Annotated in this window: 43 protein-coding genes (1 of these 43 only partly in view); 20 read left to right on the forward strand and 23 right to left on the reverse strand. The window is 47.0% G+C overall.

What is annotated here, in order from left to right; genetic code table 11:
* The coding region (locus QUA74_RS09595; protein WP_333327396.1) for a Calx-beta domain-containing protein at positions 1–1,227 on the reverse strand (1,227 nt) is incomplete at its 3' end.
* A gap of 621 nt (positions 1,228–1,848) precedes the next feature.
* Positions 1,849–3,954 carry a GAF domain-containing protein gene (locus QUA74_RS09600; protein WP_333327399.1) on the reverse strand — a complete coding sequence of 702 codons (2,106 nt, stop codon included), beginning with the start codon at positions 3,952–3,954 and terminating at the stop codon, positions 1,849–1,851.
* A gap of 315 nt (positions 3,955–4,269) precedes the next feature.
* On the opposite strand from QUA74_RS09600, the gene QUA74_RS09605 reads away from it, so the two are divergent.
* The gene (locus tag QUA74_RS09605) at positions 4,270–5,172 is read left to right on the forward strand and encodes a pantothenate kinase (RefSeq protein WP_333327402.1); all 903 of its coding nucleotides are present in this window, start codon (positions 4,270–4,272) and stop codon (positions 5,170–5,172) included.
* Positions 5,173–5,374: 202 nt separating this feature from the next.
* Here QUA74_RS09605 and QUA74_RS09610 read toward each other — a convergent pair whose 3' ends face one another.
* The 3 genes from QUA74_RS09610 to bcp form a co-directional block, all read right to left on the reverse strand.
* Positions 5,375–6,181 (reverse strand): alpha/beta hydrolase, encoded by an 807-nt coding sequence (locus tag QUA74_RS09610; RefSeq protein ID WP_333327405.1) that lies wholly within the window; start codon positions 6,179–6,181, stop codon positions 5,375–5,377.
* A 158-nt stretch (positions 6,182–6,339) separates the two neighbouring features.
* Complete coding sequence (locus tag QUA74_RS09615) at positions 6,340–6,795, reverse strand: NUDIX hydrolase (protein ID WP_333327407.1); 456 nt, start codon at positions 6,793–6,795, stop codon at positions 6,340–6,342.
* Positions 6,796–6,881: 86 nt separating this feature from the next.
* Positions 6,882–7,346 (reverse strand): thioredoxin-dependent thiol peroxidase, encoded by a 465-nt coding sequence (bcp, locus tag QUA74_RS09620; RefSeq protein ID WP_333327410.1) that lies wholly within the window; start codon positions 7,344–7,346, stop codon positions 6,882–6,884.
* Between the two features lie 465 nt (positions 7,347–7,811).
* Between bcp and QUA74_RS09625 the strand changes: the two genes are divergently transcribed.
* On the forward strand, positions 7,812–8,003 hold the full coding sequence (locus tag QUA74_RS09625; protein WP_190738786.1) for a hypothetical protein: 192 nt from the start codon (positions 7,812–7,814) through the stop codon (positions 8,001–8,003).
* Between the two features lie 99 nt (positions 8,004–8,102).
* Here QUA74_RS09625 and argH read toward each other — a convergent pair whose 3' ends face one another.
* The 6 genes from argH to QUA74_RS09655 form a co-directional block, all read right to left on the reverse strand.
* Positions 8,103–9,488: an argininosuccinate lyase gene (gene argH / locus QUA74_RS09630; protein WP_333327413.1), complete on the reverse strand. Its 1,386-nt coding sequence runs from the start codon at positions 9,486–9,488 to the stop codon at positions 8,103–8,105.
* A 299-nt stretch (positions 9,489–9,787) separates the two neighbouring features.
* A complete protein-coding gene (locus QUA74_RS09635; RefSeq protein ID WP_333327416.1) occupies positions 9,788–10,024 on the reverse strand; it encodes a hypothetical protein in 237 nt (78 codons plus the stop codon).
* Positions 10,014–11,501 carry a PP2C family protein-serine/threonine phosphatase gene (locus QUA74_RS09640; protein WP_333327419.1) on the reverse strand — a complete coding sequence of 496 codons (1,488 nt, stop codon included), beginning with the start codon at positions 11,499–11,501 and terminating at the stop codon, positions 10,014–10,016. Before QUA74_RS09640 ends, QUA74_RS09635 begins: the two co-directional genes overlap by 11 nt.
* 562 nt (positions 11,502–12,063) lie before the next feature.
* A complete protein-coding gene (gene ftsY / locus QUA74_RS09645; protein WP_333327422.1) occupies positions 12,064–13,812 on the reverse strand; it encodes a signal recognition particle-docking protein FtsY in 1,749 nt (582 codons plus the stop codon).
* 154 nt (positions 13,813–13,966) lie between these two features.
* Complete coding sequence (nusB, locus tag QUA74_RS09650) at positions 13,967–14,599, reverse strand: transcription antitermination factor NusB (protein WP_333327425.1); 633 nt, start codon at positions 14,597–14,599, stop codon at positions 13,967–13,969.
* Between the two features lie 272 nt (positions 14,600–14,871).
* Complete coding sequence (locus QUA74_RS09655; RefSeq protein ID WP_333327429.1) at positions 14,872–15,597, reverse strand: DUF502 domain-containing protein; 726 nt, start codon at positions 15,595–15,597, stop codon at positions 14,872–14,874.
* A gap of 1,130 nt (positions 15,598–16,727) precedes the next feature.
* On the opposite strand from QUA74_RS09655, the gene QUA74_RS09660 reads away from it, so the two are divergent.
* Positions 16,728–19,556, forward strand: a complete 2,829-nt coding sequence (locus QUA74_RS09660; RefSeq protein WP_333327432.1) for a PAS domain S-box protein — start codon at positions 16,728–16,730, stop codon at positions 19,554–19,556.
* 540 nt (positions 19,557–20,096) lie between these two features.
* Here the strand turns inward: QUA74_RS09660 and QUA74_RS09665 are convergent.
* Entirely contained in the window at positions 20,097–20,291 is a 195-nt protein-coding gene (locus QUA74_RS09665; RefSeq protein WP_193975465.1) for a hypothetical protein, read from the reverse strand.
* Positions 20,292–20,673: 382 nt separating this feature from the next.
* Between QUA74_RS09665 and QUA74_RS09670 the strand changes: the two genes are divergently transcribed.
* The 5 genes from QUA74_RS09670 to QUA74_RS09690 all read left to right on the forward strand — a co-directional run bounded on the left by QUA74_RS09670 (position 20,674) and on the right by QUA74_RS09690 (position 28,379).
* Positions 20,674–21,027 (forward strand): STAS domain-containing protein, encoded by a 354-nt coding sequence (locus tag QUA74_RS09670; protein ID WP_333327435.1) that lies wholly within the window; start codon positions 20,674–20,676, stop codon positions 21,025–21,027.
* Between the two features lie 141 nt (positions 21,028–21,168).
* The gene (locus QUA74_RS09675) at positions 21,169–24,042 is read left to right on the forward strand and encodes a TIGR03960 family B12-binding radical SAM protein (protein ID WP_333327547.1); all 2,874 of its coding nucleotides are present in this window, start codon (positions 21,169–21,171) and stop codon (positions 24,040–24,042) included.
* An 801-nt stretch (positions 24,043–24,843) separates the two neighbouring features.
* On the forward strand, positions 24,844–24,972 hold the full coding sequence (locus QUA74_RS09680) for a hypothetical protein (protein WP_333327438.1): 129 nt from the start codon (positions 24,844–24,846) through the stop codon (positions 24,970–24,972).
* A 402-nt stretch (positions 24,973–25,374) separates the two neighbouring features.
* Entirely contained in the window at positions 25,375–27,693 is a 2,319-nt protein-coding gene (locus QUA74_RS09685) for an Rne/Rng family ribonuclease (protein ID WP_333327441.1), read from the forward strand.
* Between the two features lie 2 nt (positions 27,694–27,695).
* Positions 27,696–28,379: a ribonuclease HII gene (locus QUA74_RS09690; RefSeq protein WP_333327443.1), complete on the forward strand. Its 684-nt coding sequence runs from the start codon at positions 27,696–27,698 to the stop codon at positions 28,377–28,379.
* Between the two features lie 352 nt (positions 28,380–28,731).
* Here QUA74_RS09690 and QUA74_RS09695 read toward each other — a convergent pair whose 3' ends face one another.
* Positions 28,732–31,725: a PAS domain S-box protein gene (locus QUA74_RS09695; RefSeq protein ID WP_333327446.1), complete on the reverse strand. Its 2,994-nt coding sequence runs from the start codon at positions 31,723–31,725 to the stop codon at positions 28,732–28,734.
* Between the two features lie 872 nt (positions 31,726–32,597).
* Here QUA74_RS09695 and trpD point away from each other — a divergent pair.
* On the forward strand, positions 32,598–33,713 hold the full coding sequence (gene trpD, locus QUA74_RS09700) for an anthranilate phosphoribosyltransferase (protein WP_333327449.1): 1,116 nt from the start codon (positions 32,598–32,600) through the stop codon (positions 33,711–33,713).
* 155 nt (positions 33,714–33,868) lie between these two features.
* Here the strand turns inward: trpD and QUA74_RS09705 are convergent, their stop codons facing one another.
* Complete coding sequence (locus tag QUA74_RS09705; RefSeq protein WP_333327452.1) at positions 33,869–34,408, reverse strand: retropepsin-like aspartic protease; 540 nt, start codon at positions 34,406–34,408, stop codon at positions 33,869–33,871.
* A gap of 410 nt (positions 34,409–34,818) precedes the next feature.
* Here QUA74_RS09705 and carA point away from each other — a divergent pair, with 410 nt between their 5' ends.
* The 5 genes from carA (at position 34,819) to QUA74_RS09730 (ending at position 39,630) form a co-directional block, all read left to right on the forward strand.
* Positions 34,819–35,976 (forward strand): glutamine-hydrolyzing carbamoyl-phosphate synthase small subunit, encoded by a 1,158-nt coding sequence (gene carA, locus QUA74_RS09710; RefSeq protein ID WP_333327455.1) that lies wholly within the window; start codon positions 34,819–34,821, stop codon positions 35,974–35,976.
* Between the two features lie 188 nt (positions 35,977–36,164).
* Entirely contained in the window at positions 36,165–36,521 is a 357-nt protein-coding gene (locus tag QUA74_RS09715; RefSeq protein ID WP_015176627.1) for an STAS domain-containing protein, read from the forward strand.
* Between the two features lie 383 nt (positions 36,522–36,904).
* A complete protein-coding gene (locus QUA74_RS09720; RefSeq protein WP_190662113.1) occupies positions 36,905–37,351 on the forward strand; it encodes a Mini-ribonuclease 3 in 447 nt (148 codons plus the stop codon).
* Between the two features lie 263 nt (positions 37,352–37,614).
* A complete protein-coding gene (gene rlmB, locus QUA74_RS09725; RefSeq protein ID WP_333327458.1) occupies positions 37,615–39,054 on the forward strand; it encodes a 23S rRNA (guanosine(2251)-2'-O)-methyltransferase RlmB in 1,440 nt (479 codons plus the stop codon).
* A 297-nt stretch (positions 39,055–39,351) separates the two neighbouring features.
* A complete protein-coding gene (locus QUA74_RS09730) occupies positions 39,352–39,630 on the forward strand; it encodes a DUF1816 domain-containing protein (RefSeq protein WP_333037226.1) in 279 nt (92 codons plus the stop codon).
* A 104-nt stretch (positions 39,631–39,734) separates the two neighbouring features.
* On the opposite strand, the gene QUA74_RS09735 is transcribed toward QUA74_RS09730, so the two are convergent.
* The 4 genes from QUA74_RS09735 to QUA74_RS09750 all read right to left on the reverse strand — a co-directional run bounded on the left by QUA74_RS09735 (position 39,735) and on the right by QUA74_RS09750 (position 45,301).
* Entirely contained in the window at positions 39,735–40,565 is an 831-nt protein-coding gene (locus tag QUA74_RS09735) for an alpha/beta hydrolase (protein WP_333327461.1), read from the reverse strand.
* 172 nt (positions 40,566–40,737) lie between these two features.
* Complete coding sequence (locus tag QUA74_RS09740; RefSeq protein WP_333327464.1) at positions 40,738–43,290, reverse strand: bifunctional serine/threonine-protein kinase/ABC transporter substrate-binding protein; 2,553 nt, start codon at positions 43,288–43,290, stop codon at positions 40,738–40,740.
* Between the two features lie 25 nt (positions 43,291–43,315).
* A complete protein-coding gene (locus tag QUA74_RS09745) occupies positions 43,316–44,617 on the reverse strand; it encodes a serine hydrolase (protein ID WP_333327467.1) in 1,302 nt (433 codons plus the stop codon).
* A 228-nt stretch (positions 44,618–44,845) separates the two neighbouring features.
* Complete coding sequence (locus QUA74_RS09750) at positions 44,846–45,301, reverse strand: helix-turn-helix domain-containing protein (RefSeq protein ID WP_333044446.1); 456 nt, start codon at positions 45,299–45,301, stop codon at positions 44,846–44,848.
* A gap of 159 nt (positions 45,302–45,460) precedes the next feature.
* On the opposite strand from QUA74_RS09750, the gene QUA74_RS09755 reads away from it, so the two are divergent.
* The 3 genes from QUA74_RS09755 to QUA74_RS09765 all read left to right on the forward strand — a co-directional run bounded on the left by QUA74_RS09755 (position 45,461) and on the right by QUA74_RS09765 (position 48,970).
* Positions 45,461–45,631 (forward strand): hypothetical protein, encoded by a 171-nt coding sequence (locus QUA74_RS09755; protein ID WP_333327470.1) that lies wholly within the window; start codon positions 45,461–45,463, stop codon positions 45,629–45,631.
* 773 nt (positions 45,632–46,404) lie between these two features.
* Positions 46,405–47,865, forward strand: a complete 1,461-nt coding sequence (gene gatA, locus QUA74_RS09760) for an Asp-tRNA(Asn)/Glu-tRNA(Gln) amidotransferase subunit GatA (RefSeq protein WP_333327474.1) — start codon at positions 46,405–46,407, stop codon at positions 47,863–47,865.
* A gap of 118 nt (positions 47,866–47,983) precedes the next feature.
* Complete coding sequence (locus QUA74_RS09765) at positions 47,984–48,970, forward strand: alpha/beta fold hydrolase (RefSeq protein ID WP_333327477.1); 987 nt, start codon at positions 47,984–47,986, stop codon at positions 48,968–48,970.
* A gap of 108 nt (positions 48,971–49,078) precedes the next feature.
* On the opposite strand, the gene QUA74_RS09770 is transcribed toward QUA74_RS09765, so the two are convergent.
* The gene (locus QUA74_RS09770; protein WP_333327479.1) at positions 49,079–49,822 is read right to left on the reverse strand and encodes a pentapeptide repeat-containing protein; all 744 of its coding nucleotides are present in this window, start codon (positions 49,820–49,822) and stop codon (positions 49,079–49,081) included.
* 205 nt (positions 49,823–50,027) lie between these two features.
* The gene (locus QUA74_RS09775; protein ID WP_333327482.1) at positions 50,028–50,237 is read right to left on the reverse strand and encodes a hypothetical protein; all 210 of its coding nucleotides are present in this window, start codon (positions 50,235–50,237) and stop codon (positions 50,028–50,030) included.
* A gap of 170 nt (positions 50,238–50,407) precedes the next feature.
* Here QUA74_RS09775 and QUA74_RS09780 point away from each other — a divergent pair, with 170 nt between their 5' ends.
* Both QUA74_RS09780 and QUA74_RS09785 read left to right on the forward strand, forming a co-directional pair.
* Positions 50,408–51,058: an ATP-binding protein gene (locus tag QUA74_RS09780; protein WP_333327484.1), complete on the forward strand. Its 651-nt coding sequence runs from the start codon at positions 50,408–50,410 to the stop codon at positions 51,056–51,058.
* Positions 51,059–51,355: 297 nt separating this feature from the next.
* A complete protein-coding gene (locus QUA74_RS09785) occupies positions 51,356–51,655 on the forward strand; it encodes a DUF3593 domain-containing protein (RefSeq protein WP_333327487.1) in 300 nt (99 codons plus the stop codon).
* 42 nt (positions 51,656–51,697) lie between these two features.
* On the opposite strand, the gene QUA74_RS09790 is transcribed toward QUA74_RS09785, so the two are convergent.
* From QUA74_RS09790 to QUA74_RS09800, 3 genes are all read right to left on the reverse strand, one after another.
* The gene (locus tag QUA74_RS09790) at positions 51,698–55,525 is read right to left on the reverse strand and encodes a DNA polymerase III subunit alpha (RefSeq protein WP_333327490.1); all 3,828 of its coding nucleotides are present in this window, start codon (positions 55,523–55,525) and stop codon (positions 51,698–51,700) included.
* Positions 55,526–55,714: 189 nt separating this feature from the next.
* Complete coding sequence (locus tag QUA74_RS09795; protein ID WP_333327493.1) at positions 55,715–56,134, reverse strand: lysozyme inhibitor LprI family protein; 420 nt, start codon at positions 56,132–56,134, stop codon at positions 55,715–55,717.
* A 16-nt stretch (positions 56,135–56,150) separates the two neighbouring features.
* On the reverse strand, positions 56,151–56,465 hold the full coding sequence (locus QUA74_RS09800; RefSeq protein WP_333327494.1) for a DUF2499 domain-containing protein: 315 nt from the start codon (positions 56,463–56,465) through the stop codon (positions 56,151–56,153).
* 272 nt (positions 56,466–56,737) lie between these two features.
* On the opposite strand from QUA74_RS09800, the gene csaB reads away from it, so the two are divergent.
* Positions 56,738–57,671 carry the 5' portion of a polysaccharide pyruvyl transferase CsaB gene (gene csaB, locus QUA74_RS09805; protein ID WP_333327497.1) on the forward strand. Its footprint extends 104 nt past the window's final position, so 934 of the gene's 1,038 nt are visible here — the first part of the coding sequence; the start codon lies at positions 56,738–56,740; its stop codon lies off the right edge, out of view.

Genomic DNA, 57,671 nt, shown 5'->3' on the forward strand with positions numbered 1-57,671 from the left:
GCCGCCTTCAGCCACCGTGTAATTTGGTTGGGCGAACTGGAAGATACTTGGAGATGTCGGCGTCGGCGCCGGAGTTGTCCCCGGAGTCGGCGGCACATCATTAATCGTCAAAATTGACGGACTACTGCCGACATTGCCACCGAAGAGCACCAAATTCACCGTTTCCGGCGATTCCAAAATCAAATCACTCAAAGCCGTCACGGTGAAACTAGCGGTAGTTACCCCCGCAGCAAAATTCAACACCCCCGCCGCCGTTCCAGTGTAATCCGGTGCACTGCCTGTTGAACTTGCCGAACCGTCAAGAGTAGCGTAGTTAATCGATCCAGCCTCGGTGCCACCGGTGCGAGTAACGTTAATCGTCGCCACGCCGCCTTCAGCCACCGTGTAATTTGGTTGGGCGAACTGGAAGATACTTGGAGATGTCGGCGTCGGCGCCGGAGTTGGCGTCGGCGTCGGCGTTGGTGTCGGCGTCGGAGTCGGCGTCACATCAATGCCTTGATATTGAATACTCCGCACTAGGTAGTCGGAACTATCGCTTTTGGGGGAGGTGCTAGTGGCGTAGGCAGGGGTGGGGCTATCGTAGGCTTTGGCGGAGAACCGCAGTTCGTCAAAAGCAACGCTAGTGGAATTTGCTTGTATCTGGAATGTGAAATTGCCATCGGCACTATCGCCAATGAAAGTCACTCCATCTGAAGACACACCGATCGGTTTTTCAGGGGTAGGAGGGGTGAGGCGAGCGATCGTAAAATTGCTGGCCGATACCTCCGTCCCATTATTAAAGAGTTTCAGCAAACCAACTTCATTGCCTTGATCGTTCACTGTAGAACTTGATTTGGGAAGTAATCCACTGAGGCCGATCGTGGCGCTAGTGATGTCTTTGTTATCTGCCCATTTCACCTTCAGCGCTTGAGATAGATTGGTGTTGGGGTCATAGTTGATTTCCGCCCGCAATTTATTGACATCGGTAAACCAACCACTATAAGAGCCTAGGACACCAATACCACCGGTACCGCCGTAGCTCAACCCGCTTTTAGGGGTTTCGTTCGTTGCTAACGTGAGGTTGCTGATGGGAGTAGGGTTAGTGTAGTTCGTTTCAAAGCCATCAAAAGCTATCCCAGACAGTTGGATGCCTTGATTCTGGGCGGCAGTAGGCCATTGTGCGATCAGGTCACTAATGCTGCTGTAATTAGTGTCTTGACCCAAAGAACCAGTGATTGAAGTAGCCATAGCTTATGTGTTAATGATGAGTAATTAAGGATTAGAAGTGACTGAAAACGAGAGGTTGGGCTTTCTTGTAGCGATCGGTCACTGCAAGAAAAATTTCCTCATACCTGCAGGTAAATCAAGTAAAAATGCTTGCCCCATAAGCATCTGAAAGCATTATTGCCCCCGATCGAATGTTGAGTGTAAATAATTACACCTACTTAGACCTATTTACATAGAGATGTTTAACTTTCATCATCAATAAGTTTTATCCGGAAAAAGTGCGATCTTTTTTTCAGCCCTATAAAAAGCGGGTTTTCCACATCTGTAGAGGAGAGCTTAAATCCCACATTCCGGGCCCCCCAAGAGGCAGCTTTCAGTGATTCAGCGGACAAAAGTGAATCAGGAGAGACACTTATGAGTAAAAATACTCAGAACTTTAGATGTCTAAGCATCACCCTGTTGGGAATTTCTAAAAATTGAGGTTCGGGCGTAAGTTAAATCTGATGCCATTAAAAAAGCGATCGGTAAAAAACCAAGTTTATTGGTGATCCGTAATGTGATTGACGATCGCTACAAGATGTCAAATGGGTTCTATACTACTGCCCGAGTGACAAAACAGGGTTAATCTGACTAAAGCAGGAATTATGCACTTACCCTCTGATTTGTCAGCGGCAACTCTACAATAAACTCAGTTCCTTCGCCCACCTGACTGACGCAGCTCAGCTTGCCACCGTGAGCTTGAACAATTACCTGATAGCACACTGAAAGTCCCAAACCAGTGCCTTTTCCCACAGGTTTAGTAGTAAAAAATGGGTCAAAAATCTTGTCTTGAATTTCTGCAGGAATTCCAGTTCCGGTGTCGCGGACAGAGATTGTTACCCAGTCCGGCTCGCTTTGCCAACTGCGGATGGTTAATTCCCCCGGTTTGCTCGTTGACTGGAGCGCATCTAAAGCATTGTCAATCAAATTATAAAATACTTGGTTGATTTGACTGGCATGACATTTTACTGGCGGCAAACTGCCGTATTGCTTGTCTATTTTGATATGGGTTTTTAGCTTATTTTGCAGCATCAAGAAACTGCTTTCTAAACCTTCATTCAAATCTACTGGTTTTAATTCAGCGTGGTCTAAACGAGAAAAATTTCGCAGCGTCATCACGATCGAGCGAATCCTCCCGCTTCCTTCCCGCATTGAATTGAGCAGTTTACCAAAGTCTTCTCGAATGTAATCGAGTTCTAGTTCTTCATTGATTCTGACAATTGCTTCTGCTGCTTCGGGGCAGGCATTCCCGACCTGTTCTAGAGCTTCGTTCAAGGCTTTAAAATATTCTTGAGCGTGAAACAAGTTAGCGTGGATGAAATTGTTGGCGTTGTTAATTTCGTGAGCAATTCCCGCTACCATTTGCCCCAAACCTGACATTTTTTCGCTTTGAATCAATTGCTGTTGCGCCGATCGCAATTCTTCTAACGCAGCCTGCAACTGCTGGGTTTGAGCTTGAGATTTTACCGCAGCATCTTGGACTTGGCTGTAAAGTTCTGCTTGCTGAATGGCGATCGCCATTTGGTTGGCTATCTGGGAGAGCAACTCCATTTCTTGCCACTGCCAATTGCGGGTATCCCGGCACTCGTGAGCAATCAGCAAACCCCACAGCCTACCGGGAAATTTAGGATTATAGCTTGCCGCTGTTTCGGGGGAACTTTCTTCAGTTCTCGATGTAACAATCGGCACGATCAGATTAGCTTTTACCTGCAAACGGTCTAAGAAATCAACGTGACAAGGCTCTAAACCAGCATTAAAAATATCATTAATGGCTTTGACTCGCCCTTGCTGGTAAAGATCGGCGTAATCTCCCCGGAAACACTTATCCGCCCCCATATCTCCTAAAATTGAAGGCCAAGGGATCACCATATCTTCAACAACAACTTTTCCTTGCCAGTTGTCTTGAAACTGATAAATGATTACTCGATCGCACTGCAACATTTGGCGGACTTCCCTCACCGCTGTTTGTAGGATAGTTTCCAGATCGAGGGTACTGCGAATTTGGTTGCCGATCAGCCGCAGCAGCGATTCTCGTTCGGCTTGGCGCCTGGTTTTGCTATAGAGTTTGGCTTGATTGATTGCGATCGCCAATTGCGATCCTACCCCTTCTAAAAGCTGTCTTTCCCAATCAGTCCATTCCCGTTCGCGATCGCACTGATGCAAGCCAATTATGCCATTCACTTCACCTTGATAGCGAGTAGCTACTGCCAGCATTGACTTAATCTCCAAAGCTTCGGCAATTTTTCGGGTTTGTGGGTTCAATCCCGGAAAATCGAGAAACTTCGTCACTGCTAGGGAATCTTGTTGAGACACGACTGCAGCCAAATGCGGGTTGTCAGTCATCGGTACTTTCATTCCCAGTTGGATCGGATAGTCCCCCGCGTTGTACTCTCCGCGCGTAACTAAAGTTTTTTCTGTATTTGATTCTTTGACTAAAATGCTCACGCGGCTGCACTGTAATGCTTGCCCCAGCAATCTGCAGGCCGATGTCAAAATTTCTTCTATGTCAAGTGTACTGCGAATTTCGTTATTAATTTGGTTCAGCAAGTTTGATAACTGAACTTGCTGCTGCATCTGCACGATTAGGGCTTTTTGTTGGTCTACTTCCGGCAGCGAAAGACTTTCTTCCTGCCTCCAGTTTTCAGATTCAGGCAACCGCGAAGTTACTCTTTGCCAGGGGTTTTCGTGTTCTTGTATTTTTAAAGACATATTTACTCAGGAGTTGTACAGTATTTTGATTGAGTCTGGTTTTTTAAACCTATGCTTACCCCGCCAACAGCCCCATCGCAGCTACCAGGACTTTTGGAATATCTTAAGACATTATAAAGGATGCAGCCTGAGCAAAGCAATTATTTGCTTTACAAATATTTATATTTATCAAGTATGCGCTCGGCAGGGGAGAATACTAATTGGCGCGCCCCATGGAACTTGGTCAGATGTCAAATAGAGTTAACGGCCCGGTTAAGCGAACAAAATTAATCTAAAATCTATCTTTAGTTCAATGTTTGCGCGCGCTCGATCAACATGGAAAACTCAATTACCGACAATTTTAGTTCGCCAGTAAGCAGCGACAACATGACTTCTGGATTGACAGGTAAAGCCCAGATTAAAATAGCTTTGGCGATCGGCAATTCCCGGCTGCACTGGGGATTATTTGTGGGCAAAACCCTGGAGAAAACATGGGATACACAGCATCTCAATGCTGATACTGTTTCCCCGCTCTCCGAGCAGGAAAAGGCCGAATATTTGGTGCAAACAGTAATGAGGTCGATCGAGGAAGTATCTTCTCAAAATCTCCTTTGTCTTCCTGCTACTCCCGCTTTTTCTAATCCTCACACACTTTCTTTAGTGCCACTGCCTCTAATTTTGGCCTCAGTAGTTACCCAGCAAACAGCAATTTGGCAGAGTTATCCTGATGTCCGAATTATTACTTTAGACCAGTTGCCGATCGGGGGACTCTATCCTACCCTGGGAATTGACAGAGCTTTGGCTGTACTGGGCGCTGGCAACCAATTGGGTTGGCCAGTTTTACTTATAGATGCTGGTACAGCTTTAACATTTACTGGGGCTGATGTCAATAGGTATTTAGTTGGGGGCGCAATCTTACCAGGTTTGGGTTTGCAGTTATCGTCGCTAGGTAAAAAAACTGCTGCATTGCCTTTAATCAGTTTACCACAAAATTTGCCGCACCGCTGGGCGCAAGACACTGCTGGGGCAATTCAAAGCGGAGTTGTGTATGCGACGGTGGCAGGAGTTAGGGATTTTATTGAAGATTGGCGGTGTTTGTTTCCTGATAGCAAAATTGCGGTCACGGGGGGCGATCGCGCTATGCTTTTAAAATACCTCACCGCAGCCTTTCCTGATACAGCAGCCGACTTAATTGACGCACCAGAGGCTATTTTTTGGGGAATTAGTTATGAGTTATGAGTTATGAGTTATGAGTTATGGGGATTGGTAATGGGGAATTATTCAGGAGCCTCTCATATTTGTAAAAACACTTCTTCTAGCTCCTTCCTTCTTCGTCTTTCCTTCGGTCTCAAAACTCCAATTTCTAGCTGGGCTGCAAAAGTGAGATGCTCCCAATTATTCTTCCTTCTGCCCTCTTTCTTCTTCCTTACCAATTACCAATTCACTTAGCAAACTCGCGAATATACTTAGCAACAACATCCGGGACTTCCTGTGGCAAATTGCTTTCCCCTGGACTAACCAATTGCAGTTCGGCATTAGGAGCTAGAGCAGCATATGATTGACACAGAGACGAAGCTGCAGGGGTATCTTCAGAACCGTGCAACAGCAAAACAGGCGCTTTCAGCAAAGGCAAATTCTCATCAACTAACTCCGCTGTAATTTCAGCCCGCCGCCGCCGGAACAGCAACTGCACCGCAACTGGGGAGTGAATCAACTGCTGTCTGAAATTTAGCAGTCCGTCAATCTTGTTTTGACTACCCAGCAACTTAGCAATTGGATAGATCGATCGCAACAACCAAAAAGCGAGGGGTGGTTGGCCAATTAGCCAGCTAGCCGTCTGCCACCGCCCCCGCCGGTTGCCAACCTTGACGCCTTCTGGGGCCAACAAAACCAAACCTTGAACTCGATCGGGATATTTGATAGCATAGCTGGTGGCCACCCAACCCCCCAGAGAGTGAGCGATTAAATAAACCTCTCGCAACTTCAAAGTATCGAGGTATTGGGCGAGACATTCTACTTCCAGGTCGATCGAATAATGAAGATTCCGGCGTTCCGAGTCGCCAAACCCCAGCAAATCCGGTGCGAAGCAGTGGTAGTAGGGGATCAAATGTTCGATCGTCCTCAGCCACTGACTGCTGTCCTGCCAAGAACCGTGCAAAAATACTAAATTCGGGCCTTGACCGACTTCGTGCCAGAAGATTTGCCCTACAGAGAGTTTTACCCGAGAATTGCGTAGCGGTGAGTACATCCGGTTAAATATTTAGTAATAAAAAGATGATTAATTTAATCTTCAGAGATTGTGAATTAAAGTAGGAAAACATTAAAAATTAATTTCACAGTCATCACAGACAATTTTTGACGGCGAGGTAATTTCCGACTTTTCTCAAATTTGGATGCCCCGCCGATTTACGCCAAAGTTGTCAGGCCTTGAAAATAGTCCTGTAAGTGTTGGTCGTTATCGTGGCTGAGGGCGCCCTCGGGCAGTGATTCGGGCAAAAAAGCCTGAACCTCGCTGACTTCAAGCGTATCCTGAACTTGCATATTGCCCTGCACCTCTGCAGCGACCACGATACAAATCGAGTGTAGGCGAGGGTCTCGATCAGCAGCCGAATAAACACCCACCAAGCGGCGGATTTTGACTAAATCGAGTCCTGTTTCCTCTGCTAATTCCCGCCGCACAGTTGTCGGAATATCCTCTCCCCAATCCACCATACCTCCAGGCAGTGCCCAGCGACCGTTGTCGCGGCGGCGAATTAACACAATTCGCCCGTCAGGCAATACAGGAATCACCGCAGTACCAGTCACGGGATGTCGAAAAATCAGTCCCAGCACAGTTTGTACAATTTGCCACAATCGACGCATAAACTCAAAAGCTTGTTTAGGATATAGTAATTTCAGGCCTCCTAGCTTGCAGCTCCGGAGTCTTAATTTTTAATTTTTGATTCACGCTAGAGGTCTGGCAAGTCTGCTAGGATTTCCGCCGCGTGAGTTTCTGGTTTGACTTTCCGATAAACCTTTTCAATCCTACCATCAGGGTCGATCGCGAAGGTTGATCGAGTAATTCCCATAAATTCTTTTCCCATAAATTTTTTGAGTCCGTAACAGCCGTAGGCGGTAGCAACTTCGGCGTTTGAGTCGCACAGCAAGGGAAAAGGCAGTTGATATTTAGCTGCAAACTTGGCGTGGGACCGGGCCCCGTCTGTGCTGACGCCCAGGACTGAAATATTGCGCGACTCGTAGTCTGAGTGAATATCGCGAAAGCCGCAAGCTTCTTTGGTACAGCCTGGGGTATTGTCCCGAGGATAAAAGTAAAGTACAACTCGCCGCCCTCGAAAATCTGCAAGGCTGACGACATTGCCTTGCGCGTCGGGCAGGCTGAAGACAGGAGCTACGTCACCGGGATAAATCGTCATTTGTCGTATTTTGTCAATAGTTTATAGAAATATTCGACAAGAGCGAAAACATTGCGTCCCATCGGGCCCGCATTGCCAGCGACTTGAATCCCGGTGTTCTTTTTTCTGGGTCTTGTACCGTGTGTGCTATGATCGTCATCGGTCTAAAATTGAGTATAACTAGACAACGTAAAAACTTAACTGGATTAGTTGAGTACGTAGTCACACCTAACGGTGTTGCGGTTTAGGAAAGCTAAATTTGAAGAAAACCTAACTACATAAAGAGAAGTGATCGAGTACGGTATGGCATACCGGAATTTACGCTTGGGGAGAGGACACCTATACTTGGGCGGGAGCAATCCTGTCTCCAGTAAGTGGCTTCGGTGAACCAAGAATCTTAGTCACCAAGAGTGCACAGAGTGTCAAACTTAAGAATCCGCGGGCGTGAAAGCCCGGGGACTGTCAATGTTTATTAGTGAGGTCAGAATGGCTAAGCGCCGCAATCTCAAGAAAGAGAAGGCACAACGAAATCAAGCATACGCTCGCAAGTTTCGCAAGCGGAGAAATCAAGATATGTTCTCCAACAAGAGAAGACGATTTGACGGCGGCAACGGCGGTGGCATGGGCGCCATGAGTGGCGGCGGCAGAGACAAAGATATGGCTGCTGCTGAAGATTAAGTGCTGAGGCTATCTGCCGAAGTTAGAACCAGAGTGGAAAACACGATCGTTCTTTCGTAGAGATAGCCAGCCGGAATTTGTCCAATAATTCAACGATGTTTAGGCGAGTCGATCGCGCGCAGCGATAAGTGATTTTCTCACTTGTTCAAACCCGGTACCCCCGTAACTATTGCGAGCCGCCACCACTTGCTGAGGTGCGATCGCGCTGTAAATGTCTGTCTCAAAGGCTGGGTGCAAGTCTTTCCACTCCTCAAGTGTCAAATCTTTGAGGAGTTTGCCCCTCGAAAGGCAAGTTTTGACAACTTTGCCGACAAGATTGTAAGCTTCCCGGAAGGGAACGCCTTTGGTGGCCAAGTAGTCTGCTACGTCTGTAGCGTTAGAAAAGTCTTCCGTAACTGCCGCGGCGAGGCGATCGCCATTAAACTCGATTCCTTCGCGCAACAAAATTGTCATTGCTTCCAAGCAACCCTGTACCGTTCTGACGGTATCAAACAAAGCCTCTTTATCTTCTTGCAAATCTTTGTTGTAGGCCAAAGGAAGTCCCTTCACTACTACCAACAAGGCTTGCAAGTTACCGAACACCCGCCCCGCTTTGCCCCGCACCAACTCCGGCACGTCGGGATTTTTTTTCTGGGGCATGATGCTAGATCCCGTAGCGCAGCTATCTTTGAGCGTAATAAATCCAAATTCGTGAGAAGACCACAAAATCATTTCTTCTGACAAGCGGCTCAGGTGTACCATAATCAAGCTCGCGGCGGCGAGAAATTCGATCGCAAAATCTCGATCGCTAACTCCATCTAAGCTATTAGCATAAACATTGTCAAATTGCAAGAGTTCTGCCGTATAATGTCGGTCGATCGGGAAAGTCGTCCCCGCCAGCGCGCCACAACCCAAGGGCGAAACATTCACCCGCTTGCAGATATCGCCGAGACGTTCCCAATCGCGATCGGTCATTTCAAAATAAGCTAACAGGTAATGAGCCAAACTGATCGGCTGAGCGCGCTGCAAGTGCGTGTAACCGGGGATTAAAGTTTCCACGTTACGATCGGCAAGATCGAGCAAAACCCCTTGAAATTCCCGCAATTGCTCGCGAATTTCTGCTATGCGATCGCGCAAATACAAGCGAGTATCAGTGCCGGCTTGATCGTTGCGCGATCGGGCCGTGTGCAACTTTTTCCCAGCATCACCCACAATCTCCGTCAGCCGCTTCTCTACTGCGAAGTGAACGTCTTCTGCATCAACTCCCGGAACAAAAAGTCCTTGGCGGTATTCGCGGCGGATCTGTTCCAAACCATTGACTAACTGTTCGCCTTCTGCTGCGGAAATAATCCCCGTTTTGGCCAGCATTTTAGCGTGAGCGACAGAACCCGTCAAGTCATACTCAATCAATTCAATATCGAAGCCAATACTAGCATTGAATCGGGCGATCGCCGGGTGCAGCGCCGATTCAAATCTTTGACTCCAAGTTTTTTGTTGTGTTGTCATTGCTCAAGCTAAAACTAGATTATATCTCTGTTGCAGAAGTCTATAAAAACCGATTTGTAGCAAAGACTTTAGTCCTTCCTCCGGTTTGTAGCAAAGACTTTATTCCTCCATCCCAAATTTGGCAAGAAAAAACTCAAGTCCTGACTACAAACTTTTTATACATCTTTTGACTAGAAAAAACTGAAGTCTGGACTACAAAATTGTGAAACTTTTGCTGCCTCAGAAAGAAGTGAAGTTTTGGTTAGCGACAAACCTTTTGAATCTTAAATTTCTTTCCGATAGCTTCTGCGACAATAACTCTAACGAAAAATTCCTTTAAAGAACCAGCCAACAAAAATACCTATAAAAAAAGCTCCTATTTGACCAGTCGAAACAAAATTGTTCCAAGCTTTCTGGAAATTAGTAAAAATGTCGTAACTTTGACCCAAAAGCACCGTACTCAAATGAGATTTCAAAACTACCACGTGAGCGACATCGTTCCAAGTAATCGAACTGGTTAATCCAGCAGTAATTTCCGGCATTAAATTAACTATCATGGTGATTTTCTCCTGCTAAAGGTGTTACCCTAAGTACAACCAGTGTCATGTCATCTTCGTTACGATTGCCGATGCCGATAAACTGGTGTACGCGATCGAACAAATAATCCAAAATTTCTTCAGACTGCTGATAATTTTGACAGGCCCACTGAAAAGCCGAGGTCAAGTTATCCTCATCAAACCGATCGCCCCTTTGATTAGAAGCATCGGTAAATCCGTCTGTGTAATAAATAATAGTATCTCCTGGCTGCAATTGCACTTGGGCTTCTTGGTAATGCGAATCAGCATCCAGGCCAATTAACATTCCCTCCAAAGTATCGAGCTGAACAATCGAATTAGTTGCAGCTTGCCACAGCAAAGGCGGGTGGTGAGCTGCATTGCTGTAAGACAAAACGCGAGTTTTCGGGTCATACTCCGAATAAAACAGAGTCACAAAACGGTGGGAATTTTCCAAATCCGCGTGCATAACCCTGTTTAAATGTTGCAAAATTCTCGACGGCGAGTGGCGGTTCAACACCTCCGCCCGCAGCATACCCCGTGTCATCGTCATCAACAGGCCAGCCGGTACTCCCTTGCCCATCACGTCGCCGATCACAATGCTCCAGCGGCCCTTGTCGATTTTGGACTTGAGATTTTTCATTAGGGAGGGGGGGTTTTCCCCCTCATTCTCCTTGCCAATCGGGTCATAGTCAGCGGGAATAAAATCATAATAATCTCCGCCGACTCTGCTAGCAGTTTGGCAGCGGGCGGCCACGTCAAGGCCGGGAATTTTCGGACAACTACGGGGTTGCAGCCGCAATTGAATTTCCGCCCCGATTTCTAACTCTCTGTCTAAACGGTCTTTTTCTGCCAACTTAACAGTAAGTTCGTCTTTGCAAATAGCCACGGCGGTTTGATCCGCCACCAACCGAACTAATTTCTGTCTGCTGGGAGTCCAGAGATATTGCGGATCACTGCTAAAAACATAAAGCCGCCCGCGTTCCAAATTGTTGACTAAAATTGGCGCCCCAAACAAATGAACATCCGGGCCCAAATAACGACCGACTTGCAAGTCTAGACTAGAAGTTTGCCCAGAGGTTTCCGAAAACGATCCAGCAGTAGCGCCCGCACCTGCTGTAGCTTGCCTGGTGGCTATTTCCAGCGCTTTTCGCATATCTTGGCACTGCCGTCCTTCCTGACAATGCAACTGCTGGAACCTGACTTGACCGTTGGGTTTGAACAGCACTAAAGCTCCCCCGTCGGCGTCCGTAACGCGAGTCGCCACCAAAGGAACCAACTCCAAAAATTGGTTGAGATTGTTAAAACTTCGCAGGGCAAATCCCAGCGAACCCAACATATCTTGAACGTTGTGCTGATATCGGTGCAAACGCGCCACCAGTTCTTTGAGGGCAAATACTGGCGTCGCGTCGGTGGAATTGCGACCCGAAGGGCGGTCAGCAGGTTGAGGTGAGGGGCGAGGCAAAGGCACAGCAGTCATTTTAAATTTGTGATTTTCGATCTTAGACGGAGTTAATGATTGAGGACTTACGGGCCACTTGAACAGAAACCCGTTTTTTTTTCGAGCAAGTAGTTTGGTTTGATCGAGTAAGTTGGGCACTAGGACATTAGTATCAACTTAAGTCTAAAATTCTTCAGAAATCTCGTTTATAGCTGAGTCTAGATACCCCCCAAATCCACGCCGCTTGCTTTACTTGGGGGGGCCCAAGAGCGCAGCGGCTTCCCTTAAGAACGGGGACTTTAACCATTTGCTGTCGCCCTTCTTAAGGGGAGGGCCAGAGGCAGCGGGAAGACTGTGCAATTAGACAGCAGACTGATACTAAATTTGAGCTTAATTTGATACGCTACGGCCGCTTTGAACCCAACCCAGCAAGAACAGGGGGAAGGTATTGTTTCTAGGTATTTAGTTTTCACTCGCCGCCCGTGGTGGCGCAAGTCCTGCGATGGTAGTTTGAGGTTAAGGATTTGAGATTTTGAACCTCTGTATCCGCCTCCAAAAATCGGGACGACCACAGATACCTGATCAATCTAAAATCTAAAATCTAAAATCTAAAATCGAGTAGGGCTTCCACAAATTCGTAACTAGAAAACGGGCGCAAGTCTTCGATGCTTTCCCCGACTCCAATAAAGCGGATTGGCAGACCCAGTTGCTGCACTACTGCTAGGGCAACACCACCTTTAGCAGAACCGTCGAGTTTTGTCAATACTACTCCACTTAATTTTGCCGATTCTGCGAACACTTCTGCCTGTCGCAAACCATTTTGACCCAGTGTGGCATCCAAGACCAGTAGAGATTCTACGGTAGCGCCTGGGGCTTTCTTGTCTACAATGCGACGGATTTTACTTAATTCGTCCATCAGATTTTTTTTGTTTTGCAGGCGGCCTGCGGTGTCTACGATCAGCAGTTCTGTGCCGCGGGCGCTGGCGGCGGCGATCGCATCAAACACGACAGCAGCCGGATCGGTATTTTTCCCTGGGTTGGCAATAATTTCGACCCCACTGCGGGAACCCCAAACTTTCACCTGTTCAACGGCGGCGGCGCGGAAAGTGTCGGCAGCAGCAATCAGGGTTTTGTAACCGGATTTTTGGGCAATATGGGCAAGTTTGCCGATCGTCGTAGTTTTGCCCGCACCGTTGACTCCTACGATTAACCAGATGTTAAAAGTCTCTTTTTCCGGGGCAAATGTCAGGCTGTAGGCGGGATTGCCGGCGGCGGTTTCGGCACAGGGAGCGTCTAGAATGTCGCGCAGGATGGTTTTCAGGTAGGCTAGAGCCTGTTCTGGTGGCAGCACTTCTTGTGTGAGTCTTTCTTGGAGGCGACTGATAATGATGTCGGTGGCTGCGACTCCGACATCGGCTTGCAGGAGCAAAGTCTCAATTTCGGCTACCGCGTCTTGATTGAGCGGCCCTTGACCAACGATCGCCTTTAGTCGATTAATTAAGCTGCGACGAGTTCTTTCTAAGCCTTTCCGCAGTTTTTGCAGCCAAGTGATTTCTTCAACGGATACTTGGTCTGGCCGGCGGCCTTGACTGGCTAAGATTTCTGAGGACCACAGGAAGCCTTCGTCAAAGGCGAAACCGGGAATTTCTTCGATAATCGCCGCTCTCTCGGCGGCGGCTGCAATTACTTCTGGTTCTTCAATTGCGGTTTCTTTGAGGCGTTCGATGCGATCCATGCGATCGGCCTGAGCTCTGGCCCAAAACGGCAGGGCTTCCGCTGCTTCGCCGTCGGATGCCAGTGATTCGGTTTCTACAACCTCAGTTGCAGGTTCGGCAATTTCTATATTTTCTGCTGTAACTTCTAATTGTTGAGCTATAGGTGCAGTGTCGATCGCCCCGGCTGTGGGTTGCAGAGTTTCTGGAATTTCTGCTGGGTTGGCTGCATCGAGTTCTGAAACCTCGGTTGCTTCAACTGTTGCTGGTGCTGCAACTTCTGGAACTTCTGCAACAGTTGGTGCTGTCGGTGCTGGTTCAAGTTCGATCGGCTCGGTAGCTTCAATAGTCGCCGGTTCTGCAACTGTCGCGATTTCTGCTTCGGCTGCTGGAACATCGGGCGCTGCTGTCTGGGAAACTTCTGTTTCGGGTTTTTGCTGTTTTTGAATATTTTTGTAAGCAGCTTTTGCCCAATTGAGATAATCTTCCGCTACAGCAGGAGAACCTTGCTCTGTTGCATCTGTTTGAGGCTCAACCGGTGCGGATTTTGCCGACTCATCTTGCGGCTGTTCGGGGGTTGCCTCTGTTTCAGAAGATTTGCTTTCGCTGTACTGGCGACGAAACCAATTAAATACCATAGGAAATTGGGAATATAGTTATTAGTCCTTAGTTTAGAGCGGATTGCGAATTGCGGATTGCGGATTGCTAATGACTCTGGGTACGGTTCGCGCCCCGGCCTGCACCCTCCGGGTAAGGTGTCCACCAAGCACCCGGAGGACTGATGACTAAGGACTAGGGACTAACAACTTCTGCATTGATTTTATCGACTACTCGGCGGAGGACTCCGTTGATGAAGCGATGTCCTTCGTCGCCGCTGTAGCGTTTTGCCAGTTGGACGGCTTCGTTGACGCTGACTTGTTCGGGTAAGCCGAGATATAGCATTTCGGCGATCGCGATTCTCATGATATCTCGATCGATCCGGGCCAACCGTTCTATTTGCCAGTCTACGAGGGCTTCTGAGAGCAATTCGTCAATTTGAGGGCGGTTGGCGCTGACTTTGGTTAGGATTTGCAAAGCATAGGTGCGGACATCTTGCTGGTTGGCTAGCTGGATCAGTTCTGGAAACTCCATTGCTGAACCGAGACGGTTGATTGCGGTTTGGGTGAGTTCGACTGCTTCCCGCACCATTGCTCTAGCACTTTGTATATCGGCGGCGCGGATTTCGCTGGCAAGCAGTTTGTCGCTACTCCGCTGCACTTCAGATGCTGCTGCTTCTAGGGATTCTTGAACTTCTGCTGTCAGGGTACGGATGGCGGCGAGGAGAACATCTTGCAGTTTCTTGGCTTCTAAGAGTTCTGGATTCGCCGGCAGTTGGCTGATGCCGAGGAGTGCGAGTTCGCGTGCTGTTTCGCGGGCTTTTTTCATAGTTTTTAGATAGGAATTGAGAATTTAGGAAGTTTTTCGATCGCGCGCGGACTTGAACTTTAGCAGAAAACTCGACTAAAAGCGGTACAAGACCAGCCGTCTGACTTGCCAGTGGCGGGTAGTTTATAGATACTTCGCTGTCAAACCCAAGATTTATGCTCGAAACCGGGTTTCTGAGTATAGCCTTTCTCGGTTTGGGCTGGTTTTGTCGAAATATTATCTGCTATGGGCAAAGTTTACACGGTCTTACGGGCCACTAAAGATGTCTTGGTTCAATCTTCTTCGACGGGGACAGCCTGGTATCTTGATTCGGATACTAAGGGTTCGAGTGTTTTACCCTTGGTGTTTTCCGGGGTTAGTGCAACTGAGTTGTTGGGGTTGACGATGCCGCCGGAGATGATGACTTTAAAGGCATCTTCGATCGACATTGACAAATTGACTAAATCTGCTTCCGGCACTATAGCGTACCATCCGGTGGTGGGGTTGGGAGTGGTGGGGATGAAAATGCCGATGGGGGTTTCGCCGGACAGGTGAGGCGGAATATCGTTACTCTCGATCGTACCGGTCACAAATGCTAAAGTCCAGATTCCCCGCCGGGGATATTCCACTAACACCACGCGGCGAAATTTATCGTTTGAGTTGAGGATGGTTCCCAGCAGTTGTTTGAGGGTTTTGTAAACCGAACCGGCTAGGGGAATTGCCTGCAACAGCCGTTCGCCAAAGTCTAGTAGCCACTTGCCAAAAATGTTGCGGGCCATTAAACCGATGACTAAAATGCTCAGCAGGGGTACAGCCAACCCTACTAACAGATTTAGCAGATTCACCAAAATCGGGTGGAGTCCGTCAAAAGGGTTGATCTGCTTGGGAATTTTGGTGAGAAAATTGATGACCCAACTGGCGACGGTAATTGTCAGCCAGATGGTGGTAGCTAAGGGTATCACTACCAGTAGACCTGCGATCAGGTCGTTTTTTAAGTCTTGTTTGATGCGTTGGAGCACGGCGGGTCAAATCTCCTCGTAACTGGTTGCCAATAACCTGAATAAACCTGAGACTAAAGCAACTGCACGGGCTTTACTGGAAGTCACCATAGACCATCGTCTTCAATTCTGCTAAACCCTACCCTTTCTGACGGGGAAGAGTTAAGGCTCGCCGGTGCTGTACCTCTATTTTAAAGAATTATTGCAAGTTGGCGCTTGATTTTAATATATGCGGGCTGTGCAGCAGCTCACCGTATTGTATATTTTAAGACACTTTGGCGCGGGATAAATCAATAAGCCGATCGCTCAGAGGCTGCCTGGGAGTCCAGGTGTAGCGAGTCCAGGGGAAATTTTCTGTGATTGGTGTAGGAATTTAATTGGTCGATCGAGCTTTCTCAGATTTTATGCTCGGTGGCACTTCGTTTTACCGAATTCACAGGAATCTCTGCAGGTTGAGTGCAGTGCCTATCCAAAAATAAATCTTTGGATAGATGCAGTATGACTTTTGTTAGTATATATATTTTTTTTGATGGTCTACAGCGCTCAACAAGGCAACAGTTGCCTACCATGCAAGTGTGGCATGTTAGGCAACTCCGGCAAAAAGTAAAGCAGACAGACCAGCAACTTTGACTTATTTTGACAGGATTAATCGATATTCAGGAAATAAGGGCAGAATTCACGCGAATTCGAGTTTGAGAGGAGCGGCAAAGCAATATAGAATTAACTCGGACATCACTACAAAAAAATAATCTGCCAAACGAGGTAGCAGTATTTAGTAGAAGCGAGATAAATTACTATATAGCTAGGTGTTTCTAGTCAGAAGCGCGAAACTATTTGTTCGACAGGGTATAGCTAAACTGCTGAACAGAAGCAAGATTCCAGCCGTGCTTATTCCTTGGAAGCAGACGAAAGTGAAGGAAAAACAAGCGTACTAACCAATCAATTCAGAGCGGTAATTTACCTCGTGGCAAGCAGCAATAGACTTGATTAGAAGTTAGGATTGAGATGTGAATGCTCCACTCAGGAAAACACTTAATTTTTACATTTTTTTAGGCGATTCAAACGCAAGACTTTTTTGGGATTCACTTAACCAGCCGCAGCCCGATCGAATTTGGTGTCCGATAATTAATATTTAAGTAAAAGGAATTTTTGTGAAAACGCTCAGTATCCTCTTAGTAGAAGACAGTCCCCTAGATGCCGAACTGATTGAGGCATATCTAATGGATGGCGGACTCCAATTTTCTCTGGTGTGTGTGGAAAATCGAGAAGACTTTGCCACGGCGCTGGAAAAACAACGTTTTGACATTATTTTGGCAGATTATATGCTGCCTTGTTTTAACGGGATAGCTGCACTGGAAATCGCCCACACTACTTGTCCGGGAGTGCCGTTTATTTTTGTTTCGGCTACTTTGGGCGAGGAAGTGGCGATCGAAACTTTGAAAAGTGGCGCTACTGATTATGTTCTCAAACGCCGTTTGATGCGCCTGGTGCCGTCGATTCAGCGGGCCCTGCGGGAAGTTCAAGAACGGAACGATCGCAAGCTTGCCGAAGCACAGCAGCAGGAAAGTGAAGCTCGATTTCGGATTATGGCAGATACCGCGCCGGTGATGATTTGGATGTCGGACACTGACCAACTTGGCGATTACTTTAACAAAGTTTGGCTGGAGTTTACCGGTAGAACTTTGGCGCAAGAAATGGGCACGGGTTGGATGGAAAACTTGCACCCAGATGACTTGCCAGAATGTCTGGATATTTACCAAAAAGCCTTCGATGCTGGCAGCGAGTACCGGATTGAATGCCGTCTGAGACGCTATGACGGGGAATACCGCTGGGTTTTGGGTACGGGCGTACCCCGGTACAGGCCCGATAGCACTTTTGCAGGTTACATCGGTTCTTACATCGATATTAGCGATCGAAAACTGGCAGAACAAGAACGCGCTGCCGCTTTGTCCCGCGAACAAGCAGCGAGGTTGCAAGCAGAAGAAACAGCTAAAGCGCTGCAATCGGCAAACGATCGAATTACTAACATTCTCGAAAGCATTACTGATGCTTTTATCGCGGTAGATTTAAATTGGAACTATACCTATGTCAACTACCAAGCTATTGAGCTGTTAGGCCGAGCAAAAGCAGAACTGATTGGAAAAAAAATTTGGGATATATTTCCCTGGGCGGTCGATTTACCGTTTTACGAAATGGCGGCCAAAGCATTAGCAGAAAAGGTAACGATCGAGTATGAAGAATTCGTACCGTTATGGAATAAGTGGTTGAAGATCCGTTTTTATCCTTCCGATTCGGGTTTGTCGGCTTACATCCAAGACGTTAGCGATCGCAAGCAAGCAGAAGCTGCACTCAAAGCTAGCGAAGAAAAGCTGAAAATGTTAGCCGAAGCTAACTTGATAGGAATTATCTTCGGGGATGTTAACGGCGGCATCATGGAGGCTAACGACGAATTTTTGCGGATGGTTGGCTACAGACGGGAACAGTTGCAGCGCGGGGAATTAAACTGCATTGACATTACGCCGCCGGAGTACCGGTCTCTCGACGAAAAGGGGATTGCAGAGGCACAAGCAACGGGAGTTTGCACTCCCTACGAAAAGGAATACCGGAGGCAAGACGGCAGCCGGATTCCGGTGCTGATCGGATATGTTTTGCTGGGGGAAAAGCGTCAAGAATTTGTGGCTTTTATTCTCGATTTGACGGTTGGCAAGGAGTTGGAAAGAGAACTACACGATCGAGCCCAGGAATTGGCGCGGGCGAACCGGATTAAAGACGAGTTTCTGGGAACTTTGTCCCACGAATTGCGGACGCCGCTGAATGCGATGCTGGGATGGGCGCAACTGCTGCGAAACCGCAAGTTTGACGAAAAAACGACTGTTCGGGCTCTGGAAACGATCGACCGCAATACACGATCACTAGCAACTCTGATCGAGGATTTGTTGGACGTGTCGCAGATTATTACCGGGAAACTGTCGCTGAATTTGCGGTGGGTGGATGTGATTTCGACTGTTGAGGCTGCGATAAAGACTCTCGCACCCGCGATTGGGGCAAAAAATATTGAAGTGGTGACGGATTTCGACCCAACTGTGGGGCGGATTTTTGCCGATTCTGGTCGCTTGCAGCAGGTAGCCTGGAATTTGCTGTCGAATGCGATTAAGTTTACTCCCGATGGCGGACAGGTAAAGGTGGAGGTGCGAAAGATGGAGAGGACTTTGGTTCATGAGGAATCCGCTTGCTGTAAAAATTTGTCGCCCGCTAGTGTGGAAATTGAGGTTAGCGACACGGGACAAGGGATTTCAGAAGAGTTTTTGCCGCACGTTTTCGAGCGGTTCAGCCAAGCTGACAGCTCTATAAGGCGATCGTACAACGGATTGGGTTTGGGTCTGGCCCTAGTGCGGCATTTTGTGGAAATGCACGGGGGGACTGTGCGAGCGGAATCGGCCGGGAAGGGAAAAGGAGCGAGGTTTTTAGTGAGATTGCCAATTCAACAGCATCATTGCGACGGCGGATTTTCTGTTGCCGCACTCGGGGAGTTTGCGATTCCTCAAAGCAAGGCGCGAGTCCCTGTAAAGGAGTCTTTTGTCAGCAGCAATCTTTCTGGAGTGCGGGTATTGGTGGTAGATATCGACGCGGATTCCCTCGATTTTGCCTGTACCGTGCTCGAAGATTGCGGGGCCGAGGTGGAGACTGCTAGCTCTGGAATGGGTGCCTTGGAGGCGATTGAAAGGCTGAATCCAGATGTGTTGGCGATCGATATTGAGATGCAGGCCCCTGATGGAGAGGCTTTGCTGCGGCAAGTGCGATCGCGGATGGTGGACAGGGAAATTCCGGCGTTGGCGTTCACGGCGGTTGGTAGGGTAGATGAACGGGTACGGGCGCTGCAACAAGGTTTTCAAATTTACGTGCCCAAGCCGATCGAGCCTGCTGAGTTGGTAGCGGTGGTGGCAAGTTTGGTGGCGCGATCGAACGATTTTAGATTTTAGATTTTAGATTTAATGCGTTTGCAAACTTGGAGGACAGATGTCCTAACTACAAACTAATTTTCTTGCATTCGAGCGATCGTAGCATCCGGTAACAGTTTCCCAAAAGAATGCAACTGTTGATAAGTTCCAAACCCCGATAATCCTCAGTAGTCCCACTTCTTCGATTCTTTAATCTAAAATCTTTAATCTAAAATCTAAAATTGTATGAGGTGCAGGGACGATCGCCCTTAACAGTATATCCTCAAATATCAAGTTCAGAAAATCTGTTGTTCATTAGGTCTGAGTTTTAATCACAATTAAACCTAATTTGTCAAGCCCCAAAAGTTATAAATTTAATTTAAGTCAAAGTTTGTAGCTTTCGATCACAGGTGCAGGGAAGATCGCCCTTAACAGTATATCCTCAAATATCAAGTTCAGCAAATCGGTGCTTCACTTGAAAAATACCGTGCCGCGGTCAATGCTTATAGCACTCCTCTATTTCCCGCCCAGCAAGGATTTTGTGTCGCTCTTTGATTTTTCCAGGCGGCCAGGTTCCAACTATCAACGACTAGATACCAATTGCACCCGGCCGGCATCCATTTCATCCATTAATAACTCTAAAGCCTCATAATCAATATCCGATATGTACCCCAAACGGGTGAGCTCGTAGTTGATTTCGTTTTCAATGTCAGGCGTTAACTGCTTAATGTAGAGGGCTTTTTCTACAAGATGACGAATAGCATAGGTTGCTTGCATAGTAGCTCGGAGAACTCCGTACAATTTAATTATTATCTGAACAGTCGATCGCGCGCGTGATCTAAATCAGAACTAACAAGTGATTTCAATTACATTATTCAGTTTTATCTAACAGCCAGGGGATAGTCGATCTCAATTTTTAGAATTCTCAAGACTCAACCTGCTGGCATAAATAAAAAATAGTATAGTACCTTACGTTTCCTACCCAAATCTTACGCAAAATTTCATAAAAAAGAGTCAATAAATAAAGATTCAGTAAAACTACTGAAAAAACTGGTCGATTTCCCTCAAAGCAAGTTAGCCTCAGAGTTATCAAGTAGGTTTAGGCTTACACCTGTCCAGCACAGTAGTTGAAAATACGTAGCAACCATAGGTTTGACATATGCAGACACTTCTTGCCCATAAACCAATTACGGTGATTCGACCCCTAGACCATCTGAATGCAGCCACCTCCGGAGAATTCGGACGGCAACTAATTACAGCAATTGCAGCCCCCGGAGTGGTAGCGGTACTCGTAGATTTGGGCGCAGTAAAACTTATTGACAGTGCCGGTTTGATGGCATTGGTTTCGGGCCTTAAGCAGGCGAAAAAAATGGGGCGCAGGTTTAGTATTTGCTCGCTATCCCCCGGAATTGCGATGATTCTGGAACTCAGCCAACTCGATCGAGTGTTTGAGATATTTGAAAATGTCGATAGCTTTGAAGCCGAAAACTCCTGCGTAAACCAGCACTGGTAGAGGTGCCTCCTCGGCGAAAACAAGCAACAAAACCCAGTAAATTCGGTTAAATGCCCGAAAAGACAGAGGACTGTCGTTGGCGTGTTGGCAGATTTTAAGGTAGGCTGCTTAAGAGTCGCAAATATGAGAGCGAGTCGAGCCGTGGCAGTAAAAGTCGAAGAATTACTTACAGCAGACATTAATCAGCCTGCTCGTTATCTGGGAAACGAATTGGGGGCTGCACACAAGCCTTGGGACGCGGCTTCTGTGCGCTGGGTGCTCACTTACCCAGAAGTGTATGAAGTTGGTGCTTCCAATCTGGGACACATCATTCTTTACAACATTTTGAACGCAGGGCCGAGACAGTTGTGCGATCGAGCTTATTTGCCCGCCCCCGACTTAGCAGCAAAACTGCGATCGACCAAAACTCCCCTGTTTGCAGTAGAATCAAGGCGATCGCTCACAGAATTTGATATTCTGGGCTTCAGCCTCAGCTACGAACTCGGAGCCACAAACATTCTGGAAATGCTGGATTTAGCCGGCATTCCCCTAACTTGGCAAGAAAGAGCGACCAATCGCCAAAACGGTCAAATGCCACTGATTTTTGCTGGCGGGCAAACAGCAACTTCCAATCCCGAACCCTACGCTGACTTTTTTGACTTCATCGCTTTGGGAGATGGAGAAGAATTGCTGCCAGAAATTGGCTTGATTTTGGCAGAAGGCAAAACAAATAATTTGAGCCGAGAAGCATTGCTGCTGGATTTAGCGCAAATTCCCGGTGTCTACGTCCCGCAATTCTACGATATGGCGGCCGACGGTTCTGTTCATCCCAACCGCCCGCAAGTTCCAGAACGAATTCTGCGCCGCGTGGCAACTCCGATACCAGCTTATTCGATCGGCCTGGTTCCCTACGTCCAGACAGTACACGACAGACTGACAGTAGAAATCCGCCGGGGATGCACCCGCGGCTGTCGCTTCTGTCAGCCGGGAATGCTGACTCGCCCCGCGCGCGATGTCGAACCACAGCAAGTCGTAGAGGCGATGGAACAGGGAATGCAAGCCACCGGGCACAGCGAGTTTTCCCTGCTTTCCCTCAGTTGTTCCGATTATCTGGCACTCCCCGCAGTCGGGATGGAAATCAAAAATCGCCTGAAAGATAAAAATATTTCTCTGTCTCTACCCAGTCAGCGGGTTGACAGATTTGACGATAATATTGCCGACATTCTCGGCGGTACGCGACAAGGTGGTTTGACTTTTGCGCCGGAAGCTGGTACTCAGCGGATGCGGGACATCGTTAACAAAGGTTTGACAAACGAAGAATTGCTTCGGGGTGTCAAAACTGCAGTTGATCGGGGCTGGGATAAAATCAAGCTGTATTTTATGATCGGTTTGCCTGGGGAAACAGATTTTGATGTTCTGGGCATCGCCGAAACAGTCCGCTGGCTGCACCGGGAATGCAGGATCAATGGCAGGCGGGGACTGAATTTTAACTTGACAATTTCTAATTTTACGCCTAAGCCTCACACTCCTTTTCAGTGGCACTCGGTTTCTACTGCTGAGTTTTCCCGCAAGCAAAAACTCCTGAAGGAAGAGTTTCGGGGAATGCGGGGCGTCAAAGTCAATTACACTGATGTGCGGATTTCGGCAATGGAGGATTTTGTCGGACGGGGCGATCGACGTTTGGCTGCTGTAGTCCGCCGCGCTTGGGAACTTGGCGCGGGTATGGATGCGTGGTGGGAAAGCTTGGATCAGGCTTACAAAGCTTGGACTCAGGCGATCGATGAATCGGGCCTTACCTGGAAATACCGCCAAGTCGAAAGCGGCGAGTGGAATCTTTTTGACAAGGAAGAAGGAAGAAGGAAGAAGGAAGAAGGAAGTTCGGCAACGGATTCTGTAACGGATGTAACGGATGTAACGGATGTCAGTCCGATGTCCGTCGGAAGAAGGGAGAAGGAAGAAGGAAGAAGGAAGAAGGAAGAAGGAAGAGAAATCAAGGAAGATTTTCCCAATTCTCCGGATCTCCCCCTCTCCCCCTCCCCCTCTCTCCCCCTCTCTCTCGATCAGGCCCTGCCTTGGGATCACTTAGATACGGGAATCGACAAAAACTGGCTGAAAATTGACTTGCAAAAGGCTTTAGAAGCAGCGACGGTTCCCGACTGTTCCTTTGAAGGATGTTCGCGCTGCGGGGTGTGTGGCACCGATTTCGGACACAATGTGGTTGTGGATGCGCTGCCAATTCCAGAGTTTGCTGGGGAGTTCGTGCCGAATACGGAGCGGAAACAGCGTTTGCGGGTTTGGTTCGGGAAGGTGGGCGATATGGCTTTGGTTGGTCATTTGGATTTGATCCGATTGTTCGATCGAGTAGTCCGCCGCGCCGATTTGCCGATTTCGTTTACCGGAGGATTTCACCCGAACCCTCGGATTTCTCTGGCAAATGCTCTGCCTCTGGGTGTTACCAGCACTGGGGAAATTGCTGACTTTGAGCTCACTGAGTCGATCGATATTGAGAGTTTTCGGGAAAAGTTGGTGGCTAAGCTGCCGGAAAATATTCCGATTTACAAGGTTGAGTCGATCGATCTCAAGGCTCCTTCTGCCAGTCAGTTGTTAGAAGCAGCGGAGTACGTGGTTACTGTAGCTGTAGGGGGTTCGTTGACAGAAAATGGCGAATTAGACCATGAAAATTCTGCTCCTGTCTCCCTGGCTCCTGATGCCAACTGGGAAGCTTGGGTCAAGACGATCGTCGAAACCGAGGCTTTTTGGCGGGTGCATACTACTAAGTCGGGAAAGACTCAGGATGTCAATTTGCGCGATCGACTGCACAAACTAGAACTTGTAGAGCAGAAACCCGACAGCAGCACCTCTGCTAGGAGTGCTACATCCGAAGGTAGAGCCGTCTTGCGCTTTACGGGCAGTTGTCGCAGCGACGGTAACTTGCTCAAGCCAGAACATATTGTGTTCATGCTCGAACAAGTCAGCCAGCAGGAAATTCAGCTTCTGCAGGTTGAGCGTAGTCAGCTAGTCCTGGGTTATGGTTAAGATAGGGAAGCTAAGAGTGGAATATTTCACCTTCGGCTCTCGATCGGGATGTGTCGTTTCACGCTATAATCGCTTGTTATGGAAGCCGCGGTGGCTCGAGCGCTTTAGTCGCTCGCCGCCCTCGTCAACCAGCAACGCGGGCTGGGTGCAAATTGCTTCTGTTCAAGACTTCAAGCCTTTTTGTTGTACATTCACGGGCTAAATCTAGCGCCAAACCTGCAGGAGCGGGGTCTGAACCAAATTTAGCGATTAATTTCGATCGATCGACTGGTTGTCGGTGGTCGGCTTATTCAAAAATCTCACGGTTCAAACCGCAGAGCGGGTATTCAACAATAGATGTTTTTGGCGGGTCAAAAAATGGAGATAAGCCCCCGACTTAAGTCGTGAAGAACCAAAAATTTTAGATTTTAGATTAAAGTTCCAGCTCCCAGATTCATCTATGGAGTAAATCTAAAATCTAAAACCTAAAATCTAAAATCGACTGACCCGTCAAAAAACGGAGATAAGCCCCCGACTTAATTCGTGGAGAACCAAAAATTTTAGATTTTAGACTTTAGTTCAATCTCCCAGATTCATCTGTGGAGTAAATCTAAAATCTAAAATTTAAAATCTAAAATTGACTGACCCGTCAAAAAACGGAGATAAGCCCCCGACTTAATTCGTGGAGAACCAAAATTTTAGATTTTAGATTAAAGTTCAATCTCTAAGATTTATCTGTGGAGTAAATCTAAAATCTAAAATCTAAAATCTAAAATCGACTGACAAGGTTTTAGGGTTGGCAGGGGCGGAGGTTGCAGTCGAATGCCAAACTGGGGTGTGTTGAGTGCGATCGCGCAAGAATTCAACAAAAGTCTAGGCGCTTTCACTCCTACCTACTTTCGCTCAAAACCAGCCCTCAACCACCACGCAAGCGGAGTTATCAGTTCGTAGTGTTAAGTTGTGTGTTAAGAAATTGGTACGGTGTCAATGAATTTATTCGCGCTCGTTCAAAGGAAGAGTTGTAAGTCTTGAATTTTGAGTATTGATTTGGCAATTCTCAACTCAAATCTCAATACGGCTAACTCGATAAAAGCCTCCTTATTTCTATCTCTCAGATTTATCTGCTGAGCATAACTCATAACTCTGTACGGGCGGGTTTAACTACTTTATCTGTAACAGTTAACAGTGAACAGCCAACAGTTAACAGTGAACGGTCAACAGTTAACTTTTCTTCCACCCTGCACCAACTCACAGCTAATAACTCTTCAAGCTACTACTAATTACAGTCTAAGTCAGAGGCACTATGAGTGCGTAAGTGTCTCTAACTTGCTGCCAGTTTTTTGAGGAAATTGAATGACAAAGCAGATAGTTATAGCAGAGCAGCATCGCATTGCTGCCGTCTTTTCAGAAGATCAAATCCAAGAACTTGTGGTAGCCACAGGCAGCCACCAAGTCAGTGACATTTACTTGGGAATTGTTGAAAATGTACTCCCTGGGATAGATGCGGCCTTCGTCAATATTGGCGATCCAGAACGTAACGGGTTTATGCACGTCACAGACCTCGGCCCGCTGCGCCTTAAACGCTCGGCAGGAGCAATTACAGAACTCCTGACCCCCCAGCAGAAAGTGGTGGTACAGGTAATGAAAGAACCGACGGGCAGCAAAGGCCCCCGGCTGACAGGCAACATTACCCTGCCGGGCCGCTATTTGGTACTGATGCCCTACGGCAGGGGAGTCAATCTCTCGCGGCGGATCAAGTCCGAAGCCGAGCGCAACCGCCTCAGAGCCCTGGCTATTTTGGTGAAACCGGCCGGGATGGGGCTGCTGGTACGCACTGAAGCTGAAGGGATGACCGAAGAAGCGATCATGGAAGATTTGGAAGTCCTCCAAAAACAGTGGGAAGCTGTTCAACTCGAAGGCGGTACTTCGCGGGCGCCGGCACTACTCAACCGGGATGACGATTTTATCCAGCGGGTGCTGCGAGATATGTTCAGCGGTGACGTGAATCGGATTGTGGTGGACTCGCAAAATGGAATTAAGCGGGTGAAGCAGCAGTTGATGAGCTGGAACGGCGGTAAACTTCCTGCGGGAGTTTTGATCGACCACCACCGAGAGCGCGCCTCGATTTTAGAATTTTTCCGGGTAAACGCTGCGATTCGAGAAGCCCTCAGACCGAGGGTGGATTTGCCTTCGGGCGGTTATGTGATTATCGAGCCGACTGAGGCGCTGACGGTGATCGATGTCAACTCTGGCTCGTTTACTCGATCGGCCACGGCTCGGGAAACGGTACTCTGGACAAATTGCGAAGCAGCAACGGAAATTGCTAGACAACTGCGGTTACGCAATATTGCCGGGGTGATTATTGTTGACTTTATCGACATGGAATCCCGCCGCGATCAGTTGCAGGTGCTGGAACATTTCAATAAAGCTCTCAAAGCTGACAAAGCTCGGCCGCAAATCGCTCAACTGTCGGAATTGGGACTGGTAGAACTCACTCGCAAGCGCCAAGGTCAAAATATTTACGAGTTGTTTGGCCACAGTTGCCCTACTTGCAGCGGGCTGGGTCATCTGGTGCAACTCCCCGGAGAAGAAGACTTCGCCGCAGCGGTGCGGGAATCGGGCGATCGCACTGTTGCTACGTCGAACCGCGTTTTGTTGAATTTGCCCGAAGGATTGGAACGCCGCAGCTTGACGCCTGTGGCGGCTGCAACTCCTGCCCCGGTGCGGGAAGAACGCCCCCCCGAACCGGCTCGGGCTGCTTGGGAACCTCCGAGCGAAAGTTTGGATTTTGAGACGGGCAGCAATGCCTCGCCTTTGGACTTGCTCAACCATCCCAGCTATCAGGATTTGGGGAACGGAACCAGACGGCGCCGCCGCCGCCGGATTGGCGAAGAGCCTTTTGCCCTCCCGGTGGAGGAGGAACCGGTACGCAGCAAGTTGCGGCTGCCGAATACTTCGAGCGCGCCTGTAGCGGATACGCGCTCTGAGTATCTGGCACCCCCCGGCATCCGGGCGGCTTCGGAGGGCTTCGGGCTGGTGAATATGGCGACTGTTGGCAGGCGCGAGGATTTCGATCGGGTGCGTCCGGCTAAGTCTGAGTTGATGAAGCCGATGGTGGAGCCTCCGGAGGTGATTTCGGTGGAAATGACGGCGGAGGAGCAGGATGTTTATGCTCTGATGGGGGTTTCTCCTTTGGTGCTTACTGATCGCAGCGTGAAAAATCCTAAGAATGCGATCGTTTCGGTGACTCTCCCCGGAGTGGCCCCGAACAAGCCGCCTTTCGAGCAGCTCGAATTTGAGTTTGAAGCGACGACGCCTGCACAGAATGTTGAGGAACGAGATTATTATCCAGAAATGTCGGTAGTTGAGCCTGTATTTTCTGAGGATGATGATGATCAGGATGATGATGAGGCCCAAATTTATGCCGAGAGTTTGATCGACGAAACTGATGATTTTGATCAGATTGAGGAACCCAACGATGTGATGGACGAATCCTATGAACTGATCGAACTCAATGAGCCGATCGAACTCAATGAGCCGATCGAATCCCATGAGCCGATCGAACTCAATGAGCCGATCGAATCCCATGAGCCGATCGAATCAAGCGAACCCGAGGAGCCTGCTATCAACCGCCGCCGGCGCCGCCGCTCATCTGCCCTTTTGGATGAATAGTTATGAAAGAAGAGGGAAGAGAGAAGAGCGAAGAAAGAAGAAGGAAGAAGGAAGAAGTAGAAATTTTTACTCTCTTCCCATCTTTCCATCTTCCCCTTTCCCCCTCTCCCTCGAACGCTCTGGTAATTGCGGGTGTGGATGAAGTTGGACGAGGCGCTTTGTTCGGGCCGGTGGTGGCTGCAGCCTGCATTTTGCCCGACGAAGTTCTCGATGAATTAGCAAGTTGCGGGGTGCGTGACAGCAAGCAGTTGAGTGCCACAGCCCGGAGTCGGTTAGCTGTGAAAATCCGGGCTGTGGCGGTTGACTGTCAAATTGGTGTGGCTTCGGTGCGGGAGATCGATCGCCTCAATATTTTGCAGGCTTCTTTGTTGGCGATGAAACGGGCAATTTTGAAGTTGAAGGTGACACCGGATTTGTGTTTGGTTGACGGGAATCAAAGAATTCCTAATTTGGCGATCAAGCAAGAGACGATGATTAAGGGTGATGCGCGATCGATTCAGATTGCTGCTGCTAGTATTGTGGCGAAAGTTTGGCGCGATGAATTAATAGTAAGTTTGGCTGTTAAGTATCCTGAATATGACTTGACAAATAACAAGGGATACGGTACGGCTAAACATAAATTGGCTTTGGAACGCTGCGGTGTATCTGTCTTTCACCGACAATCTTTTAGTCCTTGTCAAAAATAGTTAATTGTATCTCACATCTTGCACCATTCTCAACTAGCCCTTGCATTTTCTCCCAAAATGTAAAAGAAAGGGCGTAGAAACCATCAGGTAGGTCAATGTTAACCATTTTTAAACAGTAAGTGCCAGTATTATTAGTCGCTTTCTCAATCATTACCAATGGTCAGTGCGGGCAGTAATTTGAGTTGTGATAAAGGCCAGGGTTTCAGCAATACAGAACATAAGCAAAACTTCTCTATGTATGGCTCCATACCCACGGCACCTTACCGCTTTAGTCAGAGCGAGTTTTATGAGGACTTTAGTCCTCACTAGAAACCGCGACTCGTGATTCCGATGTGATCGCCCCGATCGCACTTTAGGATTGTTTGATCGGTTGTTCGATCGGCAATTCTATGATAAACTCCGCTCCGTGGCCGAGTGCAGATACGCAGCTCAGTTTGCCACCGTGTTCTTGGACAACTTTGTAGGAAATGGACAGGCCTAAACCGGTGCCTTTGTCGGCGGGTTTGGTGGTAAAAAAAGCCTCGAATAACTGCTGGGAAACTTCTTCTGGCATACCTGGCCCGTTGTCAGAAATCCTAATTACAGCATTGGAGTTTTGGACTTCTGTCCTAATTTTAATCTTGCTGCGGTTAGCTTTGACTTCGGCAACTGAACGCCCTTCGTTGTATTCCTCGATCGCGTCGATCGCATTTCCGATCAAATTCATAAATACCTGATTGACTTTCCCGGCATAACACTCAACCAAAGGCAAATTTCCATAGTCCTTAATTACCGCAATTTCGGGATAGTTGCCTCTGGCTTTCAGGCGACTTTGCAGAATCAGCAACGTTCCTTCAATCCCTTCGTGCAGGTTAACTTTGCTCATTTGAGAATCGTCTTTGCGAGAGAAATTTCTGAGAGATCGCACGATTTCCCGAATGCGATCGGCCCCTACCTGCATCGAAGACATCGCTTTCGGCAAATCTTCTAGCAGAAACTCTAATTCGATATCCTTAATTTGATTTTGAATTGCTGCCGGCGGCTGCGGGCAGTGCTGCTGGTACATATCGAGCAAATTCAGCAAATCTTCCGTGTAGTGGCCGACGTGAACGAGATTGCCGCAGACGCTGCTAACAGGATTGTTAATTTCGTGAGCAACACCGGCTACCATTTGACCGAGAGTAGACATTTTTTCAGTATGAATTAATAAGGCTTGAGTTTGCTGCAACTCGTGCAAAGTATTTTCAAGCTGAAGTTTTTGTTGGGTTAACTCTGTTTGCGATCGCCGCAAAGCTTCTTCACTGCGTTTCTGCTCAGAAATATCAGTAATTAATCCTTCCAAAGCTAGCAATTCTCCAGAGTCGGAAAACACTCCCAAACCTTGCTCCCAAACCCATTTTAATTCGCCATTTTTAGAAGTAATTCGGTAATTTAGCTGATAGGGTCGATTTTCTTGCAAGGCAACTTGCACGGCATTCCATAAATTATCGCGATCGTCCGGGTGAGTCAATTCCGATATAGAAATTTGCCGAGTGCCGATAAATTCTTCAGGAGAATAGCCGGCTAACTGATAGCAACCTTCGCTGACAAACTCCATACTGCGATCGGCATCGTTGCGAAAACGGTAGGCCATCCCCGGCAAATTGCTCATCAGCGTCGCCAAGGCCCGCTGGCTTTCCCGTAGGGCTTCTTCGGCGTGTTTGCGATCGGTAATATCCGTCATCACCGCCAGCATACAGAGTTCGCCGTCCAAATTAATCAATTCCGCTGACAGCAAACACACCACCACCGATCCCGACTTCATCCGAAACTCGCACTCTTGATTGCGAACAACACCTTGTTCGTGCAAACTTCGCCTAAAATTAACTCGGTCTTCAGGCCTTACCCAAATATTTAACCCCGGTACTGTATTCCAGGTCGTTTCTTCTAAATCGTAACCCGTCATCAACAGAAAACTATCATTAACTTCAATAAAACGACCCTCAGCAAAAGTAGTAATAATCATCGGATCCGGACTTGAGCGAAAAGCCTTAGAAAACTTTTCTTCCGACAATCTCAACTTTTTAATGGCCTCTTCCAACTGACTTGTCCGCTCTTTAACCCGGCATTCCAATACCTCGTTAGCCTGCTTCAGGGCCTCCTCAGCCTGCACCCGCTCAGTGATATCGCGCACCACGCCTTGCAGCCCCATTTTGCCGCCAATATCCATAGAAGTTAGCAGCACTTCTGCCGGAAACTCAGAACCATCTAAACGGCAGTGTCGCCAGTCAAAACGGCAATTTCCCAATCGCAGAGCCGTATTAATTCGCTCTTGAGAAAGACTCATAGAATCTTGTCCGTCCGCTTGCAACGGCGGGCTGAATTCCGAAGGATGCTTGCCGCAAAACTCCGATTCAGTGCTGCATCCAAATAATTTTAAAGTAGCCGGATTGCAATCCAAACACCCCTCTTCGTCTAGCAGCATTACCGCATCTGTCGTCGATTCGTACAAACTGCGAAACTTTTTTTCAGAGGCCTGCAAAGAAGCAATCAACTGCATTTTTTCTTCTGCCGCTTGCTTTTGCTTGGTAATGTCCTGCATTACTTGAGAAAATCCCTGCAACTTTCCCCTTTCATCGCGCAAAGGAGTAACAATAATATTCGCCCAAAATCGCGATCCGTCTTTGCGAAGCCGCCAGCCTTCATTTTCGTATCTACCTTCTGCCACCGCCTGGAGTAATTTTTCTTGGGGCTTGCCGATTTCAATATCTTCTTTCGTGAAAAAACACTCTGAATTATTTCCGACTATTTCATGAGCTCTGTATCCAAAAATGCGTTCTGCACCAGAATTCCAGCTAGCTACATACCCATCCGTATCTAACATAAATATAGCGTAATCCTTAACGCCTTCAATTATTAAGCGTAAGCGTTCTTCGCTTTCTCGAAGTCCCGATTCTGCTTGCTTACGCTGGGTGATATCTTCTACAAAACCTTCGTAGTAGAGCAATTTCCCCGCCTCATCGCAGACAGCCCGTGCATTTTCAGCGATCCAAATTATTGTTCCGTCTCGGCGATAAATCTGCGACTCAAAATCCGACACCACGCCCTGTTCTTGCAAAGCATAAACAAACTGATCGCGCCGATCGGGATTGACGTAAAGCTGATCGCTGATATCAGTCAGACAGCCCATCAATTCTTCGGCGGAATTATATCCGTAGATGCGAGCCAAAGCTGGGTTAGCGCTGATGTAGCGACCGGATTGGGTTGTTTGAAAAATACCCGACACAGCATTTTCAAACATACTATAATATTTTGCTTCCATTTGGTGCAGTGCCTCCGCGACATTCAGGCATTCTATCGCTTTATTTCCTAATTTTTGATTTCCCACTTGTGAATACCCTGCCCTTGTGTGTGAGTTGAATATTTTGGTCTGCCGCCTGTTAAATTTGAGCGGTTAGTTAGGCTGAAAGATGGGGTGTCGCAGCCGGATACGAGTGTGTTTATTCATCTGTTCTAATGGGGTGTTAGTGGTTAGTAGTTGCTGCTGAAAGTTTAGTTTATCCGGTATTTATTTGAGGCTTGACTGGCTGTTACGATCGCATTGGCATATCGATCGGCCTGCGGTGCAGGTGTTAGAGCAAAACCTGCTCCTTGAAATCTCCCTGAATATATTAGCAGTTGAATACCCTGAAATAAGTTAGTAGCAAGGATGTTGTTACAATAAAAGGCAGCGACTTCTACAACCGCAAAAGCCTATTTTTAGGATTTGGGTGAGAGTACGATCGACTATTACGCGAGGCAACAAACCCGCCTGCAAGAGCTAAAAGCTCGCTCTCCTTGCTGTCAGTCGATTTTAGATTTTAGATTTTAGATTAAAGTTGACTCCACAGATGAATCTGCGACTCTCCTAATGTCTAAAATTTTTGCTTTCCACAACTCCTGTCGGAAACTTTTATCGGTCTTTGGGTGCTCTGAGTTACTGTTAAGTATTATTGCTGATAGATAATACAGCAGACTTCTGGCAGTTGTACGATTTGGGGTTTCTATGTAAAGTTGGCACAACAATAGGGTAATTGTTGTATCAAAAAATTCATATTCTGCTGCTGCGGGCAGAAAAATTCTGTAGCGGTGCTGGCATTTGGGCAAAAATCTGGATCCGGGCGTGCAAAATTTGGTCGGCAAGTCTGGTAAAATCCCGATCGATTCTCGGTTTGGCCGCAAAGCTCGATCAAGCTAAATTTGACTAGAACGAACTAATAAATGACAGATTCTCCTCTCCTAGCAACGCCAGAGTTATCCCCTCCTTCAACCCAGACGGCGGATTCTCCTGTGTGGTCAGCCCTCCTGCAACAACTATTAGACAGACAATCTCTCTCACGCGCCCAAGCAGCCGACTTGATGCAGGGATGGCTGGCAGAAGCTATTCCCCCCGTCCTCTCAGGAGCAATTTTAGCGGCCATCCAAGCCAAAGGCATCTCTGCCCAAGAATTGGTAGGAATGGCTCAGGTATTGGATTCTCAGTCGCTTGCAGGTGAGTCGGAGAGCGTTTTCAATTCCCAATCTCCAATCTCCAATCTCAAATTAATTGATACTTGTGGCACCGGCGGCGACGGCGCTTCCACGTTTAACATTTCCACTGCTGTCGCTTTTGTGGCCGCCGCCGGCAAAGTTCGAGTCGCGAAACACGGAAATCGCTCCGCATCAAGCAAAGTGGGTTCTGCTGACGTGTTGGAAGCACTCGGAGTCAACCTCAACGCCGATGCCGCGAAGGTAAAAGCTGCGGTAGACGCAGTAGGCATCACCTTTTTATTTGCGCCTGGGTGGCATCCCGCACTTAAGGCTGTAGCGTCGCTCCGGCGCACTTTGAAGGTGCGGACTGTTTTTAACCTTTTAGGGCCCCTTGTCAATCCTATGCGCCCTACAGGGCAGGTAATTGGGGTGTTCGATCCTAGTCTGGTATCAACTATTGCTCAAGCTTTGGGCGAGTTGGGGACTGAGTTAGCTGTAGTCGTTCACGGTAGAGAAAAATTGGACGAGGCGGGTTTGGGAGATGTGACTGATTTGGCGGTTTTGTCGGATGGCAAAGTGGAACTCACTACTTTAGACCCCCAAAAGGTAGGATTGACACCAAGTGCGATCGGCTCGTTAAAAGGCGGAAATGTTGAGGAAAACGCCGAGATTTTGCGGAACGTTTTGCAAGGCAAAGGTACGCCCGCACAAATGGATGTTGTAGCTTTGAATGCCTCTTTGGCTTTTCAGGTGGGAGGTGCAATTCCTATGGGTTCCCACGCAGCAGGAGTTACTATGGCGAAGGAGATTTTATTGAGCGGTGAATCTTGGTTGAAGTTGCAGCAGTTGATCGAGTTTTTGAAATGAAGGAAGAGGGAAGTTCGGCAACGGATTTTGTAACGGATGTAACGGATGGAAGAAGGGTGAAGGAAGAAGGAATTTTTTGTTTTAACTAACCAACAAGAAAAATTATTGAATTTTCAATTTTTCTTTACTTCTTCCCTCGGACTTCTTCGTTTTTTTTAAGAGCGCGATCGAAATTCAATCACATCTTGCTTAATCGTTATGTCTTTATTACCAAAAAAATCGTGACCCAATAGTCCGATATCTAGGGACGGCGAGACTGCGACAACTACATTGTTAACTGCCAGACCACCTGCTTCCATAGAAGTCAAACGACCGAGGGGAAAAGTAGCCACTCCGTTGGGAGTTTGTGCTTGCACCGAACCCTGGAGAACAACGCCCAAGGCTTTAGCCATTGCTGGTGTAATTACTGTGCCGCTGGCTCCAGAATCTACCATCATCTCGAACTTTTGTTTGCCGTTAAATGTGACTTCTATGACCGGGATATTAGCCTCTCGGCGTTTGATTTTTGCCTGAAATACTCCCGACTTCGCGGAGGGCGAAGTAGCGGGATTCAATGCTTCGGGGAGAAAACCGCAGACTGATTGGCTGAGGTTAAGGGTTCGGCCTGACGAGCTCCGCATGAAGCATCCCTCACTTTCTTGAGCCACTGCTCGCGAGGAGTTGGCAACAGTCCCTACTAAAATTGAACTGCTCACAGAAATAACTGTTGTTACAACCAGTAACGGTTTGCACAGTTTTTGAGAGTTCTGTAGAGGCTTGTATAAGTTTGAGAGTAAAGGCAAGGGAAATTTACTAGCCATAGTTTCGTTAAACGCTGTAGCTCGATCGTAACAGCGACAACTGCCTTTTGGTATAGATTTAGACTTTGGGCCCTTCTAAGCTGCTGGCAGATAAATTTATGGCCCAGGGGGAGATGAAGAATTTGCACTTGTTGCTGCTTTTTGATTACCTGTGGCATAAGTGCCTCCGGCATGGGGCTTCCGGCATAAGTGCCTTGCTTTTCCGAACCCTGGCACAAATTAAAATAATATCTGTATATTGCCGACTAGCATCAAATCGCTGGCAGTGGTAAGAATTAAACCAAACGAAAGTAATTAAGGATGCCATGTCACTTTCAACTGCACAACCCGCTCTCCTAGTCTTGGCTGACGGTACTGCTTACCGCGGCTGGTCGTTTGGCGCTGACGCCACCGTCGTTGGCGAGGTAGTATTTAATACGGGAATGACGGGCTACCAAGAAGTATTGACCGATCCCAGCTATTGCGGTCAAATTGTAACTTTTACTTATCCAGAATTGGGCAACACCGGGGTAAATCTCGAAGACGAAGAATCCTCGCGCCCGCAAGTTCGAGGTGCGATCGCCCGCAACGTCTGCAGCCGCCCCAGCAACTGGCGCTGCTCGCAATCTCTGCAAGACTACCTAAAACAGTACGATATCCCCGGAATTTACGGGATCGACACCCGCGCCCTCACTCGCAAAATTCGCACGGTGGGAGCGATCAACGGTGGCATTTCGACCACGATTCTCGACCAGGCGGAACTTTTGGAGCAAGTACAAGATGCCCCCAGCATGGACGGGCTGAATCTGGTCCAGGAAGTCACCACTCGTGAGGTTTACGAGTGGTCTGAAGCCACGGACTCGGTTTGGGAGTTCAGTCCCACAGTCAAACCTGCTAACGGCAAAATGTGGACGGTGGTAGCGCTAGACTTTGGGATCAAGCGCAACATCCTGCGGCGTTTGGCGAGTTACGGGTGTCGGGTCATCGTTGTCCCCGCTGACACGTCGCCGGAGGAAATCCTCAAATACAACCCGGACGGCATTTTTCTGTCCAACGGCCCTGGAGATCCGGCGGCGGTAACGGAAGGGATCGCGACTGCGAAAGCTTTGTTAAAGTCGGACAAACCCGTATTCGGCATCTGCATGGGACACCAAATTTTGGGACTTTCCTTGGGTGCAGAAACTTTTAAACTTAAGTTCGGCCATCGGGGATTGAATCATCCAGCGGGTTTAACTGAGCAAATAGAAATTACTAGCCAAAATCATGGTTTTGCGATCGACCCCGATTCCCTAGCCCCCGAAGTAGAGATTACTCATCTCAATTTGAACGATCGCACCGTAGCCGGATTGAAGCATAAAACTCTGCCACTGTTCTCAGTGCAGTACCACCCAGAAGCCAGTCCGGGCCCGCACGACGCCGATTATTTATTCGATCGATTCGTGCAGTCAATGCGAGACAATCAGAAAGTAGCCAGCAGTAAGTAGTCAGCAGTCAGCAGTCAGCAGTCATTAGTCAGTAGTCCTCAGAGGCTGTTTGTGTCGATCGCTTCTGACTAAGGACTAATGACTAATGACTAATAACTAAAAAACTGTAGACAAAAGACCAAAAAACTCCTATAATGAAGCCTCGACTTTAAGCCATATCTAGCTAGGAGGGTGTCATTTCTGAGTCATTGACCCTGACCGTTAGCCTCAGAGGCACTCGCGAAGTCAGGAATAACTGTCAGTTATTTCGCCTGACGGGCCTGCTGGACGCTTTTTCTGAGGCCACTTTTCGGAAGGTAATAAGCAAATGTATTGACGAGGGCCCAAAACACGTAATTTTGGACTTGTCTCAGATAGACTTTGTGGATAGTTCAGGCTTGGGCGCACTTGTGCAACTTGTCAAAAAAGCCCAAACCTTGGAAGGGACATTGCAAATTGTCTCAAATCCCCGCGTAACTCAGACTGTTAAACTGGTTCGCTTAGAGAAATTTTTGTCTTTGCAGCCTTCGGTTGATGAGGCGGTAAAAAACGTCAAGGATGCTTGACGCCAAAGTGGATTAAATTAGCTATCCGGTTCTCAATGCTGGATAGCAAATTTTTATTTTTGTGCAGGTAAAACAATACCAATTTTCCCAGAATCTGCGACACGCGCCAGCCGCTATTTCCCCGATGCTTAGAGTTTCGGTGGAGGGGCAGTAAAATATGTGTGGCAAATACGCGGAAAAATGGTATAAAAATTAGAGCATCCCGATTTGGTAAAAAGCCTTTTTTAGGAGTGCGATCGTCGCGCCAAGCTTTGCCTATATATCTCGCTTCGTGATCTGACAGCGAACACTCCTGGGAAAGCTATAATTACTGAAGTAGCGAAAGACGCAATAAGTAAGTGACTAGAAAAACCAAGCTGTGCGGAAGTTTTATTTAAAAAAGTATGTCGCCGATCGCAGATGACGGGCTCAAACTGAGTCTGACTGATATCAGTTTAAATAGAGTGCATCCTGCGAGGGCTACACCAGCAGAAATAGAAAGAATTTCGCCCGCAGCCTGGGCATATTTGGGAGATGCAGTGTACGAACTCTACGTTCGGAGTTCGTACTTAGTCCCACCCAAAAGATTGCAAGCTTATCACGAATTGGTGGTGGGGCAAGTACGAGCCGAAACTCAAGCGCGTCACTTGCGATCACTCTCTCCTTACTTGAACAGTACAGAATTAGCAATTGTCAAGCGCGGCCGCAATGCTGCAGCGGGCCGTTCTAAGCGAGCAGATCCAGAGATATACCAACAAGCCAGCAGCTTAGAAACCTTGGTCGGATATTTGTATCTCACCGATCCCGAAAGATTGACCGAACTTCTGGCACTTTTAGATCTTGAGACTTAAAGGATTTAGCAGTTAAGAGTTGGGAATGGGGAGGAATTAATTAACCATCCTGGCACGGCTAACATAAAACCGCAAAAATCTTGATCGGCAAAACAGGATTTATCAGTTATTAACTAGCAATTTGAACACAGCAAAATCCTTGCTCCCTCCCTAGACTATCTAAAATCTCAAAGCCCAAAGATTGCTCCCTCAATCAAGAATCTCACATCTAAATTCTACAATCCATTAGCCTTCAGCCAAAACGTTTTGACCACAAGAAACCAATGAGAAAATTTACCAGACCCAACTTTTCGCGCTCGAATTCCGACAGCAAGCCATTCAAAAGCGAAGGCCGCCGTCAGGACTCACAACCATCCTCTCCCCGCTTTGAACGCAAGCCGCGTCCCGACACTCGCGGAGTAGACGCGCCTCAAAAGCGATCGACCTTCGCCCCGCAATCGCGAGAAATGCCCGTGAGAGCAATTTTCAAACGGAGAGTTGATGCCGACGGCCAACCGGAAATTCGCAGAAATAATCATTTCAAAGACAGAGACAGCAGCCCGCAGGAATCCCGCGGCAATTATTACCAAGACAGAGACAGAGATAGCAGCCCGCAGCCGGCCCGCAACAATTTCCGAGACAGAGACAGAGATAGCAGCCCGCAGCCGGTCCGCAACAATTTCCGAGACAGAGACAGAGACAGAGACAGCAGCCCGCAGCCGGCCCGCAACAATTTCCGAGACAGAGACAGAGACAGCAGCCCGCAGCCGGCCCGCAACAATTTCCGAGACAGAAACAGAGACAGCAGCCCACAGGAATCCAGGGGCAATTATTACAAAGACAGAGATAAAGACAATAGCCCGCAGGAATTCCGGGGCAACCATTTCAGAGACAGAGACAAAGACAGAGACACTCGCCCTGTTGACACTGCCTCAAATACAGTCGTGCAACCAGACGCAGACACAGACGACATGATTTACGGCCGCCATGCGGTGCAAGCAGCTTTAGAAACAAACCAAGTCCTCAACCGGATCTGGGTTGTGCCGCACCTGCGCTACGATCCCCGCTTTCATAGCTTGCTAACCGAAGCCAAAGCCAACGGCAGCATCATTGACGAAGTTGACGATTTGCGCCTCGACTACATCACGCGCAAAGCAAACCACCAAGGCGTAGCCGCTCAAGTATCAGCCTACGAATACCTGGATTTGAGCGAACTGATAGCAAAGGCTAAGTCGGCTTGCGAAGATCCAGTAATTGTGGTAGCAGAAGGACTCAACGACCCGCACAATCTAGGGGCGATTATTCGCACCGCAGAAGCATTGGGAGCTCAGGGCATGGTGATTCCGCAGCGGCGGGCTGTTGGGATTACCTCGGCAGTGAGAAAAGTGGCAGCAGGGGCATTGGAAAGCCTGCCAGTGGCGAGGGTTGTCAATCTTAACCGGGCGCTGGAAGAATTAAAAGAGGCTGGATTCTGGATTTATGGCACTGCAGCAGGCGTGGGTGACTCGGTAGAGACAGTCAAGTTCTCTGGGCCTACTGTTTTAGTGGTGGGCGGTGAAGCTGACGGTTTGAGCCTTTTGATACAGCGCGGATGTGACGGATTAGTTTCAATTCCTTTAAGGGGCCATACTCCTAGCCTGAATGTCTCCGTAGCAACGGGGATGGCTTTATACGAAATTTACCGCCAGCGTGGGCCCAAAAAGTTTCATGTACACGGATCGTAAAGGTGGTTGAAAAAAAGAGTACAACAGAGTAGTTTATTGTGAATGCCACCCAGAATGGAGTGGCACCACACCCTGAACAAGTAAGGATAGCCGATCGACTGTCGTTACTTGTTCAGGCGAAAGTAGAAGGGGTATTGCCCCTACGTTCAAACAGGAATTCGACACAAATCTATATTAGATATCAGCTTTAAATAGGTTTGGATCGGTTCTTGGTAGCAGTCAGCCACGTGTAAATAACAAAAGCCTAGGCGTGTTCGCAGCACCCTGAAAACACCATCAAATACATTAGAAAAGCAGATGAAAGAATTCTTGATTAGCTTGCTCAACTTCTTCGGATTGGCTTGGTGGGTAGAAGTTAAAACTTCAGCGCCGCGGTGCATTTACTATTTTGGCCCGTTCTTAACCGATGGAGAGGCGGAAGCTGCAAAAGCAGGATATGTAGAAGACATAGAAAATGAAGGGGCAGAAGGTGTTAGTGTTTCGATTCACCGCTGCAAACCAATTACTTTGACTGTTGCAGAAGATTTGGGAAAGCTTGGTGATGGAGGGCTGTGGCCGGTTTTGAGCGGTCAGTAGAAGCAGAGGAAATTTTGATTTTCGAGTTTTGAGTTTTGGGTGGTAAATCCAAAACTCTTCACTGTTGGGTGATAAATTGCTTGTGACAAACTCAAAACTCAACACTAGCAATTACCAACTGCTTGAGGGAAATTCTCAATCCAACAATCGATGTCTGCGAGTACCCGATCGGGAATTTCCCAGGGGAACAAGTGGGCTGTATTTGGATAGCACTGCCACTGACAATCGTGGAGGTGGCGGGCGGTTTCTAAACTAGAAGCTGAGGTGATGTGCCGATCGGCCTCTCCGGCCAACGCCAAGCAGGGACATCTAATGTCGCCCAGGTGGATCAGTCGATCGTATCCAGCCCTCAGAGCGGTATTTAACGCCTTGGTAGCCGTGTTGGAAGTCTTGAGGTAGGCGGGGGTACCTGCCTGCGCTAAGTAGCGGTAAGGGGTGGCGTTATGCTGCTGTATCAAGTAGCGAAAGAGCGATCGCCTAGCAAAAGTATCAATATTCCACTGCCAACCGGGTATCGCCCAATTGATAATTCCGGCTAAACCGGTGTAAAGGTTATCTTGCCAAGAGATGGGAGGGTGGCTTCCTCGCGGTTTGGCTGCGGATGCCAGTAGAATCAAACCGGTGACTCGTTGGGGATATTTCATGGCTAATTCCAGGGCTAAAATCCCTCCCAAAGACCATCCGATAACCAAACATTTATCGACTGCCAATCGGTCTAAAAGTGCTTCTAAATCGAGGAGGTGGTCGGTCATTTCAAAGAAAGTTGAGGTGCGGCTGTTGCCGTATCCGCGCAAGTCTGGGGCGATCGTTTGGAAGCGTTTTGATAGGTGTTCTGTGAATACCGACATACAATCGCCGGAACCTGGATGGCCGTGCAAGCAGAGAATCGGAAACCCTTTGCCTTTGACGGAAACACTGAGTTGTTGATGCGGCATTTTCTGATTGCTCGATCGAGGGAATTAAATAAAATTGGCCAATTTTCAAACTTATCAAAAATTATTAAAGTTTAATAAATGTTCTTCACCGAATTACTAGATTTAAATTTAATTATAACTCCTTATCCTTACTATGCAACACTACCGAGAATTAAATCAATCAAAAAGGAGTTCAATCGCACTTTAAACCAGCCGCTGCCGCTGTCGGATACTTGACGGGAACAAAAGCGAGGCCGAACTGCTCTTTTGGACACTCTACAATATGCACTAAATCGCTGGGAGGATTTTTGCGATCGCCATTGTTCGGGGATTCAAACTGAATGGTTCCTGTTGCTCCATAAGCCCTAAAATTGGGTTCGGAAATAGTTTTTTGCATTCCTTCACGACTGGGTTTTGGCTGCATCTCCAATGCTTTTATGAGTGCGCGCGCTGCATCGTAAGCTAAAGCTGTACGGGTATTTACCTCTCCTCCCCACAGCGATCGAGTGGATTGAGGAAATTTTTTATTAGGACTGTTTAACGGATGCCAGCCGACAGAAAAGACTAATTTCTTAAAATGGTGTTGCTGCGATGCAAGTTCTAAAGTTTGCGGCCGCATCAGCGTCCAGGCCCCGACAATCCAATTGCGATCGCGGTTAAGTTTCATTATTTCAACAGCGTTGTTTAGGGAGTTCGTAACTTGAGCGTCTGGAACTAACGCGATCGCAGTTTCTCCCTTTGCCTCGATTTCCTTTATTGCTCTTTGAGCGTTAAAGTCTTTTTTAGATAAATCGAAATCGCGAATCTTGGCGATTGTTCCTCTTCTGCTGTCTTGAAAATCTTTGGTAAATTCTTGCCTAAAATACGCGCCGAAAGGACTGGCCGGATTGTATAAAACTACTGCTTTTTTTTGACTTTTTTCGCTCAGGTACTCCGCTAAATTTTTAGCCATTAACTTGCTCGTATAGGGAGTCCGAAAAAAATATTTTCTAGGATATTCTGTCAGTTCTTCCGTGGAAGTTCCGGGAGACATTAAAACCAGGTTATTTCGATTGTAAATATCTACAGCGTGCATCGTCATGTCGCTGTTATTGTGACCGATAACCGCTAAAATATCTGGTTGCTTCACCAGTGATTTGGCTCTTTCTTCAGCCTCTGACTTGCTATTGGCATCGTCAGCAATAACTACTTTTAGTCCTTTGCGGTTAATGGCTTTACCTTGTAAAAAACCTTGACCTGGAAAGTCCTTACTGCTAAAATCGACTAAGCCTAAATTCACTTCAGTTTGCGCTTGAGCTACGCCTCGCAGAACTTCTTTTGCCTGGTCTGCAAGCATAGCAGAACTGTCTGGATTTCTCCGACGAATGGGAAGGGCAACAGCAATTGTGTAAGAAGAAACATTTCTCGCCTCTAGAAAGGCATTATTCATGTAAATTAAAGTTTCTGGATCTTTGCCGTCTTCTTTATTCCACGATTCTTTGAATAAATTAAAAGCTGACTGAGACTTTGAATATGCAAATTCGTCCACTCCTTTTTGTTTGAACCGAGGACTAGAACTTGTAAAGAGAATTTCTTCTCCCGCACTTAAGCCATCTCCGAAGACTAAGCGAGTTTTTGATGAGAAAAGGCTGTAATAAATCGCGATCACTCCTCCGGCCGCAACGAGGGCGATCGCGGACAGCCGGACTCTCAATTTTTGGGAGAACAAGCCGAAAGCCTGTGAAACAGTTTGATTATCGGTTGTGGAACAGAGCTCTTCTGACAGACAAGATGGCTGTGGCACAGTTTGATTATTTGTTGTGGCACAGGCAAGATAGCTGTTCCCAATATTGGTGTCGGAGCCCAATTCCACTGAAGGCAGTTGAACGGGCGACGGTGAGTGCAATGCTGTTACCGATCGCAAATCCTGCAAAACATCAGCAGCGGAGTGATAGCGATCGCAGTATGGAAAGCGTACCATTCTGTTTAAAACTCCTCTCAAACTGTCGCTAATCTGCGGGAGCTCTCTATCGGGTGTCGAGTAGTGCCATAGAAGTTCGCAACTCTGGGGATCTCGCGGCAGATTGTTAGGATGTACATGTGTGAGCGCTTGGACTGCGATCGCCCCGATAGCGTAGATATCGTTGTAGGGCTGAGGGTTCCAGGGCATCAACAGTTGTTCGGCTGGCATATAACCGCGGATGCCAATTGCCTGCGTTGTTGTGATCTCGCCTGAATGGGTAACACCCAAGGTGCTGATTTCTCTAACTGCCCCAAAATCTATCAACACAATCGAACCGTCGCACGAACGTTTGATTAAGTTGCCAGGATGAATGTCTCGGTGAACCATTCCCTGTCCGTGGACGAACTCTATAACGGAGAGAATTTCCTGCAACAAGACAATTACTTGTTTTTCCGTCCATCGCGTACCTGTAGTTAATTCCTCGCTCAGCGACTGTCCATAAATGTATTCTAGGATTAAGTAAAATTTTCCATTTTCCTCAAAGCTATCTATTAAGTTTGGAATGCGCGGGTGCTGCTGACCAAGGCGGTGCAAAGCTTCTGCTTCTATTTCAAATTGAGCGTTTGCCCTCTGCAAAACCTCCGGAACTGTAGATTGAGGGTGTCGAATTTCCTTGACGACACAAGGAGAATTGTTGGGTTGGTCTTGATCGTTAGCCGTATAGGTTCTGGCAAACCCTCCCTCCCCTAATAGAGCGATAATTTGATAGCGAGCACGCAAAATATCCCCTGGATACAGGCACATAGATTTTTTACAATTTTTCACATTTTTAAAAGCTGGGATCCTTACTAATGTAATCGGCAATTTTAGAAATAGACTGGCGCATTTGTAGCTCGCCGCTGCGGCTGTCAATCACAGTAATCACATAGGCCTCGTCGTCAATGCTCATCGCTAAAGTTGTGCCTAGTACGCGGGAATTTTGGCCGGTTTTTTCGCCCAACCACTGAGCTTTGGTTCCTTGTAACGCGGCAAATCCCAAAGCATGATCGTACTGCCGGTTGAGAGTTTCTATTAATAGTTTAGCACCGGGTGTTTCGCCGTTGTAAATTTGCACCATCATTTCGGTGAGTTCGTTAGCAGTCAGGCGGTTGCGACCCGAACCGGGGTTGGAGGGCATAATTCTTTCGCCCATTAATTTGAAGTTGACGCGGGTGACTTCGTAGCCGCTATTATCTAAATATTGATTGATGTAATCCGAACCCAAATAATCTATCAGTTGATTGGTGGCGATATTGCTGCTGCGATAGATCATTTCTTCTAACAGTAGCTGTAGCGGGTAAGTGCGATTGGACCTAATCTTTGCCGATGCGTCTTCGGTGAAATTACCGCGATTGACGAATACTTCCTGGTTTAGACTAATTTTTTCTTTTTCGACTTTTTGCATCAGGGCGACAGCAATCGGCAATTTAATTAAGCTGGCCGGACTGACAGGAGGTACATCGCCCCGGAGGTTTACGCATTCTCTAGAAAGGTTGCAAATGCCGATCGAAGCTTGAGCCGACAAACCGCTTTCCCGGGCAAGCGCACCCAAAAAATCAGATTTTGCTTGCTGCACTTGAAAGGTTGCTGCTGTTAAATTTTCCCGGTATTCTTGAGTTTTTGAGGCAGTGAGCGAAGCTAAAAATGAATTTTGAGGAACTTCCTGCAAGTTGTTGAGGGCCTGATGCCATAAAAATTGAGTTTGCTGCGAAGATGCGATCGACTGATTTGGCTGCCGTTTAGTTTCTACAGCTCGGTTGGCTAAACGGACTGCTTGCTGTAAGTCGTCCTTAGCCCTCTGTTCTACTAATATTTGAGCTTCCACCGCTTGCAACTGCTGTAGCAGTTGTTCTTGAGGATTGGCTGCGAAGGGAACTAAGCCGGAGAGGATGGTTGGTTCTGGCGAGGGAGAGGAGGGTTGTTCTAATTCGGTGATCAGCCGATCGCGAATTTTGTAGAGTTCGTCTAAGGAACGCGGGTTAGATGATTGAGAGAATGAACTTGCGATGGTTAACATCTGAACCAGTCCGATGCCGGCTACTACTGCCGCCATCTTGTTGGCGATCGACAAAAAACACCTGATATTTCGCATATTTAACATCCTCAACACCACCACATTCAATATAAGCAGCTATTGTTACATCAGTCAAACGGTTTGAGATTGTAGATGGGAGATTTTAGATTGAAGAACAAATCTAAAATCTAAAATCTAAAATCTAAAATCTAAAATGGTTTTGATCGCGCCAATGTGGCAAAATAACCAAAATAAAGGGAGCGATCGCACCAAAGCAATCAACCCCCTTTAAATATTGCGAACTATCTACTTTTTGCGCCGCCGTCGCCAGTCGGCACCCAACCGCTTGAGGTAATCCCAGCCGCGTTGGGGCCAGACATGATCGCTACCGATTTTTTCGGCAATCCAGCGAGCTACTTTGGGGCCTGTCCAGTCTCCGCCGTCGGGGGCCGGGCCTTGCAGCGCTTGTCGCAGTTCTTCTTGCTCTTCAGGATTCAGCAAGGATTTCGCAGGAGGGGGCTGGCGGTCTCCGCTGCGATTTCTCACAGAGTTAGGCCCTTCTCGGTTGTAGCGCTGGACAATTTCTTTGGCATAGTCGTAGTTGAGGCCTACGACTTGGGCTGCTTGTTTGATAGTCCAATTTCTGGAAACTAACAGCAGCAAGTGCCAGCGGCGCGACTCTGTGGTGTTTTGTGCCTGCCGGTAGCGAATTTTGAGTTCCTCTGCCGTCAGGTGGGATTCTAAGTGAGCTTTAGGTGGCATTCCTCCAACGGGGCATCGGGAACTTCTTACCATATATCTTTGGTTTTGGGGATAATTCCGGATGAAATTATTTTCCTGGGGATCGTTGGGGCAAATAAGTAGCTTTTTTTACCCCAGATGCACGCAGCTAGTCACACTTGAGGAAGGACTGCTGGTTTTTTGCAAGTGCGCGCAACAGGAGGCGTCCGCGTGGCGGTGAGCGTTTCGAGCTTTTTTGTGAACCCCAGATTTCTGACAGGCTTTTTGACCTCTGGCACAATGGGCGCGGATGGGAAAAGGTCGATCACTATTTTCTTCGATCGCGCAGCCGGCATTAATTCACTCGGATGACTGATAACTTTCAGTCATTTTTGACTAAAAAAGTGAGCTTCATAATCGGGTTATAATTATTAGGGAAGGTGCAGCCCTAGTCTAATATTTTCTTTATCATAATTTTCTATTTTCAGTTTATTTTTTTCTAAATAGTCAGGAGACGAGTAATCTCGTCCAAAATTAGCTTCAGATGCTTCAATATATGTTTTTAACAATAAATTATATCTAACAAGAATGGTAATTATTTGTCAGAAAGTATTAAAATATTTTCTGAAAAACTTTCCAAAACAAAGCAGTCACAATAAGGAATTAGTTTATTTCTTATGCCTTTTTTTATACCATAAATCCTGGGTTGCGTTGAAGAGAATCTGGCTTCTCATATTTTATAATTTAGATGACAGAATTGGGAATGACTAATTTCCTAATGATTGTGATTGTGCATACACATTCTTGGACACCGAACCTAATTATGTAGGGGCCGCATTGCACACCTTACCCCTTACTCATATAAATGTCGCGTCTAACCACTATTTGCATCAGTCGTGATACAGTTGCATTCTTGGTTTGTTAAAAGATTAGGTAAAAAACTCTATCGCTATTTTTTGTCCGGTGCAATTTTGGGAACTTAATCTATTGTATCTAAAATGACCGATCGCGCGTTAGCGGAGCCCTCTTTGAGGCTCGAACTTTCGCCACAAAAATAGCGGACTTTGCCTTCGGGCTGTAAGCAGGTACAATTGCCAGCTATATTAACTGTATTGTCTCAAAGTAGAAATGATAAAGGTACGAGCATGGCATCCATCCGCGAGTTGCACCGACAACTGGTCAATAAAGAACGCTCTGCTGTGGAAATTACTCAAGAAACATTAGACCGAATTACCCAGCTAGAGCCGAAGTTGAAAAGCTTTCTGTGCGTGACGGCAGACAGCGCATTGGCGCAGGCCCATAAAGTGGATGCCCAAATCGCAGCCGGAGAGCAAATTGGCCTGTTGGCCGGCATCCCGATCGCCGTTAAAGATAATATGTGTACCGAGGGCGTTCCCACAACCTGCGCCTCTCGGATTTTGGAGAATTTTGTGCCTCCCTACGATGCAACCGTCGTCTCCAAACTCCAAGCAGCCGGTGCGGTGATTGTGGGTAAGGCGAATATGGACGAGTTTGCAATGGGGAGCTCGACGGAAACTTCTGCCTATCAAGTTACCGCGAATCCTTGGGACTTGGAGCGTGTGCCCGGAGGGTCTTCTGGCGGTTCTGCCGCAGCAGTGGCCGCTGGAGAATGCGTCGTGAGTTTGGGTTCGGATACTGGGGGCTCAATCCGCCAACCTGCTGCTTTTTGCGGGTTGGTGGGGCTGAAACCCACTTATGGGTTGGTTTCTCGCTACGGTTTGGTGGCCTATGCTTCTTCTCTCGATCAAATCGGGCCCTTTGGCCGGACTGTTGAGGATTCGGCGATTTTGTTGGGGGCGATCGCCGGTTACGATCCGAGAGATTCCACGAGTCTTAATGTCCCAATTCCTGACTACGCTCAAGCTTTAAGACCCAGTTTGCGACCGAAGGGTCAGATTAGAATTGGTGTAATTAAAGAAACTTTTGGTGTAGGGCTCGACTCTGGGGTTAAAGACGCTGTTACTAAGGCGATCGAGCAATTTCAACAATTGGGCGCAGAAATTCAAGTCATTTCTTGTCCCCGCTTCCGCTACGGTTTGCCCACTTACTACATCATTGCTCCCTCGGAAGCTTCGGCAAATTTGGCGCGATATGATGGAGTCAAGTACGGTTTCCGGTCTCCCGACTCCGATAATCTTTTGGATATGTATGCCAAAACTCGCTCTCAAGGGTTCGGTGCGGAAGTTAAACGCCGGATTGCGATCGGCACTTACGTATTGTCGGCTGGATATTACGATGCCTATTATCTAAAAGCTCAAAAAGTTCGGACTTTGATTAAAGAAGACTTTGAAAAAGCTTTTTCTCAAGTTGATGTTTTAGTCTGTCCCACAGCTCCTACTACCGCATTTAAGGCAGGCGAAAAATTCAATGACCCCCTGAGTATGTATTTGTCAGATTTGATGACTATTCCCGTGAATCTTGCTGGTTTGCCAGCTTTGAGTTTGCCCTGCGGATTTGATGATAAAGGACTGCCCGTGGGTATACAACTGATTGGTAATGTTTTGCAAGAATCTCGGTTGTTTCAAGTGGCTCACGCTTACGAACAGTCTACGAATTGGCACTTACACCACCCGGAATTGGATTAATTTTTGAAACTCGGCGGAATGCTGCGGCGGAAGTTAGTAATCGATCTTGGCTAATTGTCTGAATTAATCATTTGCCATTAGCTTTTGAGCGATCTCTAATTTCCCGCGTGCTCTATCTATGAACAAGTTGCTAGTATTCCTTTTGTCTAAATCGCTAATAGCTTTTGGGATAGTTTTGGCCGTTGCTTATTCTGCTGCTTGCGTATTCCTATTTGTAGCGCAAGGTAAGTTTATCTTTTTTCCGGCGCGGGCGATAGAAACTACGCCAGATGAGTTTCAGTTGAAATATCAAGATGTCTGGCTGCCAATTCCAACTAAAACAGGCGCGGTGGACAGCGTGCACGGGTGGTGGATTCCTGCCTCGGAAAATCCCCCCAGCCCCCCCTTAGCAAGGGGTGGAGCAAGAAAGGGGGAGTCGTTTCTGGCTACGCCGCACAGTGACAAACGGGCCATCGCTGCGGTTCCCGCCCTTAACAAGGGGGGGTTAGGGAGGGTAGTTTTGTACCTGCACGGCAATGCTTCAAATGTGGGAGCAAATGTCGAACACGCTTATCGATTTCATCGATTAGGTTTGTCGGTATTTGTGATGGATTATCGTGGTTATGGAAAAAGCCAGGGCGATTTTCCGAGTGAATCTCAGGTTTATGAGGATGCTCAACTTGCTTGGGATTATTTGGTGAAACAGCGCGGGATTAACCCAAATCAAATTTATATCTATGGTCATTCTTTGGGAGGCGCGATCGCGATCGATCTAGCCGTGCGTCACCCGGAGGCGGCCGGGTTAATTGTAGAGGGCTCTTTTACTTCGACGCGGGCGATGGTGGAGTTCCAAAAAGGCTTGTTTTGGATGTTTCCGATCGATTTTTTGCTGACACAGCGGTTTGATTCTCTTTCAAAAGTCGATCGCCTGCAAATGCCCGTGCTCTTTATTCACGGGACTGCTGACAATGTAGTTCCAGTCGAAATGAGCAAAAAACTGTTTGAGGCAGCACCTGAGCCCAAACAGCTTTACATAGTTCCTGATGGAGGTCACACTAATGTGGCACATATCGGGGGCGCAGAATATCTGCAAATATTGAGCCAATTTTTAGGTTCTTCAAAGTAGATAAAAGCTATTGGCGGTAACAGGTTAAGTTGGATATCTGTACCGCCTGCTCGCACTTTTTTGTAACAGTACATATCTAAAGCAGAGCAGTTATCGCGATGATACTGCTTAGTACAACCTTAATACATTAAGCCACCAGTCATTCAAGGCATAGCAGTAATTACAGTAATTGTTCGTGCTTATAGCTTGTTCTTTCTTAACTTCGCAGCCTCGCCGAGATGTTTTTTGGTCTGGCATCCGGGCACCGCAAAGATTGGCATCTGTGAGATTAGCTTTGTTCAATCTCGCATCCCTCAAGTCGGCATTTCTCAGGTCTGCACCGCTGAGATTTGCACCGCTTAAATCGGCTTCTTGGAGGTCTGCACCGGTGAGATTTGCACCGCTTAAATCAGCATTTCTCAGGTCGGTTCTATTTAGTTTAGCGGCGCTCAAATTACTGCATTTTAAGTTAGCCAACTGGAGGGATGCGCCTCGCAGAAAACTCTCGCTGAGGTTGGCATTTTCTAAGTTTGCTCCCCTGATGTCTGCCCTGCTCATGTCGGCTTTGCTGAGGTCGGCGTCAGCCAAAAAGGCGTTTTTCATGTTGGCGTTGTTTAAATTAGCTTCCATTAAGTCAGCCGCCGTCAAGTCGGCATCAACTAAGTCCGCCCTGCTGAGAGTGGCGCGGCTCAAGGAAGCGCCAAACAAATCTGCACGGCTCAAGGAAGCGCCAAATAAGTCGCATCCGGGACATCCTCTGGTTTCTAGCAGCCGCTTGACTAGAGACATATTTTGAGCTTGTAAAGGAAGTGCGACGCAAAATGGAAGTAGCAGTATCGTTGCAGTCAGAATTTTCAGTTTAATTTTGGTCATAGTCTGGCTAAGTCCTGTAACTGCCTTTTATCATCGATTTGTCTGCTGGACTTACGCGCGGGGGACTAAAAACCCGGTTGCCTCGTTAATTCCTCGCTGTCAAACCCAATATTCTAAGCAGAAACTGGGTTTTTTGCGTAAGTCCTAGTCTAGTGGATGGACGCGACTCGACTGCGTAAGGTTCGATCGCCCTCACGAATATTACTTACGCCGTGGGGATGAAAGCCCGCACATCAAGGCTTCCTTGCAGCGAACAGCGAACGGCCGGAGGCGCTGAATACCAGGGATTCTGGAGCTTGCGACGGCTGCGGCAAGTGGCCGACTCCGACAGCGGATAAGTATTTGTAATCGATGCAGTTGGATTTAGCTGCACAGGGCGATCGTTCTCCGTACAGGCGATAGGTAAATAAGCCAATTGGCTTAGACTCTTAAGACATATTGCTGATGCGCTGCCTTCTCTAAAAAAGATAGCATTTTTGTGTGATCCCCGAAATAATACCGAGCAAGCAAGTATAAAAAAGATACGGGGTGTCTCGGCGGGTGGGAAAATTGGGTACAGCTAATACTTTCAGACGAGGAAAATAGATGTCTAACAGCATAGATCAACTTGCAGAAGGCGGCAGGGGGATCAAACTCATGTGGCAGATTGCAGACGAGCTCAGTTACACCCGGACTCTCGACAATCGAAATTGTTTGTCGCTGACCAAAACTTACGAAGTAGAAGGTCGCAATCGATCCCAAAATATAAAAAAGGCTAGCGTTTTAGATGGGTTAATGAATTTATTAAACACCTGGGATTGGCAGACTGAAACAGAGCAGGAAGAAGAGCTGCATGAAACTTGTGTTCAACATCTTAGCCTGCAAGTCAACACAGATGTGAATGCTTTAACTCAAGTTTTTTGGTGGTTTGAGCAGTTGAAAGATTTATCGCTCCCCAATGAGGTTTGGTGGAAGTTTCAGTTGGCATTGGCTGAAGGTTTCACTAATGCAGTTCGCCACGCTCACAAAAATCTGCCAGTAGAAACTCCTGTTCAACTGGAAATTAGGGTATTTAAGGGACGGTTGGAACTCAAAGTTTGGGATTGCGGCCCGTGTTTTGATTTTGATGCTAAGCTGAAGGAAATTCTGGCAGCCGATAGAAATAACGGCTTGGATTTAGAAGTTTTGAACGATGCTTGCTTGATGCCGAGCAGACAGAAAGGTTTGGCACCGTCTCTATTTCTAATTGCTGGGTAGCTTTGGAGAGAGGGACAATTAACCGACTGGCACGGTTAAAAATGTGTTATGCTAAAAACGGTGTTAGGGGAAAAGTTACGGGTTTTGTCTCTGCTTGGGTGAGGGGTTTTGAATACTGCCGACCTGCTGCGGCTTAGTTTAAGAGCTATGGTCTTGAGTGACTCTATAGCAGTTCGATAGAAACGGACGCATCTGTCTAATTAAATATTAAAAACTAAACATCAAAATTTAAAAATTATTCACACTAATTTTTGAGCTTTTAATTTATCATAGTATCTGGTCGCTCACCAATTACTAATGATTTCCAAAGAAACTTTATTTGTTCTGTCTTTATTTCCCTACTTGGGATTTCTCTGGTTTTTGACTCGATCGGGAAAAACACCCCGTTTAGCTCTGATGGGATTTTACGGCACTCTCGTTTTTGTGGCGGTGACGATTCCCGCCGCGATTTACGCAAAAGTTGTTTACAACGAGTCACTAGCCAATGTCGATTGGCTGCACGGTTCTGCAGAAGTATTCTTAACAATTGCCAATATTTTATTAGTTTTAGGCTTTAGAGAAGCGGTGATTAAAGCCAAAGAATCCTCGCCAGAATAAACTTGAGAGGGTAGTTGGGATTAATGCGAAACTTTCATTTAGCTAGCGTCTGTTTAATTGGGCGAGATAATTGAGATACTGGTGAATGCGATCGGTGTCAGTGTCAAGTAAACGACTGGCCCAAGAATGTACATTAAGTTGCGATCGCATTTCTCGAAACACCGCAGCATCCCCGCGATTCTCTAGAGGAAAAACCCAAGCATCAAATCCAGCCGACTTGAGACGGCTAACAGTTCCCTCGCCATCTTGCACCCACAATTGAGGGTTAATGCGAAGGGGTTGACAGGAATATTCACCGACAACAATTCCCCCCACCGACACGCTAGCATCTTGTCCCCGATTGGAAAGTTCTTGCAAAATAGCTTTCAGGGAATTAAGTTTTTTCCCGTCTTGTACTTGCTGCGGTGTCAGCTTAACAATCACCATTTCTAAAACTTCCACAGGTTTTGTCGATCGTACAACGTTGACTGGTTCCGCCGGCAAAGAGTTGTTTATTTCGGGTTCCGCCCTCTCTATTTCCTCTGTAACCTGTACTGTTTCAACCGGCTTTGCAGTGTCTACAATTATCTGAATTTCCTCCCCATCTTTCTCAATTTTTCCACTAATCTGTAAGATAGCACTCTCTACAATGTAAGGTTTGACTTGTTCGTAAGCCTTGGGGAACACAACAGCTTTTATTTGATGTGTCAAATCTTCTAATTGCAAAATTGCCATCGCATCGCCTTTTTTGGTCACTACAAGTTTGATAGCGCTGAGCATGACAATAACTGATACTTTCCCCTTTTTATCTGCTAACTGTTCGAGAGTCACTACATCGGGGTCTGGGTTTACTTGCAGGAGAAACTTGAGGGGATGTTCTGATACATAAAAGCCCAGCAATTCTTTTTCTAAACGCAATTTATCCTGTTTGTCCAAATCTTTTACAGGCTTTGATTTGGGAGCAGAGTCATAGGTACTTGCCGACTTTCCGAAGCTCGTACCCAACAAATCAAATAGATTGCCTTGGCCACTTTCTCGATCTCTTTTGCGGTCTTGCGCCCATTTAATGACCCCTTCCAGGTCGTTTATTAATTGATTACGGTTGGTGTCAATTTTGTCAAAAGCACCGCATTGAATTAAAGCTTCTAGAGCGCGGCGGTTGACAGAATGGAGATTTACGCGATCGCACAAATCAGCCAGCGATTTAAACTTACCCCCTTCCTGCCGCGCCGCCAAAATATTTTCAATTGCTCCCTCCCCCACATTTTTTACCGCCGAAACCCCAAACAAAATTTTATCTTTTGCACATCCAGTCATCTGTTTAGGCAGCGGTGTAAAAGTAAGTTCAGAGCTATTAACATCTGGGGGATCAACATCAATACCCAGCTTGAGACAATTGGCAATATATTTCTGTACTTTCTCCTGATCGCCCCTGTTAGCAGTCAGCAGTGCAGCCATGTATTCTAGAGGATAATTTGCCTTTAAATAGGCAGTTTGATAAGTGATATAGGCATAAGCCATTGAATGGGATTTATTAAAACAATATTCCGCGAATTGCAGCATCTGCGCGAACAACTTTTCAGCAATTCTTTGGCTAACTCCATTCTTAGTTGCCCCGTCGATAAACGTTTCCTTTTGCTTCTGCATTTCATCAGCTTTCTTCTTGCCCATTGCGCGCCGCAGCAAGTCAGCTTGACCCAAAGAATAGCCCGCCAAATCTTGAGCCATCCGCATAATTTGCTCTTGAAAGCACAGCGTTCCGTAAGTCTCTTTTAAAATTGGCTCTAATAGGGGATGATCGTACTCAACTGTTTTACCGTGCTTGCAGTCAATAAACTGAGGAATCAAACCTGCATCCAGCGGGCCGGGTCGGTAAAGTGCCAAAATAGAAGAAATATCATCCAGACAGGAAGGTTTTAGTTTTTTCACTACATCCAGCATTCCAGAGGATTCTAACTGAAAAATACCTTCTAAATCTCCCCTTTCTAAAAGTCTATAAGTTTTATCTACATCATCCGGTAACTTTTTGATTCTGCCAAAAGTCTCTTGAGCTCTTCGCTCAATATCAGAAGGTAGCATTTCTGGATCAACAATTAGATTTTGGGTTTGCTTGATATAATCAACAGTTTTTTGGAGAGTTGTCAAATTTTTCAATCCCAAAAAATCCATTTTCAGAAGACCTAGTGCTTCCAAATCTTCCATATAATACTGCGTAATCACAGCACCGTCGTTATTCTTTTGTAGCGGTACAATTTCATCTAGCGGGTCTGAAGAAATCACTACACCAGCCGCATGAACACCAAAGGTTTTGTTGGTTCCTTCAATCCGAATTGCCATGTCAATCCACTGACGAACAGGGACTTCTGTACCTGTCTCTTCATTGATGCAAATTGTATTTTCGTAGTTGTCTTTAAATTCCTGTGCAGGTGTTTCACCGGAAATCATCACTTTAAGTTTTTCCGGTTTTCCCCGCGATACGGGAATTAATTTAGCCATCTCGTCTGCTTTTTTGTAGGGAATGCCTAACACTCTGGCAACATCTTTCAAAACAGCTTTTGATGTCATTCTGTTGAAAGTAATAATTTGCGCTACGCGCTCTTCGCCATACTTTTCAGTAACGTATTTAATCATATCGTCCCGTCTTTCTATGCAGAAATCGCTATCGATATCTGGCATTGATTTGCGTTCGGGATTGAGGAATCGCTCGAATAGCAGTCCGTGATGTACGGGGTCAATATTGGTAATTTTTAAGACGTAGGCAACTAAAGAACCTGCGGCGGAACCGCGTCCTGGCCCTACGGGAATGTGGTTGTCCCTGGCATATTTCATGTAGTCCCAAACTACTAAAAAGTAGGTGGAAAAACCCATCTGCTGAATCATTTTTAGTTCGTATTCCAGCCGTTCTTTGTATACGGCGGGAATTTCATTGCGGCTTCTAGCTCTGAGGCGTTCTAAGAGTCCTTTCCATGATATTTCTTCGACATAAGTGTCGGCCGTGTGTTCTGGGGGAATTGGATAGTTGGGAATGCGGGATTCCCCCATGATGTCGTAAGATTTTATTTTATTTGCGACTTCTAAAGTGGTGTCGATCGCCTCTTTGATTGTTTCATCATCCAAATGGTCTCGAAACAGTTGCGCCATCTCCATAGCAGACTTAAGATATTCAGTACCGCTGTAGCGCATCCGCTTGTCTTCTTCAATCAGTTTGTTTGTGTTAATGCACAGCAAAGCATCGTGTGCTTCTACGTCGTTGCAGGAAATATAGTGAGAATCATTGGTGGCAATTATTTTAATGTTGAGTTCGCGGGCAATTTTGACAATTTCAACATTAACCATTCGGTCTTCTGGGGAACCGTGGTCTTGAATTTCTATATAGTAATCTTCCCCAAATACTTCTTTATACCATGTGGCTACTTCACGGGCAGCATCTAGCTTGTTTTGCAGAATCATTTGGGGAACTTCCCCACCCAAACAAGCACTGGTGACAATTAAACCTTCGGAGTATTGTTTGAGCAGTTCCTTGTTGATGCAAGGTCGGGCAAAAATACCTCTTTCCGGCATTCCTTTTAAATGGGAAATTGTGGTTAGTTTGACGAGGTTTTTATAACCTTGGGTATTTTTAGCTAAAACAACTTGATGGTATTTTCTTCTACCTCGAACTTTTACTTCTATGTCGCCGTTGACGACATACATTTCATTGCCAATAATCGGCTTGATATTTTTATTTCGGCAAACTTTGATTAGCTCGATCGCCCCGTACATCACCCCGTGGTCTGTAAGGGCGATCGCGGGCATCCCCAATTCCACCGCCCGTTCTGCGAGCTGTTGTAGCTGAGAAGCCCCATCTAGTAAGCTATAATCGCTGTGAATGTGCAAACCAACAAAGGACATAGGGATTTAAAATATAAGATTTGAGAATTTAGATTTTACACCATCGGCGTGTCAAAGGGTAAAATAAAAAACAAAGCTTTATATCACTCTTGAGCTGGTTTGTGCTGGGGCTTCTAAAAGTGCAAAAGATGAGGTTGTTGCGGTATTAATGGTGGAATGGGTAAATTATTCTCCCTGGCGATCGAATTTTTACAAATTTGCTTGTTTCAAATAACCTTCCAAATCTTTAATCCGTTCTTGCGTCACTCTGGCCCTGCAATAACCGTAGGTAGAAGCAGCCAAAGAACCGCCTTCAAACTGTCCTTTTGCATAATCACAATTTTCATCTCGAAATTTAATCCAAGTACGCTGTGCCACCGTCAATCTCTGCTTTTGTCTACTGCTGATTTTTGCTTGCAGTTGCTGATAGACTTGATTGAGCTTTCGGTCGGCTGCCTGAAACTCTTGACTGGAACAGACATTCATCTCTACCGTGGTTTGAGGACTTTTGCAGTTAGGCTGTTGGGCGACTTGTACGGGAATGTTACTGGCTTGGCTGGGAAGCAAAAATCCCGCTGTCAACAAAAGCAAACTTGCCGCAAATTTTACCCCAATAGTGCTATTTTTCACTTAGTTTCTCCTGTTTTTAATCTTTAATTTTCTCTGCTGGCTGAACCGATCGCCAAATCCACCAAGCCGCCGCCCATAGAGTAAAATTGCCGAAGAGAGTCATCGCCGCTTGCAGGGTAACGATCCATTCTAGGGCGGGAGAGTTGTCAAAATAGTGCCATGTACAGGCACACATAGCACTGACGAGAGCGGGCAGCATTCCGGCGGAAAGGGCCCACCAAGCTCGGTTTTGAGTGACTTCGCCGTAAGTCCAAATTAACCAGATGGCGGCAATCCACTCGACGACGCTAGAGACGTGAATAATCCAGGTGGGAATTGACAAAGCGTGCATTTTTTGTATTTTGAACGAAGATGAAAGATTTATCGATCGGGACTTACGCAACTGTCATATTAAAGTATGATGCGTCATACAATTTGAGATTAGCGATTTGAGATTTTATTAGATTTGCGATTTGACCTGACTGATGACGTAAAGCGTTGAAGCTTGCTGAGAGTAGCATTTTTTTGGGTAGTAGTATTATCAAATTTCAAATCTCAAAAAAATCTAAAATCCAAAATCTAAAATAGTTAGATTCCCCATCACAAACAAAGAAAAGAGTAGAAATGCGAGCAATTTTGTGCGGCTATTACGGTAAAGGCAACGGCGGCGACGAGGCGCTGTTGGCATCGCTACTGCAAATGTTACCAGATGAGGTGACGCCGATCGTCCTGTCTGGCAATCCTGTCGAGACAAATCAGCGGTACGGGGTAGCTGCGCGCGATCGCATGAATGCCTTTCAAGTTCTCGAAGCACTCCGCACCTCCGACGCCCTAATCTGGGGCGGCGGTAGTTTAATCCAAGACGCTACTAGCATTGTGAGCCCTTTCTATTATGGGGGTTTAATGGGATTAGCGCAGCAGATGGGCTTAAAAACTGTTGCTTGGGCCCAGGGAATTGGCCCTTTGAAGCGTGAAATGACTCGCAAATTATCTCAGCGCTGTTTTGCTGGATGCACCGCCGTCAGCGTCCGGGATAAAGGTTCAGCTACTTTACTTGCAGATTGGCAAATTCCCTTTACTTTAGCGCCCGATCCCGTGTGGGCTTTGGAGAATTCTCCCGTGTCGGGTTTGTGGGATTTACCTGCGCCCAGAGTGGCTGTTTGTTTGCGTTCTCACTCTACACTAACTCCCGCCCGTTTGTCAATCTTAACTCAAGCTTTAGTTGACTTTCAAAAAGCAACTCGCACCTTAATTTTGCTGCTGCCTTTTCAAGCGTCTCACGACTTAGAAATTGCCCAACATTTGCACGAAGCCCTGCCGAAAAGAAGCTGCATCCTCAGTTTAGACGACCCCAGAAAGTTGAAAGGAGTGTTCCGGGGAGTCGAAATGGCGATCGGGATGCGCTACCACAGTTTAATTATGGCAGCATCCGAAGAATGTCGCTGTTTTGCCCTCAGCTACGATCCCAAAGTCAGCCAGTTAATGGAAGAGCTAGAAATGCCGGGATACTTATTATCAGAATTGCCAGACGATCCTTATTTAATCAGCAAAACCTGGA

This window comes from Microcoleus sp. LAD1_D3 (genome assembly GCF_036702135.1).
Lineage (GTDB): Bacteria > Cyanobacteriota > Cyanobacteriia > Cyanobacteriales > Microcoleaceae > Microcoleus.

Bases quoted from the DNA above. Each gene is read 5' to 3' on its own strand.
- QUA74_RS09730 (WP_333037226.1), top strand. From the start codon at position 39,352: ATGAAAGAATTCTTGATTAGCTTGCTCAACTTCTTCGGATTGGCTTGG.
- ftsY (WP_333327422.1), bottom strand. From the start codon at position 13,812: ATGGTATTTAATTGGTTTCGTCGCCAGTACAGCGAAAGCAAATCTTCT.
- QUA74_RS09780 (WP_333327484.1), top strand. From the start codon at position 50,408: ATGTCTAACAGCATAGATCAACTTGCAGAAGGCGGCAGGGGGATCAAA.
- QUA74_RS09665 (WP_193975465.1), bottom strand. From the start codon at position 20,291: ATGCAAGCAACCTATGCTATTCGTCATCTTGTAGAAAAAGCCCTCTAC.
- QUA74_RS09690 (WP_333327443.1), top strand. From the start codon at position 27,696: ATGAAAGAAGAGGGAAGAGAGAAGAGCGAAGAAAGAAGAAGGAAGAAG.
- argH (WP_333327413.1), bottom strand. From the start codon at position 9,488: ATGACAACACAACAAAAAACTTGGAGTCAAAGATTTGAATCGGCGCTG.
- QUA74_RS09765 (WP_333327477.1), top strand. From the start codon at position 47,984: ATGAACAAGTTGCTAGTATTCCTTTTGTCTAAATCGCTAATAGCTTTT.
- QUA74_RS09740 (WP_333327464.1), bottom strand. From the start codon at position 43,290: ATGTGCCTGTATCCAGGGGATATTTTGCGTGCTCGCTATCAAATTATC.
- QUA74_RS09680 (WP_333327438.1), top strand. From the start codon at position 24,844: ATGCCAAACTGGGGTGTGTTGAGTGCGATCGCGCAAGAATTCAACAAA.
- QUA74_RS09770 (WP_333327479.1), bottom strand. From the start codon at position 49,822: ATGACCAAAATTAAACTGAAAATTCTGACTGCAACGATACTGCTACTT.
- trpD (WP_333327449.1), top strand. From the start codon at position 32,598: ATGACAGATTCTCCTCTCCTAGCAACGCCAGAGTTATCCCCTCCTTCA.
- QUA74_RS09635 (WP_333327416.1), bottom strand. From the start codon at position 10,024: ATGATAGTTAATTTAATGCCGGAAATTACTGCTGGATTAACCAGTTCG.
- rlmB (WP_333327458.1), top strand. From the start codon at position 37,615: ATGAGAAAATTTACCAGACCCAACTTTTCGCGCTCGAATTCCGACAGC.
- QUA74_RS09785 (WP_333327487.1), top strand. From the start codon at position 51,356: ATGATTTCCAAAGAAACTTTATTTGTTCTGTCTTTATTTCCCTACTTG.
- QUA74_RS09615 (WP_333327407.1), bottom strand. From the start codon at position 6,795: ATGCGTCGATTGTGGCAAATTGTACAAACTGTGCTGGGACTGATTTTT.
- QUA74_RS09790 (WP_333327490.1), bottom strand. From the start codon at position 55,525: ATGTCCTTTGTTGGTTTGCACATTCACAGCGATTATAGCTTACTAGAT.
- carA (WP_333327455.1), top strand. From the start codon at position 34,819: ATGTCACTTTCAACTGCACAACCCGCTCTCCTAGTCTTGGCTGACGGT.
- QUA74_RS09625 (WP_190738786.1), top strand. From the start codon at position 7,812: ATGGCTAAGCGCCGCAATCTCAAGAAAGAGAAGGCACAACGAAATCAA.
- QUA74_RS09605 (WP_333327402.1), top strand. From the start codon at position 4,270: ATGGAAAACTCAATTACCGACAATTTTAGTTCGCCAGTAAGCAGCGAC.
- QUA74_RS09720 (WP_190662113.1), top strand. From the start codon at position 36,905: ATGTCGCCGATCGCAGATGACGGGCTCAAACTGAGTCTGACTGATATC.
- QUA74_RS09640 (WP_333327419.1), bottom strand. From the start codon at position 11,501: ATGACTGCTGTGCCTTTGCCTCGCCCCTCACCTCAACCTGCTGACCGC.
- nusB (WP_333327425.1), bottom strand. From the start codon at position 14,599: ATGAAAAAAGCCCGCGAAACAGCACGCGAACTCGCACTCCTCGGCATC.
- QUA74_RS09610 (WP_333327405.1), bottom strand. From the start codon at position 6,181: ATGTACTCACCGCTACGCAATTCTCGGGTAAAACTCTCTGTAGGGCAA.
- QUA74_RS09685 (WP_333327441.1), top strand. From the start codon at position 25,375: ATGACAAAGCAGATAGTTATAGCAGAGCAGCATCGCATTGCTGCCGTC.
- QUA74_RS09600 (WP_333327399.1), bottom strand. From the start codon at position 3,954: ATGTCTTTAAAAATACAAGAACACGAAAACCCCTGGCAAAGAGTAACT.
- QUA74_RS09800 (WP_333327494.1), bottom strand. From the start codon at position 56,465: ATGCACGCTTTGTCAATTCCCACCTGGATTATTCACGTCTCTAGCGTC.
- QUA74_RS09750 (WP_333044446.1), bottom strand. From the start codon at position 45,301: ATGCCACCTAAAGCTCACTTAGAATCCCACCTGACGGCAGAGGAACTC.
- QUA74_RS09745 (WP_333327467.1), bottom strand. From the start codon at position 44,617: ATGCGAAATATCAGGTGTTTTTTGTCGATCGCCAACAAGATGGCGGCA.
- bcp (WP_333327410.1), bottom strand. From the start codon at position 7,346: ATGACGATTTATCCCGGTGACGTAGCTCCTGTCTTCAGCCTGCCCGAC.
- QUA74_RS09670 (WP_333327435.1), top strand. From the start codon at position 20,674: ATGCAGACACTTCTTGCCCATAAACCAATTACGGTGATTCGACCCCTA.
- gatA (WP_333327474.1), top strand. From the start codon at position 46,405: ATGGCATCCATCCGCGAGTTGCACCGACAACTGGTCAATAAAGAACGC.
- QUA74_RS09735 (WP_333327461.1), bottom strand. From the start codon at position 40,565: ATGCCGCATCAACAACTCAGTGTTTCCGTCAAAGGCAAAGGGTTTCCG.